Source organism: Paenibacillus phyllosphaerae (assembly GCF_014192105.1).
In the GTDB taxonomy this organism is placed as follows: Bacteria; Bacillota; Bacilli; order Paenibacillales; family Paenibacillaceae; genus Paenibacillus_Z; species Paenibacillus_Z phyllosphaerae.
Genome location: NZ_JACHXK010000001.1, coordinates 230,687 through 288,357, shown reverse-complemented (window position 1 = coordinate 288,357; position 57,671 = coordinate 230,687). Strand labels below are relative to the sequence as shown.

At 47.5% G+C, this 57,671-nt stretch carries 37 protein-coding genes (2 of these 37 running past the window's edge); 32 read left to right on the top strand and 5 right to left on the bottom strand.

The features are described from left to right. Both FHS18_RS00990 and FHS18_RS00985 read right to left on the bottom strand, forming a co-directional pair. Positions 1 to 643 carry the 5' portion of a tyrosine-type recombinase/integrase gene (locus tag FHS18_RS00990; protein WP_183596000.1) on the bottom strand. It extends 452 nt beyond the left edge of the window, so 643 of the gene's 1,095 nt are visible here — the first part of the coding sequence; its start codon is at positions 641 to 643; its stop codon lies beyond the left edge, outside the window. Beyond that, complete coding sequence (locus FHS18_RS00985) at positions 633 to 1,655, bottom strand: tyrosine-type recombinase/integrase (protein ID WP_183595998.1); 1,023 nt, start codon at positions 1,653 to 1,655, stop codon at positions 633 to 635. The genes FHS18_RS00990 and FHS18_RS00985 overlap by 11 nt, the downstream gene beginning before the upstream one ends. Before the next feature lie 1,081 nt (positions 1,656 to 2,736). On the opposite strand from FHS18_RS00985, the gene FHS18_RS00980 reads away from it, so the two are divergent. From FHS18_RS00980 to FHS18_RS35325, 12 genes are all read left to right on the top strand, one after another. Beyond that, on the top strand, positions 2,737 to 3,501 hold the full coding sequence (locus FHS18_RS00980; protein WP_183595997.1) for a hypothetical protein: 765 nt from the start codon (positions 2,737 to 2,739) through the stop codon (positions 3,499 to 3,501). Positions 3,502 to 3,582: 81 nt separating this feature from the next. Continuing rightward, positions 3,583 to 3,720 (top strand): hypothetical protein, encoded by a 138-nt coding sequence (locus FHS18_RS00975; RefSeq protein WP_183595995.1) that lies wholly within the window; start codon positions 3,583 to 3,585, stop codon positions 3,718 to 3,720. Positions 3,721 to 3,906: 186 nt separating this feature from the next. Further along, positions 3,907 to 5,571 carry a recombinase family protein gene (locus FHS18_RS00970; protein WP_183595993.1) on the top strand — a complete coding sequence of 555 codons (1,665 nt, stop codon included), beginning with the start codon at positions 3,907 to 3,909 and terminating at the stop codon, positions 5,569 to 5,571. Between the two features lie 142 nt (positions 5,572 to 5,713). Then, positions 5,714 to 6,019, top strand: a complete 306-nt coding sequence (locus FHS18_RS00965) for a hypothetical protein (protein ID WP_183595991.1) — start codon at positions 5,714 to 5,716, stop codon at positions 6,017 to 6,019. Between the two features lie 19 nt (positions 6,020 to 6,038). Then, positions 6,039 to 6,437, top strand: a complete 399-nt coding sequence (locus FHS18_RS00960; RefSeq protein ID WP_183595989.1) for a hypothetical protein — start codon at positions 6,039 to 6,041, stop codon at positions 6,435 to 6,437. Positions 6,438 to 6,759: 322 nt separating this feature from the next. Then, positions 6,760 to 7,461 carry an RNA polymerase sporulation sigma factor SigK gene (sigK, locus tag FHS18_RS00955; protein ID WP_183595987.1) on the top strand — a complete coding sequence of 234 codons (702 nt, stop codon included), beginning with the start codon at positions 6,760 to 6,762 and terminating at the stop codon, positions 7,459 to 7,461. Between the two features lie 621 nt (positions 7,462 to 8,082). After that, the gene (locus FHS18_RS00950) at positions 8,083 to 10,353 is read left to right on the top strand and encodes an AraC family transcriptional regulator (RefSeq protein WP_183595985.1); all 2,271 of its coding nucleotides are present in this window, start codon (positions 8,083 to 8,085) and stop codon (positions 10,351 to 10,353) included. A 290-nt stretch (positions 10,354 to 10,643) separates the two neighbouring features. Beyond that, positions 10,644 to 11,561 (top strand): ABC transporter permease, encoded by a 918-nt coding sequence (locus FHS18_RS00945; RefSeq protein ID WP_409348529.1) that lies wholly within the window; start codon positions 10,644 to 10,646, stop codon positions 11,559 to 11,561. A gap of 14 nt (positions 11,562 to 11,575) precedes the next feature. Beyond that, positions 11,576 to 12,475 (top strand): carbohydrate ABC transporter permease, encoded by a 900-nt coding sequence (locus tag FHS18_RS00940; protein ID WP_183595981.1) that lies wholly within the window; start codon positions 11,576 to 11,578, stop codon positions 12,473 to 12,475. A 62-nt stretch (positions 12,476 to 12,537) separates the two neighbouring features. Further along, a complete protein-coding gene (locus FHS18_RS00935; RefSeq protein WP_343060345.1) occupies positions 12,538 to 14,190 on the top strand; it encodes a type 2 periplasmic-binding domain-containing protein in 1,653 nt (550 codons plus the stop codon). A gap of 71 nt (positions 14,191 to 14,261) precedes the next feature. Next, positions 14,262 to 15,344, top strand: a complete 1,083-nt coding sequence (locus tag FHS18_RS00930) for a glycoside hydrolase family 88/105 protein (protein ID WP_183595979.1) — start codon at positions 14,262 to 14,264, stop codon at positions 15,342 to 15,344. A gap of 143 nt (positions 15,345 to 15,487) precedes the next feature. Continuing rightward, on the top strand, positions 15,488 to 15,595 hold the full coding sequence (locus FHS18_RS35325) for a Beta-galactosidase C-terminal domain (RefSeq protein WP_183597278.1): 108 nt from the start codon (positions 15,488 to 15,490) through the stop codon (positions 15,593 to 15,595). Between the two features lie 148 nt (positions 15,596 to 15,743). On the opposite strand, the gene FHS18_RS00920 is transcribed toward FHS18_RS35325, so the two are convergent. Further along, the gene (locus FHS18_RS00920) at positions 15,744 to 16,577 is read right to left on the bottom strand and encodes a helix-turn-helix domain-containing protein (protein ID WP_183595977.1); all 834 of its coding nucleotides are present in this window, start codon (positions 16,575 to 16,577) and stop codon (positions 15,744 to 15,746) included. A gap of 499 nt (positions 16,578 to 17,076) precedes the next feature. Between FHS18_RS00920 and FHS18_RS34825 the strand changes: the two genes are divergently transcribed. Together FHS18_RS34825 and FHS18_RS00910 are read left to right on the top strand one after the other, a co-directional pair. Continuing rightward, positions 17,077 to 21,039: a rhamnogalacturonan lyase family protein gene (locus FHS18_RS34825; RefSeq protein ID WP_183595975.1), complete on the top strand. Its 3,963-nt coding sequence runs from the start codon at positions 17,077 to 17,079 to the stop codon at positions 21,037 to 21,039. Positions 21,040 to 21,328: 289 nt separating this feature from the next. Then, a complete protein-coding gene (locus FHS18_RS00910) occupies positions 21,329 to 23,149 on the top strand; it encodes a rhamnogalacturonan lyase family protein (RefSeq protein WP_221401164.1) in 1,821 nt (606 codons plus the stop codon). A gap of 141 nt (positions 23,150 to 23,290) precedes the next feature. Here the strand turns inward: FHS18_RS00910 and FHS18_RS00905 are convergent, their stop codons facing one another. Further along, positions 23,291 to 25,612, bottom strand: coding sequence for a beta-galactosidase (locus FHS18_RS00905; protein ID WP_183595973.1), 2,322 nt, complete (start codon positions 25,610 to 25,612; stop codon positions 23,291 to 23,293). A gap of 120 nt (positions 25,613 to 25,732) precedes the next feature. Between FHS18_RS00905 and FHS18_RS00900 the strand changes: the two genes are divergently transcribed. After that, positions 25,733 to 26,572: a helix-turn-helix domain-containing protein gene (locus FHS18_RS00900; RefSeq protein WP_183595971.1), complete on the top strand. Its 840-nt coding sequence runs from the start codon at positions 25,733 to 25,735 to the stop codon at positions 26,570 to 26,572. A gap of 33 nt (positions 26,573 to 26,605) precedes the next feature. Here the strand turns inward: FHS18_RS00900 and FHS18_RS00895 are convergent, their stop codons facing one another. After that, positions 26,606 to 27,496, bottom strand: a complete 891-nt coding sequence (locus FHS18_RS00895) for an AraC family transcriptional regulator (RefSeq protein WP_183595969.1) — start codon at positions 27,494 to 27,496, stop codon at positions 26,606 to 26,608. 121 nt (positions 27,497 to 27,617) lie between these two features. Between FHS18_RS00895 and FHS18_RS00890 the strand changes: the two genes are divergently transcribed. The 17 genes from FHS18_RS00890 to FHS18_RS00810 form a co-directional block, all read left to right on the top strand. After that, a complete protein-coding gene (locus FHS18_RS00890) occupies positions 27,618 to 30,974 on the top strand; it encodes a DUF5107 domain-containing protein (protein WP_183595967.1) in 3,357 nt (1,118 codons plus the stop codon). A gap of 71 nt (positions 30,975 to 31,045) precedes the next feature. Next, positions 31,046 to 33,010 carry a glycoside hydrolase family 2 protein gene (locus FHS18_RS00885; protein WP_183595965.1) on the top strand — a complete coding sequence of 655 codons (1,965 nt, stop codon included), beginning with the start codon at positions 31,046 to 31,048 and terminating at the stop codon, positions 33,008 to 33,010. A 32-nt stretch (positions 33,011 to 33,042) separates the two neighbouring features. Further along, complete coding sequence (locus FHS18_RS00880) at positions 33,043 to 33,996, top strand: aldose epimerase family protein (protein ID WP_183595963.1); 954 nt, start codon at positions 33,043 to 33,045, stop codon at positions 33,994 to 33,996. A 198-nt stretch (positions 33,997 to 34,194) separates the two neighbouring features. Next, positions 34,195 to 35,748 carry a response regulator transcription factor gene (locus tag FHS18_RS00875; protein WP_183595961.1) on the top strand — a complete coding sequence of 518 codons (1,554 nt, stop codon included), beginning with the start codon at positions 34,195 to 34,197 and terminating at the stop codon, positions 35,746 to 35,748. Next, on the top strand, positions 35,745 to 37,475 hold the full coding sequence (locus FHS18_RS00870) for a sensor histidine kinase (protein WP_183595959.1): 1,731 nt from the start codon (positions 35,745 to 35,747) through the stop codon (positions 37,473 to 37,475). Before FHS18_RS00875 ends, FHS18_RS00870 begins: the two co-directional genes overlap by 4 nt. A 92-nt stretch (positions 37,476 to 37,567) precedes the next feature. After that, positions 37,568 to 38,962 (top strand): ABC transporter substrate-binding protein, encoded by a 1,395-nt coding sequence (locus tag FHS18_RS00865; RefSeq protein WP_343060344.1) that lies wholly within the window; start codon positions 37,568 to 37,570, stop codon positions 38,960 to 38,962. A 123-nt stretch (positions 38,963 to 39,085) separates the two neighbouring features. Next, entirely contained in the window at positions 39,086 to 40,042 is a 957-nt protein-coding gene (locus tag FHS18_RS00860) for a carbohydrate ABC transporter permease (protein WP_183595957.1), read from the top strand. Next, positions 40,039 to 40,842 carry a carbohydrate ABC transporter permease gene (locus FHS18_RS00855; RefSeq protein WP_183595955.1) on the top strand — a complete coding sequence of 268 codons (804 nt, stop codon included), beginning with the start codon at positions 40,039 to 40,041 and terminating at the stop codon, positions 40,840 to 40,842. Before FHS18_RS00860 ends, FHS18_RS00855 begins: the two co-directional genes overlap by 4 nt. Before the next feature lie 42 nt (positions 40,843 to 40,884). Beyond that, positions 40,885 to 42,180: a cellulase-like family protein gene (locus FHS18_RS00850; RefSeq protein WP_183595953.1), complete on the top strand. Its 1,296-nt coding sequence runs from the start codon at positions 40,885 to 40,887 to the stop codon at positions 42,178 to 42,180. 260 nt (positions 42,181 to 42,440) lie between these two features. Beyond that, positions 42,441 to 44,039 carry a response regulator gene (locus tag FHS18_RS00845; protein ID WP_183595951.1) on the top strand — a complete coding sequence of 533 codons (1,599 nt, stop codon included), beginning with the start codon at positions 42,441 to 42,443 and terminating at the stop codon, positions 44,037 to 44,039. Continuing rightward, the gene (locus FHS18_RS00840; protein ID WP_246427394.1) at positions 44,036 to 45,847 is read left to right on the top strand and encodes a sensor histidine kinase; all 1,812 of its coding nucleotides are present in this window, start codon (positions 44,036 to 44,038) and stop codon (positions 45,845 to 45,847) included. The genes FHS18_RS00845 and FHS18_RS00840 overlap by 4 nt, the downstream gene beginning before the upstream one ends. A 231-nt stretch (positions 45,848 to 46,078) precedes the next feature. Further along, positions 46,079 to 46,945 carry an ABC transporter permease gene (locus FHS18_RS00835; RefSeq protein WP_246427426.1) on the top strand — a complete coding sequence of 289 codons (867 nt, stop codon included), beginning with the start codon at positions 46,079 to 46,081 and terminating at the stop codon, positions 46,943 to 46,945. 32 nt (positions 46,946 to 46,977) lie between these two features. Continuing rightward, entirely contained in the window at positions 46,978 to 47,874 is an 897-nt protein-coding gene (locus FHS18_RS00830) for a carbohydrate ABC transporter permease (RefSeq protein ID WP_246427393.1), read from the top strand. Between the two features lie 122 nt (positions 47,875 to 47,996). Further along, positions 47,997 to 49,586: an extracellular solute-binding protein gene (locus FHS18_RS00825; protein WP_246427392.1), complete on the top strand. Its 1,590-nt coding sequence runs from the start codon at positions 47,997 to 47,999 to the stop codon at positions 49,584 to 49,586. Between the two features lie 123 nt (positions 49,587 to 49,709). Beyond that, entirely contained in the window at positions 49,710 to 50,672 is a 963-nt protein-coding gene (locus tag FHS18_RS00820) for a glycoside hydrolase family 43 protein (protein ID WP_246427391.1), read from the top strand. 195 nt (positions 50,673 to 50,867) lie between these two features. After that, positions 50,868 to 57,086, top strand: coding sequence for an Ig-like domain-containing protein (locus tag FHS18_RS00815; protein WP_183595947.1), 6,219 nt, complete (start codon positions 50,868 to 50,870; stop codon positions 57,084 to 57,086). A gap of 277 nt (positions 57,087 to 57,363) precedes the next feature. Continuing rightward, positions 57,364 to 57,671 carry the 5' portion of an FkbM family methyltransferase gene (locus tag FHS18_RS00810; protein ID WP_183595945.1) on the top strand. Its footprint extends 598 nt past the window's final position, so the window shows 308 of its 906 coding nt (coding positions 1-308); the start codon lies at positions 57,364 to 57,366; its stop codon lies off the right edge, out of view.

Here is a 57,671-nt window from a genome sequence, read left to right as displayed (position 1 = left end):
CGTTGTTCTCTAGGTCAAAATCACATATGCGTATTTTTATGACTTCACTTACGCGGCACCCAGTCCCTATCAAAAAACTAAAGATAGTATGCCATAGGTAGCCATTCCTGCGTTGTTTTGCTTCTGATAAGAAAGCTTTCACTTGAGCATCAGGTAAGTAACGTGGCATTAATCCAACAGTATTGAATTTAAATTTGCTGCGGTGATCTCGCTTTGATAATTCCATGGTGTAGCAGTAACCCAAAAATCGTTTAAGAACTGCAGTGTACGTGTTTTGTGTTCGATCACTTAGAATAGTGTTTTTTTCTTTTCTGCAGTCAAGTAGAAACTCACCAAACATCACTTCATCAAGCGAAGCAATTGTATACTTTTTGTCCAAACCTTCAATGTATGTCTTTAATCTTTTCATTACTCCCTCATATAATTTTTGTGTGTTCGGTGATATCTTTTTGAGTTTTAGTAATTGTTTTTGGTTCGCTAAGAACATGTCGATTGCATCAGATAGAGGCTTATCATCATCTGTTAATGTCACAGTTTTCATGGGATTTTGATTGTTGAGGAAAGCTAGAAAAGAGCTATATTCGATCCCAAGTTCAGCACACATCCCTTTGTAATCATAAGAAGAGGTGGAATCAAAGTTCATTATTATCAATCCCTTTCATTGGATTATGAGGCAAAGAATGTTCGAGAAGCATTTCAATATCTCGATAGAAATAATGTAACGTTGAAACAAGGTGCTTATGGCCAGCTGCATGAGCTACGGCTTCGATATCGTTACGATTGTTCAATTGATTTGTAATACATGTATGTCTTAATGACTTTGCAGAAAAACGCAATTCTCCAAAGGCTTTCTGCACATATCTTCGTACAATCTTAACTACAGCGCCTGAATGTATCGGTTCTTCCCAGTCAAGTAAGAATAGCGATCTTCCTGGAAGTTGCTTTCTAATTTCTACATATCTTTTCACATGTTTACATACAAAAGGGTGGATCTTTAGTTTCCGTTGACCGGATTTACGACTATTTAGAATTATTGTTGATTCTGCTGCATTAAAGTCGATTAGCTCTAAATTTGCGATTTCAATTGGCCTACATCCTGTATCATTTAGTAGTAAACATATCGCTAAGTCTCGGATAGCACGCCTTCCATTACTCCGACAAATAGCTTCAAAAAAAGCTAGACGATCTTGGTTATGGACATATTCATTATCACGTTCAACTTTCGACCCTTTAAAACGTTCAGGAACTTTGTAGTCTATGTGGGTAATATCTAAATGGCATAGAAAACGAAGAAAGTGAGATAAATATTGAAGTTTAGTGTAGGCTGTGGTTAGCTTAATTTCTTTATTTTCAACCCTTTTTGCTAAGTGCATCTCGAACATATTTATATGCTCTGAACTCATATTTTGAATTTGAAAATTTATCTCCTGCTTGTGCATATAGCGCAAAAAGTAACCAATATTACCATGGTGCTCTCTTACACATGCAGCATTTCTATCATTAAGTTCTTTCACATACCACTGTAGGTATATGTTTTTTGCCACACAATCATCGTCTTTAATTTTTATCTTTCTTTTTTTATAAGGTTTAATTGGTCGGTCGTTGTTTGATGAGATAATTACTTTCTCAACTTCAAATGCTTGTAGTACTTCCAAGTGATCACCTCGTTTTTAAATCTACCAATATTATTTCCTCTTGATAGGCAATTAATCGCAGTGCTATAATTTAAGGAATCTGTTTTAATTAATTTTCTCTGCAATTAATTCTTACCACGAATTTATTAGCAGTGAAGGGGAAAGTGGTTTTGACCGCTATTTTGTAAAAAAAATTGGTTTGATGTTTATTAGTCATGCCAATTTAATCACTGGAGGAAAGGTCTTGTCATAGGCAAGGTCTTTTTTTTATGCAAAAGGAAGCTTGATTAAATTTTATGGACATTTATTTGGTAAATTATGGGCGGAAGTGTCGCTTAATTTTTCTTAAGCGACACTTCCGCCCATAACGCCAAGTCAATTGGAGAAAATTGGGCTATGACGTAAGAATTTTTTTGCTAAGCCTTGTTCTGGATCGAACAGGGCTCTTTTTTGTGCTTATTTCTTATACATAGCCAATTACAAAGCTTCAGCCGATCCTCGTAAGGCTTACTTTGCTAAAAACAGGCGAAAGGTGTAGATGGATGTTACTCCATAGGCTATATGGTGTGGATAAACTGAATACCTTTGCGACGATGTAGGACATATTCGTAAAGAAGTTGCTGTATCACTTATGTCATCATAATAAGAGAAGCAGCGATTGCTTATTGGTACCGGGTTGTTAAATGAAAAGAAAATTATGAAACCAACAATTTGCTCTAATTGATCAGAAAGGAGGTGTGGACATATGACAAAACTTGTTAGTATAAATGCTCATTTTAATCATGAAATAGTAATCAATATCTCATTTTCATGTCATATGAAGAACAAACCACATCCTACTTATGAGCGGGATTGTACTATGGTGTGAATAACTTGTTTAATCTTGTTGATTATGTTATCTTCAACAGTTTGAACATCTGTTTAAGTGACAATGCGCTTATATTCAAAAGAATACAAGAAAAGGATGAGTTCCAGTGTGCATCGCCGCATCACCCTCTAAGTCTGTTTAATGACAAGGTGATAATGCTTAGGTTATGTATTCATTTGGATAAAAGTAACAGATTATTAAGGAGTAGGGCTAAAATAATCTTGGTGATAAGATATGGAATTTGATCCAAGATTAAATAAACCTGATTATGAAATCAAAAGGGCATATGAACAGGCGCTAGATGTTATTAATAGAGTTAAAAATGCTGAAAAAGAATATATGAGAAATATGGATAACTCTAAGTGGGTAACCAACCTAGAACTGAGAAAACGACCAGAGCATTATGCCCTTTTCTTAAAGCGTCTGAGTTTAGAGTCGCGGAGTCTTTTTTTATTTCTTTCAACTCAATTGCCCTATCGGGCTCTTGCTGAAGCAATAGAATTAGATAAAAATCGCCTCCAGAAATATCGCCAGAAGAAATATGTAAATAATCCCACTGAACTAATTGCTAGATTAGCTGTTTATTATCGTACTACACCTCAATTGCTGGAAAATGAAGAGGTAGATGATTCGTTGGAAAATCATCAATTTTATAACTCAGGTTATCCCAAAATAAATGGTGTCATTGAATTAATATCTGTTATTGAAAATGACTCGAGAAATGATTATTGGGTTCGTGGGCAAGTATTGAAAATTGGTATGTATGAACCTTTATTCTTACGAATTGAGTATCAGAAGGGAAATTATCTATTTGAATTTGCTAATGAAAAAGGCAACCTTGCTGCATTCCAAGAAATTCTGATTGCTCTAAAAGAGCGATATGAGTGTTATTTGGGGTTTTTGAATAATGTTTTCCCTTCTAAGAAAAATGTAGCAATTGTGTGCAAGAGGAATGAAAGTACCTTCGTGTTTCATTCTAACTTCATCAAATTAGCCTAAAATATCCATTTGAATACAATTGTGAATGTAAGTGCGTTAGTGGAAAACCTCCTGATATCGAGATATCAGGAGGTTTTTTTATTGTCAGATATAGGCGCTGCTGCTAGTAGAAAGCGAGCACTAGAGCTAATTGAATTATGGATGAAGGAAGAGGAGGTACGGATGGATCATGAAGAGAAACTTGAGCAAGGAGGAACTACAGTCGAAGATAAAGAGTAATGGTATGTCCACTAAGAATGATGCTACTGATGCAAAGAAAAAGGTCATTGAGTTTATTATTAGAAAGCTTCTTTCGAAACCGACTGAGTAAAGTCGGTTTATTTTAATAATATTGGGAAATAACGTATACGAACAAATGTTCTGTAGTTGTTTAATCCATTTCCGTGTTTATGTATGGAGGTCAAATTGAAGAACATTGCAATTTATGCCAGAGTTTCAACTGGTCTGCAAGTTAGTGAGGGAGGCAGCCTCGATGTACAGATACAGCTTTGTGAGAAGAAAATCGAAGAGCTAGGACTTAGTTCATCTGGAACACCTTTGGTATATCGAGAGGAAGGTGTTAGTGGTGAGGATATTGATCGGCCAATTTTGGATCGACTACGAAGCGAAGTAGCCTCTGGAAACATTTCGCATGTAATCGTAACCCATCCAGATCGCCTAACACGTGACCTGACGGACAAGCTATTAATTTGCCGTGAGTTTGAGGTGCACAATGTTAAACTGGTATTTGTCGATACGGATTATCAGACAACACCTGAAGGACTTCTGTTTTTCAACTTAATGAGCGTTATTGCCCAGTATGAGTTGTCTCTAATAAAGAAACGTACGGTCCGAGGAAGGCTTCGAGCCGTGGAGAAAGAGAAAAAGGTCATGCCAATGCGGGTTGCTCCCTTTGGTTACGATAAAGTTGCTCAAACGCTTGTTGTTAATGAAGAAGAAGCCGATGTTGTTCGGAAAATATACGAATGGTATATCCATGATCGGCTTACATATCGCCAGATTGGTGATCGTTTATACGAGATGGGAGTTATGCCTAAGCGAGGTGAAAGCAAAAACTGGGGAGCGAGCTCCATACTGAGAATACTTAAATCTGAAATATATCTCGGGAAGTACTTTTATAATCGACGACGATATAAGAAGGTCAAGGGGGTAAAGACAAAGGGCGGAAATCCAAAAAAGATCTATGATATACGTAACGAGGATGAATGGCTTATGGTTCCTATACCGCAAATTATAGACGAGAGTGTGTTTGAATTAGCACAAAAGCAGCGAAAAAACAACTACACACGGGCTGGGAATGTCAAATACGAATACCTTCTCAAGTCAATATTGAAATGTGCACTTTGTGGTCGTAAATGGCTTGCAACCACGTACACCGGACGAAATGGTAAGTATACGTGCTATCGTTGTCCCAACCATACCCCAAAGCGATACGGAGTAGGCGTTCAGCGTTGTCCAGCCAAAACCATTCGTGGCGACCTGTTGGATGGTTACCTGTGGGATCTCGTTATGGAATTCCTGTCAAATCCTGCAGACTATACTGAACAACTTCAGGCCACCTCGGAATTGGTATATGAGGAGTTAAACAATGCAGTTGCTATTGTCGAAAGAGACATTCATGAGAAGGAGGCTGAGATCGAGCGAGTAAAGACATTATTTCGACATGGTATTATTAACGAAGAGGAAATGCTTGCGGAGTTTCAAAGCCTCAGAAAAACCTTGGATAGCTTAAACGAAAATCTAAACATGTATAGCAGCCAGTTAAAAGCCTCTCGACAACAGCAAGTAACCAACAACTCTATCTTAGAAATCACCGAGAAGGTTACGGAATTTATTGAGCAAGGTGGTCAACAACTGGCTATAAATGATAAACGCTTTGTAATTGATACATTAATTGATGAGATATTGGTTAGATACGTTGACGATCATGTGGTTCTGACTGTGATAGGACATCTGGGGGCATTACAGAGCGATTCTGAGCAGACCGGTGTTATTCTTCAGAGGAGCTTTATGTTACTACATAAGGGCTATAAAAACACGAAGATTATAGTGCCAATTGAAGAGAAATGAAGGTGAGGGTTGTTGCTAACAGCATTACTTAAAACCAAAAACTATAGAGTGAAACCGACTGGATAGGTTCAGTCGGTTTATTTTTTTGCTAAATGGTAATGATAACTGTATGCGAACAAATGTTCCTATGTGGGTGGTGAGTTTGAGTTTGCCTTTAGTAATGAAGAAAGCCCTCATAACTACAACTGGTATCGTGGTTGATGAGGAAATCTTTACGTGTCCACTAGCGATTAAGAAACAATGGTTTCAGAAAGTGCTTGAAACAGGCCCAATCGAAGTTGATTTCTGCATGGATCCAGACAATCGAAATGAGGGGTATTTACTTCTAAGCGTTGGTTATGAATGGTGTCAACGTGTAGAGCATCAAAGATTCGGCGAAGAACAAATGACAGCTTATTTCGAACAATTAGAGAAAATGAAGAGGGCTTACTTACAAAGGAAGAAGTAGCCCAGTGGAGGACAGCTTCATGGATGAGTTAATAAATGAAGTGGACCATAACATTGAAGTGCTTGAATTGACTATTGAACGAAACAAGAAGGCCCCGGAGATACCTCATATTCCGGAGGAGACGCGTTTCATGAATCTGGCCAAGTTATGTATTGCTCTTGAAAAATGGAAAGCAGTGCGAGGCCTACTTGAAAAGTACAGAGATACTCGCTGCAGGCCAATTGAAAAGAAAAGCAGCCTCTTTGAGAATATGATAAGCGTCGAATTAAAAGGTGTTCCTGGTTTTGTTACGCCTAGAACAAGGAGTTCAATGATTGAATACATGAGGCATCTGGAATGGCAAATAGATCAACTTAGCGGCATCTGGAGAACACAAGAAATGGAGACAATGTATGAGTCAGTGGATAAATCAAATTAGACAAGCCTGCATAGATGAAATTGATCAAGTGTTAACGAGAGAAGTAATAAATGATTACGATAAAGGGAGAATTAATGGACTAAGGTTCGCATTGGGTCAATTAAGTACCTATGAGTCATCGGAGGGATTTAAGATGTGGTGTAGAGATTCAGATTAACCTCTAATACAGGAGGTTGAAACAACGGCTAAAATTAAAATGCTTATCACTTCAGTACAGGCACGGATAGGCCACCGCCCACATACACTATAGAACAGTCCTCAGGGAAAGCGCGGGACATCTCGCATTACTCGCGCCAAATCAGCATGGAGGTGGCCCTAACAAATGCCTGGATTATTCGCGGCGATTGCTTTGTTTATTAAGCAGCTGACAATGCTCGTGTCCTATGTGAAGAACAACGCTTTTCCTCAGCCGCTGCATGAAGAAGAAGAACTTAAGCACCTGCAGCTCATGGCCGAAGGGAATCAGCATTCTCGAAATCTACTTATAGAACATAACCTTCGTTTAGTAGCCCATATTGTCAAAAAATTCGATAACACGGGAGAGGATCTGGAGGACCTTATCAGCATAGGCACGATCGGCCTGATCAAAGCGATCGAGAGCTTCCAGCAGGGCAAAGGCACGAAACTCGCGACCTTCGCCGCCCGTTGTATTGAGAACGAGATACTTATGCATTTGCGGAGTTTGAAGAAGACGAAGAAGGACGTTTCCTTGCACGATCCGATCGGAACGGACAAAGAGGGCAATGAAATCACGCTGATTGACATTCTCGGTTCCGAAGCCGATGATGTGGTGGATAAAGTGCAGCTGAAGATCGAGAAGAGCAAGATTTATAAGAATCTTGATATCCTGGATGATCGGGAGAAGGAAGTTGTCGTCGGGAGATTCGGGCTAGAGCACGGTGGGGAAGAGCGGACGCAGCGGGAGATTGCGAAGGAGCTTGGGATTAGTCGCTCCTACGTGTCGCGGATCGAGAAGAGGGCGCTCATGAAGTTGTATCATGAGTTTTATAAGCAGAAGAAGTAAAAAACGGACTGCTCTTGAATGGTCCCCTCATGGTAGACAGGTGAAATAATTAAAACCTGTTTACTGTAAGGGGAGCTTTTTTATGCCGAGAGTAAAAGAAATATAGTGCGCTCGAAAAAATGTGATTCTCGAAGAGGTTCCGATCGGGGAATTGAGTTCTCTAGCCGTAGCGCAGGCAGGCAGCCGTGACGATTATTTACTGGTCTTACCGCAGCGACTTACGAATAGCGTATGAACGATGCAGGTTTGACAGAAAGCAAGATCGTGAAAGTGACTGTGCAGAAACGCAAGAATATACGAAATAGGGTTGGACAACTCGGTAAATATATTTAATAGGGTCTATTTCAAAAAGCAGCCAATGGCTAGCTTTTGGGATAGGCCCTATTAAATATATTAAAGCAGTCTGCTTACTTTTAGATGTATCAAGGACTGAAAAGTATGCTGTTAAAAGGAAATTGGATGATAAATATATTACTAAAAGACATGGAAGTGATACTAACTTGCATTTCGATTTAATGTGGTTTCCTTATAATTAATAATACTGTATTCGTAATACACGGAAGTAATTGCTCGAAACGACCACATTACTGTAAGCGCTTTATAATGAAAGGTGGGAATCAAATGAAGCGAATACCTATGTTGCTTCAGCTAGTGTTGATTTTATTCTGCGTCATGTCCATCCCCACGGCAATTCTGACATGGTATAGCGGTACGCAGATTCTGCATAATTCGGAGAACGCTATCGCAAAATCGGCACTTGCAGAACTGGATGCGAACCGTAAACTGAATGAGCAAGCACTCAACAACTTAACACAGGATACAGTGCGCTTTAACCTCACGAACATTTTTGATCGTATTCGGAGCTTCCAGAAATACGAAGTTTTGAACCAAAATTATTATTATGTGAGCAGTGCGCAAACTGTGTTAAAAGAGTTGCTAAACTTGATTCACGGTGTGGAAGGCGTACATTCCTCATACTTTTTGCTGGAAGGGGCAGATTATGTCGTCTCTACGGACAAGGGAATTATAACATTAGATCGGTATGAGCCGACGGACTGGATACAGGAGGCTCTCATAGGGCGAAAAGGGATCAAGGGTGTATGGTACCCGCGTAAGCTGAGCTCTGGGGTGAATGTTGTCTCCTACGTGCTGCCGTTATCCCGCCTATCGACTACTACACGTGGAACAATAGTAGTCAATTTGCTTGAAAGCCAGATTGAGAGTCACCTGAATTCACCTAAACCAGCTAAGAATGGCTACTTGCTAATGGATTCGGATAGCACCATTATTTCACATAATAATAAAAGCCTACTTCTTACTCAAGGCAGCGAACAGCCTTTTATTCAAGAAATATTGAAAAGTGGAAATAAAGAGGGCTATGCATTCCATGAACTTGAAGGGGAGCACTTGCTGTATACGTGGTCTCGCTCGGATTTTTACGGATGGTGGAATGTAAGTCTTTACTCGGTAGACGATTTGATGATTCAAACACGCAATTTGCAACGCAGTATCATTTTTATAACTGCCATCATTATAATGGCAGGAACCTTGTTGACCTTCTTCCTCGCCACTTGGTTGTCTAAGCCGGTGCGAGACCTGGTTAGAACCATCCAGACCAAAAATAATTGGGGAAATTATGATAAGAGGAATGAACTGGCTTTTCTGGATACAGCGTTTAAACGAATGCAAGAGGAGGAGGAAAGCCTTTATAAGCTGCTGCAAGAACGTGAGCAAGATATCCGCAGTTTGGCGGTACGTAAATTGCTTCAAGGTGAAGTAAGCAATCAGGTCGCCGAAATGTTCCCGGAACCATTCTACTTAGTGGCTGTAATTTCCATAGACCAATACACGCGGTATGTAAATAAGAACAGTCAGGAAGCCCGGAACTACCACCGATATCTGTTGATCAACGAATGTGAAGCGCTATTTATGGAAAAGGTTCATGCAAGATGTGTTTATCAAGGGGGAGGCAGCTTCGTTATTGTGATTAATTACGGGCAAGAGGAGCTCGACAGCAAACTAAATGATATTCATGGAGGACTTCATGTAATACGGGACAGAGCAATGCAATTGCTCGGGCATACCGTAACGATCGGCGTAAGCAGCCAGACAGAGAATAGCTCCGAAGTATCGGGCCGCATAGAGGAAGCCAATGAAGTCATTAAGTTCCGAATGATTGAAGGAAGCGGCAGCATAACCTTTTGGAAAGAGGAAACAGAGCGAAGTAAAAAATATATTTACCCTGCCAACAGCGAGAGACGAATTATTAATTTTCTGGAGACCGGCAGCCTCGACAGTATTGTAGAAGAGTTAGCAATCATCCGGGATGAAATTCTGGGGGTTGAGTACATCTCTTACGATAACATTATGTTTATCTATAACCAATTGGTTGGCGTCACTATAAAGCACCTTAGAGAGAATAACATCAATACGGCTCGTATCTTTGCGGGAAGAGGGAATATCTACTCCATAATCGCCTCCATCGACACGCTTGATGAGCTTGAGGAATATTTGCTCGGATTCTTCGGTGAGATTATTCAGTACCTGACACGTAGCAACAGCGAAGTAAATTACGGCGAGAAGATTATTAAATATCTGGAGAGTCATTTCTGTGAGGAAATAGTGTTTGAGGATATGGCTAAAGAGATTGGCATCAGCTACTCTTATATGCGCAGGATTGTGTACGAATCAACAGGGAAGAGCTTGATCGATTACATCAATTATCTGCGGATCGAGAAAGCGAAAAAGCTGCTGCTGGAATCTAATCAGACAATAACGCAGATTGCTTCAGAGATCGGATACTTAAATGTTCGGAGTCTCAACCGGTTCTTCCTCAAGTATGAAGGTGTGTCCCCTAGCTGTTATAAGAACTCCAAGCTTGCGACATCGTAACCTATGGATGCAACAGTCTTGTTAAATGCCTCAAGCGTTAGCGCTACTTTTGCTTATATCTACAACAATTGATTAATTAGTACGCATTTTTCGTTGAAATGACTGAGATTAATCAAAAGTGTCTACCTTAATCAATACTCGCGATTTACCAAGATTCGTTTCGACTGCTATGATGCAAACATATCACGCCGAAGCAGGAACCACAAACCGGCGAGAAAATAATCATGCATGGGGGTGAGAATATGAAAATTGAAAACGCTTCATCAAAGAACAGAACGGTACAAAAGCATATGAGAGCAGACCGTGACGGGTTGAAATATTCCATCAGACGAGATTGGCAGCTTTATCTGCTGCTTCTGCTTCCGCTGGCTTTTGTGCTGGTGTTCAAGTATGCGCCGATGTCCGGGCTGCTGCTTGCTTTCAAGGACTACAAGATAGCAAGAGGATTCTGGGGTAGTGAATGGGTTGGCTTTGAGGTCTTTAATGAAATATTCAATAAGCCAGACTTTATCCGTGCTTTACGGAATACGTTGCTGCTTAATACCCTTGACCTTTTATTTAGCTTCACGATGCCGATTGTGCTTGCGCTGCTGCTTAACGAAATCAAAAATGTATTTTTCAAGCGTATCAATCAGACGCTGCTGTATCTGCCACATTTCTTGTCCTGGATCATTATTGGAGCCCTTGCCTACCAGTTACTTAGTGAAGGCAATGGACTTGTTAATAATGTTATTGAACAATTAGGCTTCAATAGAGTTCCATTCCTGCAGGAGGATTCCAACTGGCTGATCAGTTACTTGGCTATTGGGGTCTGGCAGAGCATGGGATGGGGAACTATCATTTACTTGGCTGCTATCAGTGGTATTAACCCGGAACTGTACGAAGCGGCTACTGTAGATGGTGCCGGCCGAGGACGGAAAATGTGGAATATCACTTTACCATCGATCCGAGTTACTATCGTGACCTTGCTGATTCTGAATTTGGGCAAGGTGATGGAGGGCTCGTTTGAACGAGTGTACGCGCTGCAGAACAAGGTTACGACCGAGTTTACTACCACCATACCGGTACTTGTCTACCGCTGGGGGATCGAGAACGGGGATTTCAGCCGCGCGACTGCGTTGGGCTTATTCCAGGGGGCTATCGCTGTCGTGTTGGTACTGGCGGCTGACCGAATTGCCAAGAAGCTCGGCGAAGACGGATTATTATAGAAAGGAGGAGAAGCATGAAAGCAGCAAGTGATACGGTTACCGTGCATCGCCGAAAACGTGTAGACATCTGGGATGTGCTTATCCCGTTCTCACTGATCGTCGCTTCGTTAGTATGTCTGCTGCCGTTCCTTCATGTCATTTCAAAATCTTTTAGCACAGACGCCTATGTCATCGCTAACAAGGTCTATCTATGGCCAAAGGGTTTCACTCTAGGTGCTTACGAGAAAATTTTTGCTGATGCCAGCATCTTGCGATCCTTGTATGTGTCGATTGTTGTGACGGTTTCGTTCACTATCCTGGGTATGATTATCACAGTTTTTGCTGCATACCCGCTGTCTCGTACTCGGCTCTGGGGACGGACTCTGTTTACCTTTATCTTCATGTTACCTTTATTTTTTCAAGGCGGAATCATTCCCGATTACCTGCTAGTGAATAATTTAGGAATGCTGGATACGATATGGTCACTCATTCTGCCGCTTTCCTTTAGCGCTTACAATTTGTTAATTATGAAGAGTGCAATCTCTAGCGGCATACCGACAAGCCTGGAAGAATCGGCACGAATCGATGGCGCAGGACACTTTCGAATTTTATTTAGTATTGTCCTTCCGCTATCCAAACCGATACTAGCGACAATAGCTCTCTTTTATGCGGTTGGACGCTGGAATGCCTATCAGGACGCCTTGTTTTATATCAAACAAAACGTAGATCTACGGCCATTGCAATTGAAATTGTATTACCTGATCATTCAGTCGACAGAGAGCTTCCAGCTTGAAGGCAGCCAAGTGTCACTGAGTAACCCCGAGGTGCTAAAGGCATCATGTATTGTTTTCGCGACTATGCCGATTCTGTGTGTCTATCCTTTTATCCAGAAATATTTCGTTCAAGGAACCATGCTAGGAGCTGTTAAGGAATAGCTCCGGACCGTATTGAACTTGCCTTATTTTGAAGTGAAAATTCACTTATGGGGGAAATGAAGATGATGAGGAAAAAGAGAACTTCATCGATCGTGATGGCTTTAATAATGGCGGGAAGTGTTCTAGCAGGCTGTTCGAATAGTAACAACAGTACAAACAATACTTCCAGCAACACACCTAAAGAGTCGACTCCAGCTGCGGGCGCTAGCGCGGAGGGAGGTTATGCCGACTATTCGAAAGGCTTCCCCGAGAAGGTTAATTTGGAGATTCCGGTCTATGAACGTGCCTATGAAGGTTGGAGCGTAACGGATAACTACTATACCCGGTGGATTCAGAAGGAATTCGGGGACAAGTACAACGTTAATGTCAAATTCGTTCCGATCACTCGCAGCAAAGAAGTAACCGATTTCGAACAATTGCTGGCTTCGGGAAAAGCCCCTGACATCATCTTCCATTATGATATGCCTCAAGCACTGGCCTATTATGGCGAAGATGTGTTGCAGCCTCTGGACTTGAATGAAATTTCAAATTATGCTCCGACCTATTGGAACAATATGTCTAAAGTAATCGAGAAGTACGGTGTCATTGACGGGAAGAATGCATTCTTCTTTGCTGCACGCCCGGAAGCGGATAACTATTCGACTCTGATTCGTAAAGATTGGGTGGAGAAAGTTGGTATGAAGGTGGAGGATCTTACCTCCTTAGAGAAATATAATGAAATGCTGATTAAGTGGAAGGCAGCCGGACTTGGTGTTGGTGGAGAGAAATTGAGAATGAACACCTATATCTTTAACTATCCTTTCCGCGACTGGCCGGTAGACGAGAAAGAACGCGCTCTTTATTCTGATCTTGGCGTTGCCGATCTGACCACGAAGGCTACTGAGGACTACCTGCGTAATCTAAACTACCAATTCAATAATGGTTTGATAGACAAAGAATTCTATTTGCGCGACGACGACGCTAAGGCCAAGGCAGAGTTTGCAGCAGGTAAGACGGGGACCTTTGAATCCTATCTTACGAATAATACCGACGTACTCACCGCTACACTGGCGAACAATCCGGATGCGGAATTCGCAATTCTGCCAGCAGAAGCTTTGGTGCCGGAAGGTAACAAACCGCAAAGCCGAGCCTATTGGCCGTTCGGCTTTATTATGGGCATCAATTACGAAACGACAGACATGGAACGTGCCGCAGTCTGGATGTATCTGGAATGGATGAGCCAGCCGGAGAACCTATTCTTCCTGCAGAACGGTGTAGAAGGTCAAAACTACACCTTAAATGCCGATGGTCTTGCTGTTAAAAATGCGGATTTCGCAGGAGAATCCGTACTGTCCAAAAACAATAATAAAGACTATTGGGCTCTTGTTACTGAAGTTGCACAGTATTCTACTCCAGAATTAACCCGGAAGTCATATCTTGCTAACTGGTCGCCTGCGGGCTATGAGTCCCTTGGGACGGAACTTATGGCTAACTATGATCGGGTAGCGGAATACCGCACACCAGACGCTCTGTTCAGTGTTGTGCTCGAAACGGTTGGTGAGTATAAAGCTGATCTTAATGTACTTTTCCAGGAACTGTATGTGAAATGCGTTGTCGCTTCTGAGAGTGATTTTGACGCGACGTATGAGAAAGCCAAGCAAGAATATCTTAAAGCAGGTTACCAAGAGATACTAGACGAGAAACAAGCGGCAATTGACGCTGGTAACATCAAGTAAAATACGATATGGTCAAGAGCCCCTGCTTTGAGCGGGGGCCTTGGTATCTATAGCAGTTGGAGGTAATATTCATGCTAAAGATTACATCAGCTTCGTCCGAACTTAAACATACGATCGACCGAATGGTAGACTACACACTCGGTATGGATCTGACTTGGGACTGGCCATGTGGAGTGGCCTTCTATGGAATCAGCCGTGCATATGAAGCTACTGGTGATAAGGCTTACCTTGAACGAATGGCAAAGTATTGCGATGAATATTTAGAAGTTGGACTACCCTCATGGACAGTGAATACATGCGCTATGGGACATATGTTGATTACACTCTATGAAGAAACGAATGATCAGAAGTACCTCGATCTCATATTAAGCAAAGTAGATTACCTTGAGAACCATGCGCTGCGTTTCGGAGATCGGGTGCTTCAGCATACAGTGTCTGTCAAAAATGATTTCCCGGAGCAGTGTTGGGCGGACACGCTGTTCATGGCAGCCTATTTTTTGCTGCGTGTAGGGGTCATGCTGGGAGAGAAACATCTTATTGACGATGCGCTGCATCAGTATTACTGGCATATTAATTATTTGCAGAACGAGGATTCCGGCTTATGGTACCACGGCTATAACAACTTACAAAGGGATCACATGTCCGGGATTTACTGGGGGCGTGCCAATGCTTGGGCAGCCTACACGATGTCCCGGGTAAGTAAAGTGCTGCCGCAAGGGTATCTGTATCCACCTTTTATGCATGTAAATTGTTCATTGCGTAATCAGCTTTCGGCAATCAAAGTATTGCAACGGGAGGATGGCCTTTGGGGCACCGTTCTAGACGCTCCGGAATCCTACGGTGAGGTATCAGCGACAGCCGGAATAGCAGCAGGTATGTTGAACATGGGAAACCCCTTGCACACCAAATATATCCAAAAGGCACTGGATGGTACGCTTGCTAATATAGCTGCTAACGGCAGAGTACTTAACGTATCTGGCGGGACTGCCGTGATGAATAATTTGGAGGGCTATCTGAACGTGCCTAAGAGGTGGGCTGAGGGCTGGGGTCAGGGACTGGCGCTCGCCCTGCTAGCGGCTGTCATTGAGAATGAAGAATTATTAAAAAATCGGGAGGAAATGAGCAGCGATTTACTTGTTCGGAGGTCACTATAATGATAGTGCGTCTATGAAGGCGGTCTCCAAAAGCAAAAGATGAATATTCGGCGTGAAACCCCGAAAATAAAGTTGAATGGTCGTATTTTGGAAAACCCGATAGACTATTACGAAATTTTAGAGCTTACTGGCGCTGAGTTTTTATTCCCCTTACTTTACCGGGAGAAGGCATCTTAACCGGCCGCTTGTACGAGACCAGTCTGAAACTGGATCCTTATGGGGTAGAAGTCTATAAGGCGCTCGCAACTTAGTGTATCAGGCGGTTGTACGTTTCACCCCTTGTTCGCAGCAAAGCTGTTTCAATTGCACGAGCTGACGAATTTCGGAGTCAAGCTTTTGTAAGCGTTCGGTGTTTCTATTTAGAGGTACTGAACGCTTTTCATAAGCAGATTACAAGTTTCACCCGAACTGAGATGGCGGTGCATTGTAATATTTCTTGAAGGCTTTTGAAAAGGTGTAGGGATCAGGATAACCGAGCATCTCCGCAATTTGTTTAACCGAATAATGTTTGCTGTACAATAATTTTCGGGCACGGTTCATCTTCATCTGATAGATGTACAGCCCCGGTGTAACACCTGAAGCTTGTTTGAAATAGACAATGAAGTACTTCTCCGACATGCCTGCCAGTTCAGCAAGTTTTTCAATGCGGATCGGTTGATGCAGATGGTCTCGTATAAACTGGAATACGGGCTGCAGCTTCTGGAAACTGGTGATTCTCTTGCGTTCAGACACATTATTCGTAAATCCCCCGCGGTATATGCCAAGCTCATAATATTCTAATAGCTTGGAAATTAAGATTGTCAGCGCTCCTTTTAATCGAATTGTTGACATGATAGCACCACTTTTATACTGTTCACAACTGTCTAAGAACAGATGAGCTTCTTCCGGGACAAGGGAACTTGAAATCACACCAGGGAGCTGGAAATTGTCTAGAATTCTATGCTGATCACCCAGGTCGACATTAAAGTGTGTAAAAGTGAATCTGCAATTAGCTCCTATATTTGTTGCGGTATAGGCCACCTTAGGACTGAATAGAATCAGGTCTCCCTCCCTGGCGATGTGTACCTGATCGTAAACACGAATTTCAATTTGACCTTCGTGGAGGTGCCAAAAGGCGTAATCCTGATGCTGTTTGCTTTCTACCCAACGACTTGGATGAGCGCTCTCTAAGCAAATATTGATTCGAATCAATATCTCCTCTGAAAGCTCATGGAATATGTTTAAGTTGTCCACGGTTATGCTCCCGTACTTTTTGACATCATAATATGAAATGATTATATCATAATGGGGTCGGGGGATATAAATAGCATACTAACGAACAGGCTAGGATAAAAGCGCCCCACTTTTGCTTATACCTGCCAAAATTGATTATATTATGGAGCTTTTTTCGGATGATGGATGGAAAATCAAAAGTGTCGCACTTAATCAATACTCGTAATTTACCAATCGTCGCTCGGAGCGTTATGATGCTGTCATAGCAAACCGAGCCAAGAGAAACACGTTGGCGAGAAGGGAATCATGTTGAGGAGGTGAAACCGTGTATATTGAAAACGCTTCAGTTTGTGAGGGAGCCGATTTCAATAAGTGGAGGGAAGATCATAGGGAAAAGTAAAAACAGAAAAATGAAGCTTTTGTTTAACTTCGAATGTAAGCGTGTTCATTCTTGGTCATATCTGTAATCTTCTTCACGGGTGAAAATGTGCGAGAATCTCTATATGGGAGGTAAAAGAAGATGCTTTTATTAATAAAGGAAAAAAAAGCAATGACAGTTACTAGAAAGCCTATATCCATCTTCATCGTACTCACGCTTCTTATGTCCATGTTTGTGGTGACTCCTGACCGTACGTTTGCAGCAGATCAGGTATTGTTCAATGAGGATTTTGAAAGTTATACCCCAGGATCAACGATCGTAGCCGGCAGCGGTAACACTTGGACGACGAAAGGCACAGCGCCGACGATGACAGTCGTTTCGGATAACGTTACTGGAAGAACAAATGCTTCGATAACTAACCCAGGCGGTTCTTCTTACATCGGTCAAACTTTTGAAAATGTGACGGGGGGACTGATAATTGATTTTGATATCAATGTTCCAGGTACCAACGGTGGCTTTTTGTTTATTAATAGCGGCGCTGTCAATGCAACAAATTACTCTGCAGCCCATATGCAATTCAATGCAGGGAAATTACAAAAGCGCAATGCAACAACTCCGTACACGAGTTATGATACGACCCACTGGTATCATTACACCATGTTTTTCAGCGTCTCCACCAAAACATTTAATCTGACCATCAAGGATCTAAACACCAATCAAACGGTGGCAACAGCAACAGAAACGTTCAATAATGCTTCAATAGCTGGAATTAGCAGTTTTGGCTTTAGTGTGAATGCCGGCGGGACTTTAAACATCGATAACATCAGTGTGAAAAAGATCGGTGTTCAAATGGATGGTCTTACAATAGGCGGGGGTACTCTAACGGATCGATTTGAATCCTACTATACCGATTATACGTTAGTCGTTCCAAATTCAACAACAACACTTGAGTTTACGCCAACAGTCAGTGCACCAGGCGTCTTATTTTCAGTGGCGGGAGGTGCGACTGTAGCAAGCGGCGAAACGGTATCATTGAATTTGACAGATAGCATAACCAGTATTCCGATAAACGTTACGTCTTCTCTCTATACGGGGATTTACAGAACATATAACTTCTCTGTCCGTCGATTAGGTGCTCACCCGAATCTGGAGTATGTAGAAACAGAGGGAAAAGATTCGAAAGTGCAGATCGGTTGGACGGAGCCTTTGGATCCTGCGTATGTTAAAGCAAATATCTATCAAGTGAATTCTTCAGACCATTCACTCCATTTGGTGGACACCGTTCTTAAAGGAAAACAGATGTCCACGTTGTCCAGATTGACAAACGGAACGACCTATACCTATGTAGCTAAAGCGGTATTTGCTGATGGAGTTGAAGCCTCAGGCGTGACCGTAAGTGCAACTCCGGTCGTTCATGAAGCACGGCAGATGGAAAGTTTGAATCGCGGATTAGTCGCCATGAAGACAGACAACGGCATTTATGTGGGTTGGCGTCTGCTGGGAACAGATCCAGAAGAAACGAACTTCAATCTTTACCGAGACGGAGTAAAGGTAAATTCAACGCCTATTACCGATAGCACCAACTACTTGGATGTCGGTGGAAACGAGAATTCAACCTATTATGTAAGAACCGTTGTGAATGGACAGGAAAAGTTACAGTCTGATTCGGCTACCGTATGGAATACAAATTCTCTTTCCATACCGATTCAAAAACCAGAAGGCGGTACGACGCCAGATGGAGGCGTCTATACCTATACACCAATTGAATCCAGCGTAGGAGACCTCGATGGTGATGGCGAGTATGAAGTTGTGTTGAAATGGAGTCCTTCCAATCAAAAAGATAACGGACAAAAAGGTTATACCGGCCCAACTTACTATGACGCCTACAAATTAGATGGAACCAGGTTGTGGCGGATGAATAGCGGAATCAATATACGTGCAGGCGCCCATTACAACCAGTTCTTGGTTTATGATCTGGATGGCGACGGAAAAGCTGAAGTTGCCATGAAAACGGCAGATGGCACTGTAGATGGTCTGGGAAATGTGATTGGAGATCCTGATGCGAACTACGTTAATTCGGACGGATTTATTATTGAAGGACCAGAGTATTTGACCGTATTCCGTGGAGTGGATGGTAAAGCGCTCGATACGACAGAATTTATACCTGGAAGAGGAAATGTTGCCGACTGGGGTGATGCCTACGGAAACCGAGTGGATCGCTTCTTGGGCGCGGTCGCATACTTGGATGGCGTGCATCCTAGCTTGGTCATGACCCGTGGATATTACACTAGAATGACACTTACAGCATATGACTTTAAAGATGGAAAGATCGTACAGCGGTGGGCTTTTGATTCTGATACGCCTGGGAATGAAGCATATGAAGCTTCCGGGAATCACCAATTAAGCGTAGCAGATATCGATGGAGACGGTAAGGATGAGATTGTTACCGGGGCAGCTGCTATTGATAACGATGGAACGGGATTGTGGAATTCTGGGCTCGGTCACGGTGATGCTATGCATGTCGGGGATCTGGATCCGAACAATCCGGGTTTGGAAGTGTGGGCTCCACAGGAAGATACAACCGTTAAATATAGTACTAATTTGAAGGATGCCAAGACCGGAAGAGTTATATTTGGACAGCTCCAGACTGTAAGTGATACAGGCAGGGCACTCGCCGGGGATATAGATCCAAGATATCCTGGGGAAGAATTATGGGCTCCTGACGGTAGCTTACCAAACGTTTGGGAGGTAGACAAAGGCCGATTATATAGTGTGTCGGGTGAGCTGCTTTCGACTGATATTCCCAGCTCGAGTTTTGCGATTTGGTGGGATGGAGATCTCTCTCGAGAGTTAGCTGATCACGATTATGAAGATCGTTACCGAGGCGGTACTTCACACATCGATAAATGGGATTATATCAATCATAAACAAGAAACGCTCGTGAAATTTGATGGATATTTGGCTGACGGGACAAAAGGCGACCCGTCTTTACAGGCTGATCTCTTTGGTGACTGGCGTGAAGAAATTATTCTGAAAAACATAGACAGCACGGAGCTTCGAATCTTTACGACAACGGACCTGACGCAGGAAAAAATATACACACTGATGCACGATCCGGAATACAGATTGTCGGTAGCATGGCAGAACGTAGCGTATAACCAGCCGCCGCATCCTAGCTTCTATCTGGGCAATGGGATGGAGGCCGCGCCGAAACCGAACGTTTACACGGTAGGCAGTTATGCTGAAACTGTGGTCGACTCCGGCAGCGTCGAAGCTTCCGCGGTGTTGACAGGACCCGCAGCGACGAATAGCGGATCTACTGTAAATGTCTCGTTCCGCCTTGACAATGTGAATGGCCAAGAGGTTTACGCCCAGGATATTACGCTTACGTATGATCCCGGCAAGATGGACTTTAAGGGCATCACTTCCATGGATGAAGACCAATTCATGATTGTCGATCAGAAGGTGGATATCGAGAATGGCAAGATTCGTTTTCTGGCTGTTCATCTTGGAGAGGCTCAAGCCAGCCTGGATGGGACTTTAGCTAAACTGCAATTCAAGACCAAGAAGAATGCAGAGGCAGGCCTGACGAATATTTCAGTTACGAAAGCAGTCATTGCCGACGGGCAAGGTCAGGAAACGACGATCGCCGGATCCACCTACAGCCTGAAGATCGATTCCATTGACCACAGTGTGCTCGAGAATATAATCGCTGATGCGCAAGCGCTCTATGCTTCAGCTGTCGAAGGTACTCAGGTCGGACAGTATCCTGTCGGATCGAAAGCCTCGCTCCGCGCTGCGGTCGATCAAGCATTAGCCGTCATGGATGACGAAGAGGCATCCGCTGCCGAAATTGAGCAAGCGGCAGCATCATTGAATACAGCCCTGCAAATTTTCCGTGCAGCCGTTATCACCATGATTGATGGCGACTCGAATGGAGATAACAAGCTTAGCATAGGTGATTTGGCTATCGTTGCCAAGGCGTATGGCATGAACTCCACCGACGATGGATGGGATCTAGTGAAGCAGTATGACTTCTCTAACGACGGTCAGATCGGTATTGAAGATCTTGCGTGGCTGGCGAGGAGCATTCTGAACTGGTAAAGAATCGAATCTGAACATAAGTAATCGAAAAAGGAGGACAGCTTGTTGTCCTCCTCTTCGTTGTACGCCGAGCATGGGGACGTGGAGGTAATTTTGAAGAAGCTCGGTCATGTTTGAATATCAAAGAAAAACGTAACTTTCCAAGATGTTGCTCTTGAACAATGAATGCTATTCTCATGGATGTAAGCGAATTCAATGCTGAGGGGGTGTAATGACACTGATTTAATGTAAAGGATCATGGCCGTAAGCTACTTCAATACCAAGTAAAGAATTAGGGGAGATGAGATGATTGAAGAGTAAATTTGTATCCATTTTAAGTTTGATGGTTGTTTTTGCTTCGATTCTATCAACTTGGTTGCCCATTCAAACAGCTAGTGCTGCAACAGGTCCGAGAATTATGGAGAATTTAGGGCGTGGAGTTGTCGCAGTACGCAATGGTTCCGATGTTTTTATTAGCTGGCGTTTACTCGCCTTGGATTCTACGGGAATTGGCTTTAATGTCTATCGTTCTACAGCCGGAGGCACAGCAGTCAAACTTAACAGTTCGGTGCTGACTGCCGGCACCAACTATACAGACTCGGCTGCTGATCTAACGAAAGATAATGCCTATTACGTGAAGCCTGTCATTAACGGTACAGAACAAGCAGCCAGCGCTGCTTACACGCTCGTAGCGAATTCTGCTAGTGAGCCAGCTTTCGTCGTTCCAATCAAAAGCGGAGGCGAAATCGGCAATGTTTGGGTGGGGGATTTTGACGGGGATCATGAATACGATTTTCTTCTGTCTCGTAACCGCACAACCACACAAACACTCGAAGCCTATAAACGTGATGGCACTTTCTTGTGGTCGATAAATCTTGGGCCAAATAGTACGAATCAAAACAATATATCTCCTGGTTCTACAGCGATTGATGTAGGGATGTGGGATGGTGTTACGGTTTATGACTTAGATGGCAATGGCAAAGCTGAAGTTGTTCTCCGAATCGCCAATGGCGTTACTTTTGGTGATGGCCAGGTATGGTCTACGAGCAATAGTGACGATAAACAGTGGCTGGCAGTGCTTGACGGCATGACAGGTAAGCTCAGACATTATAAGGCACTCCCTGATGATTATCTCTCAACAGGCCCTCTTGCTTTACAATTAGGCATCGGTTACCTCAACGGCACAACCCCAAGTATTGTTGCTTTTATGAAAAATCGTAACGCCGATAAATCCTTTAATCTAGTCATTGCAGCTTATCGCTATACGGGTAATAATCTTACGATGGAATGGAAATGGCTGCGCGGTGAACAAGACACCCACGATGGTCATCAAATGCGTATCGTAGACTTGGATAGTGACGGCAAAGATGAGATTGCTGAGATCGGCTTCGTCCTTAACGGTGACGGGACATTACGATATTCATTGTATAATCAGAATATTTTCCATGGCGACCGTTTTTACATTGGCAAGTTTGATCCAAATTCTTCTAATTTTCAAGGGTATGGAATACAACAGGATAATACAACCGGTTTACTCGAGTATTATTATGATGCCGCTACAGGTGCGATGATATGGCAGCATACGACAACCCCACCTGCAGGAGATGTAGGCCGTGGTGATGTGGGGGATATTGACCCTAGATACGCGGGTTATGAAACCTGGTCTTTCTCTGGCATCTATAACGGTCCTTCCAATACACAGCTCACAACTGCAGCAGAGTCACCTTGGCCTGCCTTCCGCTTATGGTGGGATGGCGATCTCTTGAGCGAAAGCTTGAATGAAACTAAGTTTGAAAAGTGGAATTACACGACAAATACCGTTTCTCGTTTATTGACCGCCTATAAGTATCACAATGCAGTGCTCAATTGGCGGAATGCACCTGTCTTCTATGGTGATATTGCAGGTGATTGGCGTGAAGAAGTTATTTTGCCAAGCTATACCGATTACTCCAAGCTTATTGTCTTCACAACGAATATCCCAACGACCACAAGACTCTATACGTTAGCCCAAAACCCGGCATATCGCAACAGCATGACAATTAAAGGCTATGCACAGTCTCATCTGACGGATTATTATCTTGGTGAAGGCATGTCTACGCCTCCACGGCCAAACATTTATTTAGCGCCGTAGGCGAGGTAGGCAATAAACAGTAGTTTAATCAAGACATTAGGGCAGCCGGCTAGCCCCGGCTGCCTGCTCTTCGCTTCTCTCACATGATGAACAAGCCTCTTTCGCTGGAAAGAGGCTTGTTCGTTCTTATATATAGAAAAACTATCTTTGCGCAGCAGGGAATAGTGATACCCGATAATGCGGAATAGCTTCAATGCGGTGGAATACGGCGATCTCCACGCCTTCGAATCGTTCCACTTGCGCTTGGTTGATGAAGGTGTGAACCGTCCCTTTTCGCAGCGGCGTAATGGATAGGTGCAGGGTGGACTGTTCCAGTTGATTGTAGACATCTTTAAGGCCAATGCTCCATGTTTTGCCGTAATGAATGTGATCGGTCAATAATTTGCCGTTCAGGAAAGCTTCTGCCACGTCTCCGTCATAGTCGATTTCAAGCCAAACATCTTCAACATGCGAAGGCCAGTCTCCGGCGAATTGCAACAGTGCCGACTTCTCTGTTGGGTTCGTAATGGTAATCTGCGGTACATAAGCCGAGAATTCGAGTGTATAGGTATGGAACAAGCCTTCCGCTTGGAAAGGAACAGTCTGTCCGGTATTGGTACGCATCTCCGACTTTGGCGCAGGGAATAGGGAAACGGCGATAGAGCTGCTGCCAGGCGAAGAACATACCAGCTGATTATGATGAGCGATAACAGGGCCATCGCTGATGACCACCGTCGGCTGGCCCCACAAGTCGAAACGGTAGATCTGGAGCGCTTCTTGGCGGGAAAGCGTAACGAAGCGAACCTGATTGCCGTCTGCAGTCCGAAGCGAAATACTCTTATTTTTTCCGACGACGGGACGAATGACGTAATGATCCTCATTTTCGCTGACTTGACCGTCATGAGTGTCAATAGCGGACAGCGAAGATTTTGCCACGACATATTCAGGTGTCAAACCATGGTGAGCATAGAAGAAGATGACATGCTCGCCATCCGCCCGTACTTCCGTCAGCAGCTGCGCTGTCGCGCTTATCAAGGAGACGCCGTGAAGGTCAAGATGGAAGGGCAGTACGACACCTGTGTTAGCAGGCAGCACTGCTTCTCCTTCCTTAGGGAACGAGACCGGCCCGCAGCTTGTTTCCAGTTCAATACGGAAAGGACGCTCCGACATAGCCACGTGGTCTTGGAAGTTGTTCAGAAACACGAATCCTGCGCCGTCATTGTGTCTCACGCACCAGCGAAGAGCTTCCGTATCTGTCGCCTCTATGTTCGACTGGCCATCGGGCAGAATGGTCGTCATTGGCGCAAGTATCGATCCGAACGATTCCAGGAACAAGGACAAGGAGCGGATCCGGTCATACGATTCCCCGATTCGCCCGAATTCGCCAAGAGGCGACTGATAGTCGTAAGAGACTTTAGGCAGGAATTGCTCATTCAAGTAACCCTTCTTACCTACCGGGTTAGAGCCGCCATGGTACATATAATAGCCGACTAGGTTGCTGCCGCTGGCAAGCTTCACGAGTGTCATGGCTTCAACACTGTCCGCAGGGACAAAAGGACGCGCATTGTAGCTGACCTGCATCCCGCCTGCCATCTCGCAGTAGGCGACCGGATACTCACGCGTATCGTAGTTAACCGGCTCCGCCGGCACGGCATGCAAATCCTGGTAGATGAACTCGCGGCTCGGCGGCTGATTCGGAATCCAAGGCGTGTAGGCATAGCCGGCCAGCATCGGTAGGAAGCCTTCCTCCGGGACTGCTGCTCCGCCCCAGGCAGTAGCAGTGAAGAACATCGGCTGAATGCCAGCCTCTTCTGCAATCCGGCGAAGCTCTGCTAGGTGCGCGTTGCCCCCTGTTCCAGAGGTCAGGAATTTGCCGGCTTTATAGCCCCACGCATCGTTCGGTGCGCCGCAGTGCATGAATTCATTCTCCAGCTGAACCGCGATCACTGGACCGCCATCTTGATAGAGGCTGCCTTTCATTTGCAAGGCGATCTCACGGTACAGCTTTCTAGCAAGCTTCAGATACTCAGGGTCGTTGGAACGAATCTCGATCGGCTTGGCGAATACCCAGTCCGGAATACCGCCATTGCGGACTTCCCCATGGCAGAATGGTCCGATGCGCAGGATAAGCGGATAGTCTAGTTTGGCGCAAAGATCGATGAAGTGGCGCAGATTGCGGCTGCCGCTCCAATCGAATACGCCTTCTTCTTCTTCGTGGAAATTCCAGAACACATATGTGGCTACGATATGAACGCCGCCGGCTTTCATCTTGAGCAGTTCTTCCTCCCATTGCAGGTGGGAGAATCTGGAGAAATGAAACTCGCCGACGACAGGAATAAAAGGCTCCTCGTTCCGAGTCATATAATAATTGGTGAACCCAAAGGATTCCCCTTTTGGATTGCTGCCGCCTTGCGCACCCATTTTACCAGTGTGAATTTCAACTTGGGCAGTTTCTGTCAAATTGAGCCTGGACACTTCGCTCATTGCTCGAAAGGCCTCCTTATGATATGTTCATTGCGATGAATTCTATTGTTCGAAGTTTTGTATAAAAACAACTATACGCTTTATTTTAGGGCATCTCCTTGAATGCGAGGTAGTAGATATATGGCTAAAAAACCAACTGATTATGCTATTCATGAGGAACGGCCCTATGGTATTCTGATTGCCGGTCATTACAACGAATCTCCCGATTATGTTGTTCATCGCCCTTCGGGCAGCATGGACTGGCTGCTGATGTACACGATCTCTGGCGAAGGTCATATACAAAAGTCCGATCAGACCATTTCATGCGTTGCAGGCGACATTGCCCTGCTCATGCCGGGTATCCCACATCATTACGGTACAAAGGGAGCGGGCTGGGAATTTATTTGGGTGCATTTTATTCCGGATCCGGAGTGGAGGACCTGGCTGAGGCTGCCTGGATCGGACGAATGCTTCTTTTATCAACATGCTGCGTCCGGTGAAAGGAGACGAATTATTCAGGATGCGCTGCTCAGGATGGTGAGACATGAATGGCCGGCGAGAGGCTCAGAGCTTCATCGCAGATTGTCAGAGCTTGCACTAGAAGAGACGCTGATCTACATCCAGCAGATGTGCGGGGCGGAGAGTACGATCACGATGGATCCGAGAATTGCCGCTATTGTGAAAGAGCTTCAGCTGTTTCCTTCGCAAAAGGTAAGCCTGCCTGATCTAGCGAGAAAGAGCTGCCTTTCTACTTCCCGGCTCTCCCATTTGTTCAAGGAACAGGTCGGCGATACGATCCTGAACACGGTATGCAAATTCCGGATGGAGAAAGCTGCGCAGCTCCTGTCGAACACGAATCGGCAGGTATCGGAAATCGCCTCCGATGTTGGATTCGATTGCGCCATCCATTTTACTCGGAAATTCCGGGAGGCATACGGTGTAACCCCCTCAACGTACAGAAAGCGCAAGCTAATGGATTAATCGCTTTACGGGAGAATAGAGAATCCTTTACCCTTATCCTTTAGGTGTGTTCCGGAATTGAGTAGGTGAACAGCCCATGAACTTTTTGAAAAGCCTTGAGAAATAGTAGGGGTCAGATATGCCGTATGCGCTGCAGATCTCTTTGATGCTAAGATTGGTAAGCGCAAGCATCTGACCTGCCCGCTGCATCTTCAGGCGAAGGAAGAATTCGATAGGAGGACAGCCTGTCTCCTTATTAAATAAATAGATCAGATGTTGCTTGGACAAGCCGGTATGTCTGGCTAATTCAGGGAGGGTAATGGAGTCTGTCAGTCGATCGGTCATGTACCGCATCGCCTGCTCCATATAATCCTCTCTTTTTTTGTCTTGAACCGAGCCGCGTGTGCTTAGACCAACGTTGCTTAGCAGACGCCTGATCGTCTGCGATACATGGATTTGGGCAGGCATGGAGTAAGGTTTATCCGACAACAGGGAATAACACTGCTGAAAATCCTCCAGCCATTGTGTATGTGCGGCGATGGGGAGCAGTTGTACGCCCGTATCCAAGCCATATGTGTTGATAAGCTGTAAGACATGCCTTCCATGCAAATGCATCCAGTAAATCGTCCAGGGATTATTCGTGGCAGCGCCGTAACGGTGTGGTGTTCCTGCGGGTATGACCACAAGCTGCCGGGGACCAATCTGCATCGTTTTATCCTCGCCGGATTCCAACCAGCCCTCACCTTCTACGCAGTAAATCAGAATATGGGAATCACAGCCCAAGCTACGTTCCCTATAGTGAAACCGCGCGCGCGGAAAACAGCCGATATCACTGACATAGAGCGTGCTGGTCAGTTCGTTGGCAGCGAGTTCTCCCAGCATATATTCAGGTTGAATAAACAACTTTTGCGATTCAAAGCCGTCTTTTTTGCGGGTTTCGTCCATAAGCCGCTCCTCCTCCATGTAGTGGAAATAAGAATATGATCCATCAAAAGCCGAGTTTCGTCAATTGGATTCGAGTCGTATCCGGCGTAAATTGGAGGTAAGTTGCAAAGGAGGAGAAACGATGAGCATTGACCAAGCAGCAGCAGCCGTTCAAACGGCCGTTCGCGTGTGGGAAGAAGAGGTTAAAATCCCGACCTATGGAACCGGTGAGCCGGACAAGAATCCGATGTTCCTCGAGAAACGCGTGTATCAGGGCAGTTCCGGGCGCGTCTATCCGCACCCTGTCATCGATAAAATCTTGGATCATAAAGAGGCCAAGTCATATAACATGGTTATGCTTGAGAATGAGTACGTCCGGATTGAGATCATGCCTCAGATTGGCGGCCGAATCTATCGGGCGCTCGATAAAACGAATAACTATGACTTTGTCTACTACAACCAGGTCATTAAGCCTGCACTGGTAGGATTAGCTGGACCATGGATTTCCGGCGGGATCGAGTTTAACTGGCCGCAGCATCATCGGCCGAACACTTTCGGGCCCGTGGAGCATCTATTTACCCAGAACGAGGATGGCAGCGCAACGGTATGGGTCAGCGAGATCGACCGGATGTACGGGACGAAAGTAACGACAGGCTTTACCCTGTATCCAGGCAAAGCCTACTTGGAAATATCCGCGCAGCTGTACAACCGTACGCCGGAGCCTCAAACGTTCCTGTGGTGGGCGAACCCTGCCGTTGCGGTGAACGACCATACGCAATCGGTGTTCCCGCCGGACGTGACAGCCGTATTCGACCACGGGAAGCGAGATGTATCCCGGTTCCCGATCGCAACGGGTACTTACTACAAAATGGACTATTCGGAAGGCGTCGATATATCCCGCTACAAGAATATCCCGGTACCGACTTCCTATATGGCGTACAAATCGGATTATAACTTCGTCGGCGGATATGACCACGGCGTACAAGCGGGGCTGCTGCACGTTGCCAACCATCATGTCTCGCCGGGGAAAAAGCAGTGGACGTGGGGCAACGGAGAATTCGGCCAGGCATGGGATCGCAATCTGACCGATGAAGATGGCCCGTACATCGAGCTCATGACCGGCGTGTTCACGGATAACCAGCCGGACTTTACATGGCTGCAGCCGTATGAGGAGAAATCGTTCAAGCAGTACTTCATGCCCTATAAAAACATCGGCGTGGTGAAGAATGCTTCCATCGACGCAGCCGTTAATCTGGTGGTGGATGAAGCTGCCCGTACGGCGGTCGTGCTGGCTTATGCAACTTCGATCTTCGATGGGGCGGTCATTGAGCTGAAGGGTAAGAAACGCGCCTATATCCAAGAAAAGTATACGCTCTCCCCGGAATCGACGTACAAGACGGTCATCAGTCTGGACGAGGGGGATCGGCCGCACGATCTAATAGTCACGGTATACGATGCAACAGGACGCACCCTCATTTCATATCGGCCAGCTGAACCTTCGGTTGAACAGGTGCCGGATGCCGCGAAGCCGCTGCCGCTTCCAGAGGAACTGAAGACCAACGAGCAGTTGTATCTGGCGGGGCTGCATCTGGAGCAATACCGTCATGCGACGTTCGAACCGGAAGCGTATTATTTGGAAGGACTGAAGCGGGACAAGACCGATATTCGGCTTAATGTCGCTTATGGCACGCTTCTGCTGCGCAGAGGACAGTTTGCCGAGGCAGAAGGATATTTCCGCACGGCGGTCAAGTCGCTTACCTGGCGGAACCCGAATCCTTATGATAGTGAGGCGTATTATCAGCTTGGCGTCGCATTGAAACTTCAAGATAAGCCCATGGAAGCATTCACAGCCTTTTATAAGTCGGTGTGGTCTGCGGCTTGGCAGGACAGCGGCTACTTCTCCCTGGCACAGATTGCAACAGGCCAAGGTGCATATAACGAAGCCTTTGAGCTGATTGAGAAGTCCTTAATCCGGAACAGCCGCAACTATAAAGCCAGACATGTGAAGACTGCGCTGCTCCGGAAGCTCGGACGCCTCACCGAAGCGCTTTCTTATGCGGACGAAACCTTGCGGTTAGACATCGCCGATTTCGGTGCTTCCTACGAGCGTGGACTCATCCTGCTGGACCTGGGCAGAGAAGAAGAGGCCAACAAAGCCTATGAAGGTTCAGCACGCTTGTTGCGCGGCGATGTTCATAATTACATGAATCTGGCCTCCGATTATGTCGGGAGCGGCTTATATGCCGAAGCTGGCGAAGTGCTGGAACAGGTGATATTCAACCAAGGCGGCAACGCTTACCCTATGCTGCATTATGCGCTGGCGTATGTCTACGAGCAAGAAGGCAGAAGCGAAGAAGCCGCGTCACAGCGTCAGGCGGGGCAAGCTGCACCAGCAGATTACTGCTTCCCTAACAGCTTATTCGACCTGCAGCTGCTTACTAGCTCTCTCACATTCCATCCGTCCGACGATAAGGCGCATTATTACCTTGGCAATCTTTTCTACGACAAGAAGCGCCCGGATGAAGCGATCCTGCATTGGGAGAAGTCGGCAGCGCTGCAAGATCGATTCCCTACCGTGCATCGGAATCTTGCGCTTGCTTATTTCAACAAACGGAACAATCCTGAAGCTGCACGTCATTCGCTCGAGAAAGCCTTCCAATGTAACCCGGCAGATGCGAGGGTCTTCTACGAGCTGGACCAGTTGTATAAGAAAATCGACATGTCCGCGCAGGAGCGGTTATCCCGCTTGAATCAGCATGCGGAATTGGTGGAGAAACGGGACGATCTGTATCTGGAGTTCGTCACCTTGCTCAACTTGCTGGGAAGGCATGAAGAGGCGCTCGAAGCGTTGCTGTCCCGCCAGTTCCATCCATGGGAAGGCGGCGAAGGGAAGGCGACTGGACAATATGTGCTGGCACTGGTGGAGCTTGCCAAGCGTGCCTTGCATCAGCGTAACGGCGATGCTGCGATTGAACTGCTCAGCCGCGCGCTGCAATATCCGGAGAACCTGGGCGAAGGCAAACTGGAAGGCGCACAAGAGAACAATATCCACTATGCGCTGGGTAATGCCTATAAGCTGCTCGGCCAGGAGGAACAGGCTTCTTATCACTGGGCAATCGCCTCGCAAGGGTTGGATGAACCAGCAAGCGCGATGTACTACAACGATCAGCCGCCGGATATGATCTTCTACCAAGGCATGGCATGGGTGCAATTGAGCAACAAGAAGGAAGCGAAGCGCAGATTCAATAAGCTCATCGATTATGCGGAGAAGCATCTTTTCGATGACGTGAAGATCGATTACTTTGCCGTATCACTCCCGGATTTCCTTGTATTCGAGGATGATCTGAACAAGCGCAACCGAATTCACTGTCTGTATATGATGGGTCTTGGATTACTCGGCCTAGGTCGAATGACCGAAGCAAAGGAACGTTTGGGTGAGGTTCTAAGCCTGGAGCAGAATCATCAAGGTGCTCGCATTCATTTGGAGATGTATAACTAAACCGGATAGCAAAATAAGGCATATCTGTTCGTGGACAGATATGCTTTTTTCCTTACGAAGGAGGGATCGATATGAACCGACAAGGAAGAATCAATATCCCCCTTGATAGCAATTGGGGGTTCGTTACAGATCGAGAGAACCGCGGCGTGCAAGAAGGATGGCCAACTACGGGTCTTCCGGCCAAAAAAGAAGTTTCAGTGCCGCATACGTGGAACGTTGAGCCGGAGACGGAGGAATATCGGGGGCTGGGTTGGTACGAGTATCGGTTCCAGGTCCGGGACTTGGAGGCCAGCAACCGGGTTTGGCTCCATTTTGAAGCGGTATACAGAGATGCAACGGTATGGATTAATGGCAAGGAGGCCGGCAGCCATTCCAATTCCGGATATACGTCGTTCCGGATCGAAGTGACGCCTTATCTGCAAGATGGCGATAATCTTCTAATCGTTGCCGTCGATAACCGGAACAGTGACACCGCATTGCCTATATCCAATAGCTTCGACTGGGCTGACGATGGCGGTATTATTCGGAAAGTTACGCTGATGGTTACCGGTGAAGCGGCAATCGATTATGCTCAGCTGGAAGCGATCCCCGTTCTGCCGGCACAGCAACCGCTCCACACTTCAGGGACAATTAAGGGAAGTATTACCCTTCACGAAACCTTGAATGCAAACGCCAAGCAAATCGAACTACAGCTATTGATACAACGAGGCGGGGTTATCTTATGGACAGGCAAACAAACGGTGCCTTTTCCTTGCTCTTCCATTCCATTATCTGATATATCCCTAACAGATGTGGAGCTGTGGCATTTCGATCATCCCAATCTATACGAGGTGACTATTCGAGTGTTCGCCGAGGGCCGGATACAGGATGAAATAACGGTGCGTCTTGGATTTCGTGAATTTCGTGCAGAAGGGGGCAAGTTCTGGCTCAACGGGGAGCCGGTCAGGCTTGTTGGCATAGAATGGATGCCGGGCTCCCATCCGATGAAAGGGATGGCGGAGTCTGATGAAGACCGCGAGAACATTCTCATGCAATTGAAGCATGCCAACTGCGTACTTACTCGATTCCATTGGCAGCAGGACGAGAAGCTGCTGGAATGGTGCGACCGGAACGGAGTGCTAGTGCAAGAGGAGCTTCCGCTGTGGCAGCAGCCTTCGGAGCCGGGCAAGGAGACGCTGCCAGTTGCAAAGCAACAGATCTTCGAGATGATTACCAGACACCATCACCATCCAAGCGTTATCGCTTGGGGCGTGGGCAACGAACTGGATGGACAATCCGAACAGACGATGCAATTCGTCCAAGCGTTAAAGGCCTATGCGTTAGAATTGGACTGTACGCGGATGGTGAATTACGTCAGCAACACCGTTCATTTGGAGCCGGCTAGAGATGCGACCGGAGCAGGGGATGCGATTATGTGGAATGATTATGTCGGGACGTGGCATGGGGAGCATGATCTGGATGAGGTCGTGAGCAAGATGGTCGCCGCTCACCCGGATAAGCCGATCGTTGTCGCCGAGTTTGGACTATGCGAACCGACCTTTACAGGAGGCGACCCGAAGCGCATCGATATCCTAATCGAGAAGACCGATGTTTACCGGCGATATCCGAATATTGCGGGGTTTATTTTCTTTAGCCTGAACGATTACCGTACCCAAATGGGTGAGGATGGAGAAGGTCGGCTGAGGCAACGCGTCCATGGCGTGACGGATGTTTATGGCGCCACGAAACCTTCTTATCAGATATTAAGGGAGACCGCGTCTCCGTTGCAGATTAACCTTACCCGCAATCTTGCATCTGGGGATCTGCTCTGTTCTTTGACCTGCCGGAATGATCTGCCCAGCTATTCCGTATCAGGCTATTATCTTTCCGTTGAGATCGAGGGAGAAGTGAAGGAAGTGTGCTACGATATTCCGACTATGGAGCCTGGCGATACATGCGAGATTGCCATCCCAACACGGGGCATATCGAATTCAGCGAAGCTCGTGATTTATCGTCCGACAGGCTTTAGTATTCTTGAACGGTCTATAGACATCTAGGGGATGAATTTTGGCCCTGCATGGAGGAGCTTATGTCAAGAACCCAGTGGAGTATTAACGAGGAACAAGGTTACGAAGTGCTGCAGGGAGAGAACGAGTTCATATGCGTTCGCCTTGTCCCGGAGCGCGGCGGGAAAATCGTATCGCTTGTCGACAAGAGGACCGGGAGAGAGTGGATTCATCGGACCAATCGTCCTTGGGCACCTCTGCAATATGGGATGAATTGGGGAGATGGCGATCAAGGCGGTTGGGATGAAATGTTCCCGACGATCGAGCCGTGTCCGTGTCCGGATGTACCTTGGCAGGACAAACATTTTCCCGACCATGGCGAGGTCTGGTGCATGCCGTGGACGTACGTGATCGAAGGGGGAAGCTTATGGTTAAACGTCGAAGGCAGGCAGGTGCCCTATCGGTTCAGCAAGAAGGTCTCTCTATCGAACAGCGAGCTGCGTCTTGATTATCAGGTTGAGAATCCAACGCAGCATCCATTCTCTTATTTGTGGGCGGCTCATCCGCTATTGAGCATTCGCGCAGGGATGAAGCTGGAGGTTCCTACTTCTTTAGGAGCGATCGAAATCGCGTATTCCCACGGGGAAAGACTGGGGCGTCCGTTCGAAAGGAACACGTTTCCTTTTGCCGCCGGACGTGATGGCGCAGTCATTGATTTGTCCATATTGGAGGATCAAGACATGAACGCAGCTGAAAAGTACTATTTTACCGATCGGCTGCAAGAAGGCGATGTGCGATTAACCGATCCTTTATCAGGCGAGGGCATCGTGTTCCATTTCTCTCCGGATGAAGTCCCTTATCTAGCGATGTGGGCGCATTATGGCGCCTTCGGCGATTACACGTTCGCTGTCGAGCCGGCAACTGGCTACATGGACAGCGTTCATCGCGCGCACGGGCTTGGCAAAACAAAGCAGGTGCTGCCTGGTGCGAGAAATACGTGGAATCTTCGCGTGACGTTGGCGGATCGGCGTAGTTGAGAAGTGACAAACAATGGGGCTGTGCAGAAGATATACCTGCGCGGCCCCTTCTATACTAAAAAGGAAAAATATCCGACTTTCCTCCATCAAAATGCGAACTTCGTGAATTGCCTCCTGTCGTGCACCTCGATAAGGTTAAGAGATAAGAAAGCATAGATAGGCAATTTTTTCATACACGTACCCAGAGGGAGGTGCCTGATGAAAAATTTAAGCGTCATGATCGTCGATGATGAAATTCTGGCAATCGAACACCTCAAGAGTATGATTGATTGGGAGTCGGAAGGATTTCAAGTCATTGGTGAATATACACATCCTTTGAAAGCGCTCGCCAAAGTGCCCGAACTCAGGCCAGATCTGATCATTGCAGATATCCGTATGCCTCATCTGGACGGCATTGAATTCAGCAAACGGGTTTTTGCCGCGGGACTTCGCTGCAGGATCATTCTACTTACCTCCTATAAAGAGTTTGATTATGTCAAAGAGGCCATCTCGATAGGAGTTACTGAATACCTTGTCAAGCACGACTTGGAGCCCGAAAGCCTTCGAAGAGAATTAATCAAGGTAAGGACGAACGCTCTGGAAGATCGGAGAAGAAGTTCCATGGTGCTGCGGCAATATCTCAAAGCGTTGACCGATGGGAATGAGTTGACTGATGAATTTGCTGTGGCAGCGGGGAACGAAGAGAAAGTAAAGGGACGAGAGTTTACTTATTTGCTGTTGTCAGCCGACGAATATTTTCCAGTTCTTCCGACGAAGGCATATGTGAATCAAGTTTTCGTAAGCTTGGATCTGCCGCGATTGCCCCTGCATGAGATCGAAGCCGCCTATCAGAAGGATGGACGATTCGGATATGTGCTGTCGGCCAATCCGATTACAAGCAGACTGGAATCGATTGCGCGGCATGCGGAGGCCGTCACGATCTTGACAGACTATATTCAGAATAACAATCCTGCACAACGGATCGTTGTTGCGTATTCCCGGCCATTCCAGCATTTGGCGGAACTGTATGGTATTCATAGGACTATGATGGAGCGGCTCACTGCTGGCATTTACTTCGGGGATACTACAATCATCAATCCCGATGCAGCATGCTGGTTCATGCCTTCCAACGAGCAGGCTAAGCCAAATCGTGAAGGGTTGGTCAAGTATCTTGACGCCGGTGATTCGGCATCGGTTGAAGCGTTACTCCATGCTTGGTTTGACTTAGCTGTAAAGACAAGAAGCATTCCATATCTATCAGAGCTGTGCGAAGCAGCCATATCCGCCCTGGATGCAGCTCGGGTCAAACGGGGGCTGCCTTCGCTGAAAGGGATGGCAGAAGAAGGCATTGTCAGGAGCGACCAATGGCGGACGCTGGAGGGCATTAAGTCGTGGCTGCTCGTTAAAATGGAAGAGACGCTGTCGGCTGTCACGAGGCAAGGCTGCAGTCGTAAAATCCGTGAAACGATGGACTATATCTCTGCCCATTGCTCGGAAGAACTGAGCGCGGAATCAATTGCGATCCACCTTGGCATCAGCGGGGAGCATCTGCGACATCTGTTCAAGCAGGAGACCGGACAAACGCTGCTCGATTATATCACCATTTATCGAATCGAGAAGGCCAAATCGCTGCTGGAAAGCGGGCATTTCAAACTATACGAGATTTCAAGGAATGTCGGCTATAAGAGCAGTCATTATTTCAGCAAAGTGTTCAGTAAGCTCGTCGGTATGTCCCCGCTCGATTATGCGGAGGCAAGGGGGATTGCCCCATGAAAATGACCATTCGAACCAAAATCTTGGGGAGTACCATACTGATCGTATCGCTGTCTCTCCTTCTCAGCAGCTATATTACCTTCACCTATATGGCGAGGATCGTGCGGGAGCAGGCGGTGAAAGACAACATGACCAAGCTCGCCCTGACCTCCTCGTCGCTTACCCGCATGCAGGATCGGCTGTTCAAAACCGCAGAGACGATCATTGCTGATTCGCAGATCAATGCCGGTATCGTCCACAAAGCCGGAGCATCGATGGAGCAGGCGTATTTCGACCAAGTTGCGGTCATGAAACAGCTGCAGCGTTTCGTCGCATTGGATGCGAGCCTGCTCAACATCATGATCATCCGTCATGACGGGAAGGTGTTCTCGAACTACAGCGGCTATGACAGCTATTATGAGGAGTATCTGGGGCAAGGCTGGTTCGTACCGTTCAAGAACGGAAGTAGCGGTACGCGATTCTCCGAGGTTCACGAATTCAGCTATATGAATGGCGCACAGGATGTCATCAGCTATGTGATCCTTTATCGGAACTGGGAAGACCAGACGCAGAACGAGCCTTATTTCCTGGTTATGGACATGAAAAAGGATGAGATCGGCAAGGTGTTCAATGAAAGCCGTGACGATTTCGAACGTATCGTACTCACTAGCGGCGACAGCCGGATTATATACGATACCGGGACTGCACCAGGACAAGTCATACAGCAAAGGGACGATTTTATCCCGCTCCGTTACGACGCCATGAGTGAAGGGTGGAGCCAGCAGGCGTATATTTCCAAACATAAGCTCTATAAAAGCATCCGTCCGATTCTGGTCTTCTATCTCGTCATCGCGATCGCCGGACTGCTGTTTATTCTGCTTCTTGTAGCTCCTCTGATCTTGAACTTCACCCGGCCGATCACGGTCCTGGCGCGTGCGATGCGCAGAGTGTCTGCCGGAGAATTGCGCACCAGTGTGAACATTCGGAGCGGTGACGAGATGCAGGTGTTGGGCGAAGGCTTCAACAAGATGGTGTTCGAACTCGATACCTGGATGAAATCGGCGATGCGTGAGCAGGAGATGAAACGGAATATGCAGATCAATTTGCTCCTCTCCGAGATCAATCCCCATTTCATTTACAACACGCTTAATACGGTCATCTATCTATCCCATGCTGAGCGTAATAAGGATACGATCATCATCACCAAGGCGCTGATCGATATCCTGCAGGATACGATCAAGACGGGCGAGCAGGCTTTCTTCTCGACGCTTGCGGACGAGCGGAATCTAGTGGACAAATACGTCAGCATCCAGCAATACCGCTACCCCGGCCGATTCCGCCTGGAATGGGATGTTCCTGTGACGCTTAACTCGTGTACGGTGCTTCGGCTTATGATTCAGCCCCTTGTGGAAAATGCGCTCTTCCACGGCCTATTCGATCTCGAAGAGAAAGGGGTCATCCTTGTATCCGCTCGCGTCGTCGAAGAGACGCTTCACGTGACGGTATCGGATAATGGAATTGGCGTGAGCGACAGACCGTTCGAATTGGATCTTAAACGCAATCCCATCCACACGGGACAAACGAAGGGGATCGGATTGGCCAATATCAGGGAGCGCATCATTTTTCATTTCGGCGTCGAATATGGCATTGACTTTGAGTCAGTTCCTGGCAAAGGCACATCTGTTACGATCCGGATTCCCTGTATGACTGCAGAAGAGAGCCCGCTCAAGTCAATAGCCGGATTGTGAGCCAAATAACCGTTTCGGTTTATTTCTGCTCTCCCATTAAAGCGCTATCCTAAAATAGGAAGCGATTACACAACGCAAACGGAGGGGTTCATGTGAAACGGAAAAACAGATCTTGGCTGACGACGCTTGTGTCGCTTGCGCTGGTCTTGACGCTGGCTCTGACGGGCTGCAACAGCGGCAATGGGAACAGTGGCGCGAGCGGGGAAGGCGGAACGGCTGGCAATTCAACCGAAGGTAATGCCGAGAACAAGGGGAATTCGGGCGGGGAAGCAACGGCTGCCGAGCTGAAAGGCACAATTAAGGTGTGGGACTGGGATGAGGCGTTCCTGAAGAAAATGGTCCCAGAATTCAACAAGCTGTATCCCAACGTGAAAGTCGAATACACCGTCGTCAATAACAACGACTACATGCAGAAGCTGCAGAGCGGAATAGCGTCCGGTTCTGACGTCCCGGACGTTATTCTCGGCGAGATGAACTATCGCGGCCAACTCTTCGATCTCGATGTTCTCGATAATTTGGAGGCGGCGCCTTATAATTTCTCCCGTGACCAGCTGCTCGATTATTTGCCATCCATTCTGTCCAATACGAAGGGCGAGCTCGTGGGCGTCGATCAATCGATTACGCCGGCAGGGCTGGCATACCGCAGGGACCTCGCGAAGCAGTATCTGGGCACAGATGATCCGGCAGAAGTTTCAGCTATACTCACGGACTGGGATACGTTTATTGCGAAGGGCAAGGAAGTGCTCGCTGCTAGCGGAGGCAAGGTTACGATGTTCGCGAGCTTCGATGACGCTTACCGCGTTATCCGGGAGCAGAACTCCAAGCCTTACGTCGATGGTACGACAATCAACTTGACCGATCGTCTGCAGAAGGCGCTTGAGACGGTGTTCAAAATGAGAGACGCCGGCGTATTGGGCAAATACGAATCGTATACGCCGGGCTGGAACACGTCGTTCGCCAAAGGGGATAACCTCTTCTACCCCATGGCGCCATGGAGCGCCAAGTGGAATATCGCCGCCAACGATAAAGACGGCATCGGCCGCTGGGGGCTGATACCGGCCCCGGAAGGCAGCTACACGTACGGAGGAACTTCGATTGGCGTGTATAAGGGCAGCAAGAACAAGGAAGCCGCATGGGCATATATCAACTTTGCTTACATGTCGGACGAAGGAATGGCGATCAACTACAAGGAATTTGGCAACATGGCCGGAACGAAGGCGTTTTTCGAGAAGCACAAGGACTGGATTGACGCCGGAACGGACTATGACCAATATTTTGCCGGCCAGAATCTGAACAAGACATTCGTGGAGGAGATCGTTCCATCGGTCAAGGCCGATCAGCAGACGAAATATAACGCCATGGTGCAGACGGCGTACAGCTCGCTGTACCCGCTCTGGATGAAGGATACCAGCATTACGGCCTCTGCCGCTCTGGAGAAGTTGAAGAGCGAAGTGAAGAATTTGGCGCCGGAAGCGACCATCAACTAACGAGAGCATAAGACCGGCTCGGCCGGTTAAAGAAATGACAGCCGCTCTGCTGCCTGTCAGGTAAGCGGCGGCTGTCTTTTCCATGCTGCGACATCTGTGTGACTTGGGAAAGGAGGAAGCATTATGCGTACGGAAACGGTGTCGAAGGCGGAGGTGCGGCCCCGTGCGGTCGCGGTCATATGGTCTGGCGTCAAAATTTGGCCATATCTATTTGCTCTGCCGTTCATTCTGTCCTATTTCACATTTCATTTCTATCCCCTTGTTTACTCATTCTGGCTGAGCCTTCACGATTGGAACGGAATCGGCGCCAAAACCTTCGTGGGCTTGCGCAATTATGTCACGCTCCTGACGAAGGACCCGCTATTCATCAAATCACTTTATAATACATTCGTTATTATGATCATGTCCGTGCCGTTGATGATTCTGCTTGGCATGGTGCTGGCTTATCTGATTTTTCATCTGGCTAAGGGCCGTGTCTTCTTTCAGACCGTCAATTTTCTTCCTTACATTACAACCCCCGTGGCGATTGGGTTTATCTTCTCGTTCATGTTCGACTGGCAGACCGGTATCGTCAATGCGGTCCTGATCAAGTTAGGTCTGATGACAGAGGGTTACTACTGGCTGCAGGATCCCTTAATGGCCCAGGTTATTATCGCTCTGATGATCATCTGGCGGAACCTCGGCTATTTCATGGCGATCTATCTGGCAGGAATGACCGCCATTCCACAGGATATTTACGAAGCGGCGAAAGTTGACGGCTCCACTGGCCTCCATACGTTCACGCGCATTACACTTCCGATGCTGAAAAATATAACGGTATTCCTGATCGTGACCTCGATTATCGGAGGACTGCAGCTGTTCGACGAACCTAAGCTGCTTTACGGCGGCTGGTCGGCCAGTACGTCCGGCGGACCGGATAACGCGGCGTTGACGGTGATCTGGAAGTTCATTAACGATTCGTTCATTACCGGCACAAGGTTCGGCTACGGTTCTGCGCTGGCTTACACGCTATTCGTCATTATCGTACTGTTCTCTATCCTTAGTTACCGGATCAGCGCGGGGAAAGGGGAGAAGTCATGAGGATCGTCAAGTGGTTGTTTATCGGTGCGATTACGGTCATCTCGCTGTTCCCGTTCTATGTGATGATCATGATGTCGACGTATTACTCGGAGAATATATTCAAAGGATTACCGCTCATCCCGTCCGATTTTCTGCTCGAGAATTTGCGGACCGTCTTCAAGACCGACTTTCTCCGTGTCTACGCGAACAGCTTGACCGTCTCCATCGGGTCTGTGGTGCTCGGCGTCCTGACCAGCACCTTGATCGGCTACGCGGTGGCGAAGTTCCAGTTCAAATTGAGGAATACCCTGAACTACTTCATCATTATTACGATGATGGTACCCGCACAGGTCGGTCTTATCGGCTATATTATCGAGATGCGTCATATGGGATTCGGTAATACGCTGATGCCTGTTATTCTCACATGGAGCGCCTGGTCGTTCGGAGCATTCTTTATGGTTCAGTTTATCCGCGATACGGTGCCCGGCGAGATTCTTGAGTGCGCGCGCATCGACGGGGCTTCGGAGCCGAGGATTTTCTTCAACATTGCCCTGCCGCTCATCAAGCCGGGAATCGCTACCTTATCTACGCTCGTGTTCCTGTGGTCATGGAACAATTACTTGCTGCCGTTGGTAACGATTAATAATGCCAAATCGTTCACGCTGCCGGTGTTCATCTCCACGCTGGGCATCGTGCACAGGACCGACTACGGCGCACGGATGGCGGCGCTCGCAATGGCGACGCTGCCAGTGCTGATCGTGTTCCTGATTGGCAGCCGCACCTTCATTAAAGGAATCACTGCAGGGGCAGTAAAAGGTTAATTGTTAGTCTTGGTTTTTTAGTATCTAGTCGAGGTGACCAATATGGAAAAGGATACGCCATTAATTCCGCAGCATCTCCCCCGCAAGCTTACGATCTCGTTGTGGGATTTTTCTTGGTACACGATGACGATGCCTGGCGAGCCCTATAGCGATCTCGGAGCCCGGTTCGTTGAATTAGTGGAGCGGGGTTATAATACGATCCGCATTTGTGCGATGCCATTCTTTCTGTTCGATGCGAACGGCAGACGGAAGGGACCGCTTCGCTTCGGCAACCTGGGGGAAGTCGGCAAACGAACGCGCTGGTACAATTGTGCCGGCGGGGGCGAGTTGGACGGGCATGCGCATCTGCTTGAACTATTCCGCCAGGCTAAGGCCCATAACTGCTATATTATCCTGTCCTCGTGGGAGTATCAGCAAAGCCCGAGCTTCCTAGCGACCGCAGAGCTTGCGGATGAGCTTGCTGCGATTCCGCCGCAAGACCGCTTCCTTACGCTGGCTCGTTCGATGGATCAGCTCATCAGCTTCCTGAAGGAAGAAGGATATGGGAAGCAGATTGCTTTTGCAGAGCTTCATAATGAGTTGGAATTCGGTGGGTTGACGCAAGTCGGCCTCGATCAAGGCATCGGATTCGAAGATAAGACGCCGTTATTGGCACATATGCAACCCTTTATCGAGGAAGCCCTTGGGCTTCTTCAGACCCGGCATGCCGATACGATGATTTCGGTCAGCCATGTGCTGATACACGACTATCCGAAGCAGGTTGTCGCCAAGAACGCTCAGGTGGCCCAGTTCCACTTGTATCTGAACGGCGTTCTTCAGGAGCTGATGGATGAGACAGGAATTTGGGACGAGACGGTGCCTTTTCCGAATTCTCGCGTGATCTCGCTGCTCCGCGAGGACGCGCCGCCGTTCGATTCTTACCAATTACCGGCCGGAGAGGAATGGAGACTTCAGGGGAACCCCATCGGTCTGCGGCTGTTCTATTTGCATGATTGGACCAATCCGGATAAATGGGACTTGTTTCTGTACGAACGCTACAGTGCGCATAAGATCGCGATGCAGCAAAAAACGGACCAGCGGTTCGCAGACGTCGCCTGGTGGGCCAAGCAGAACGGTGCGCCTGTCGTCGTCGGTGAAGGATACGTTGGCTACACCCCTTTGCATGGAACCTTCGAGGAGGGGCCAGTAGGGAAATTCCTTGCGGAATACGCCATCCGGAAGGGCATGGAATTAGGTTTCTGGGGTATGGTACTCTGTTCGAACTGCGCTCCGCACCATCCATTCTGGCATGATGTGCCGTGGCAGCAGCGGATGAATGCATTCATTCAAGGCTCGTAAGTAACATCTTTAGTGGAGACGGACGCAGTCGATAAGCAGAAGAATTGAGAATATTCAAGGACAGACTACTCTAATGAGCAGTCTGTCCTTGAATATTTTCTTGCACTTGGGTACCTGCATGGAGTTTCCAATGACTGGAGTTTTTAATTTATATCTAAGAAAATCAAAGATAATCCTAACTTTTCATAGTGCGATATCCCTTATAATATAGTAGAGGCAGGTGCAAGATTGCGCCAGGTTACACAAGGGGGCCAACAAAAGTGAAGCTGCTTATTGTGGATGATGAGGAAAGAACGAGAGAATTTCTGAAGAAGTATGTGCCATGGGAAGAGATGGGTATACTTGAGCTCTCTATGGCCAAGAACGGGCAAGTAGCGCTCGAACTCGCGTTGGAGTTTGAACCTGATATCGTATTGTGCGATGTGAAGATGCCCAAGATGGATGGCATCGAATTCGCCAAGACGTATCGGAAACACGACCCGAATTGCAAAATTATATTCCTCAGCGGCTTCTCCGATAAGGAATACTTAAAATCAGCCATTCAGCTGAAAGCGCTGACATACATCGAGAAACCAATTAATTTGGAAGAAGTCCGCCAGGCCGTGGAGGATGCCATCCTGTTATGCCGGGAAGAAGAGTTGCTGAGTTCCGAGCAGAAACGCCTGCAGGAGCACGTTGACCGTAGTCTCCCTTTCCTAAGGCAGGAGATGGTCCGCAAAATGGTTAAACAACCGCAATCCGCTCATATTGAGCAGGCACTCCAAAGCACAGAAACATTCTTGCTTCCGACGGCGGGTCCTTATACGGTGGGGGTGGCTTCTCTTCATTGGAATGCCTCGGTTATCCCGGAGGATCCGGCCGGTGTTCAAGAGCGGATGCTGCAGGAACTATGCTTGATCGATGCGGCTGAAACCGGAGGGGCTTTGTTTGGCTTCGATACGAACAATTGGCTCGTGTTCGTGCTTCCAGGCGATTACGACGGCAGCTATCGCAAAGATAGGGAGGTTGTCGACCGGTTATCAAGAACACTGCGCCAAGTCATCGGGAAGGATATCGATTTCTGTATGGGAATTGGCGTAACGGCCCGAACGATCGCTGAAATTCCAAGGTCCTATGAGAAGGCGTTTCATGCAGGAATCATGCAATTCTACCAGGAGGATCGGCATCCTTTCTTCTATCATTCCGACATTCGCTTCGGAACGCTCGAGATGGATTGGGAAGGGATACGCGGGCTCCGCGATGAACTTCGCCGCGGTGACACACGCAGTGTATGTCAGCGTATAGAGCAACACACGGAAAGAGCCTTGAAGCGAAAAGACCGTGATATCGCCAGAGTGAAAGATACGTATTTTCAGTTTTTGCTCGCGATTATGGAAGTTGCTGCAGCACAGGGGGTCACCGATCAGACAGAGGACGCGGAGCGCAGATACATTTGGCGCGAGATGGACGCCATTCCATCCTTGTCTAAGCTGCATGCCTATGTACTTTCCTTCTTAACTCCTTTTGAGGATAAACTGGATGACAACTCATCAATGCCAAGCAAAATGAGAGAGATCATGCGATATATTCACAGCCATTTTCATGAAAAGGGCTTCACGGTGCAGGCGATAGCATATCATGTGAACCTAAGTGAGACGTATCTTTGCTCTTATTTCAAGAAGCAGTGCGGACAGACGATTAAGGAATTTATTAACCAGACACGTTACGAGCGGGCCAAGGAAATGCTCAGGGAGCGGGACATCAAGCTTTATGAGGTCGCAATACGTCTTGGCTTCGTAGATGCCAATTATTTCGCCACCTTCTTTAAGCGATATGCGGGCTGCACGCCGTCCGAATATCGCGAGAGGATGGCCAAATGACGATGCTGAAGAGAGGTTCCTTATCCCGTTTGAATATTCGCAGTAAGTTGTTTTTAAGCTACTTGCTCGTCATCAGCCTCCCGTTCGTCCTGCTCTTAGTGATCCATCTGAATCTCACGCAGCAGGAGAATGAGGACCAAATGCTCTTCTCGGCCCACAAGATGCTTGATGAGACCAAATCCTATATCGAATACAAAGCCCAAGCGATCACGGAGATTCTTAATTTTGTCGCGTTTAATGATTTGGTCCAGTCTAACGTGAGCACGGATGCCAAGAAATACGAGGATGTCAATCTTTGGGGCACGGACGCCAACAAATTAGCGAAAGTGCTAAGTCAGTTCCGGAATAATGAGGACATTACCACGCTCCAAATTTATATGAAGGAAGGACTAGGCAAAGCTGCAGAAAGTCCAGATTACCTGAACATGGGCAAAATTGAATCTACCCCCTGGTTCGACAGTTACAGCCAGTCTTATGATTCCTTTGCCTGGCTGCCGACATCCGCGATCGATGAACAAGTGAATCCAGACAGCTCCAATATATCCCTTCTTCGGAAAATTCCAAAAAACCATAATATCCATCAGTTTGATGGCATAGTCAGAGCCCAAATCAAGCCGGATGCCATGCAATCCGTCCTTGATCATGCAGTTATTACACCGAACACGCAAGCCATTCTATTTAACGAGGGGCTTGATATTCTAGGGACCTCCAACGGGTTTCATTTGTCGCAGGAGGAGCTCGCGACAATGTTAGATGGGCAAAGTTCTGACCCGATTGGCGACAGGGAGTGGAATGAGCATCTGATGATTGGGAAGAAGCGGATGCTCTTTGGTGTGCAGGATATCCCGCATACGGACATGCTGGTAGCGCTTCTTGTGCCCTATGAAGATATACTCGCATCCAGCAACAAGAGCAGGAATCGGATCATCACCATTTTTTTGATCGTGATTCCTTTCGCGTTAATCATCTCCTATTTCGTAGCGGCTTCGGCCACTCGCAGAATTAGAGAACTGATTTCCCATATCCGTAAAGTCAAGAACGGCCACTTCCAGTTGATGCCGCTGCCTATTGTCGAAGACGAGATTGGGGAGCTGGCCCGTAACTTCAATGGCATGGTCAGCAATATTTCGCAGCTTATGGAAGAGACGTATACCCTTGGGCAAGAAGTGAAAAACAAAGAACTGAAGGCGCTGCAAGCTCAAATCAATCCGCATTTTCTTTATAATACGCTGAATCTCATCAAAGTCATGGCGATCGAGTCGAGTTCGGGTGAGATTTCCAAAATCGTTGATGAGCTTGCAGTCTTCTATCGGCTCAGTCTCTCGAATGGCCGAGAAATCGTAACGCTGGAGAATGAGCTCAAGCATATCGAATCCTACGTGAGCATTCAAAATATGCGCTATAACGGAAGCTTCAAGCTTGAGCTTGAAGTATCGCGCGAGTTGTTCACATGCCAGATGCCTAAAATCCTGCTGCAGCCGATTGTCGAGAATGCGATCCTGCACGGGATCATGGAGACAGAGGAGGAGAGCGGGACGATATGCATCCGCGCACGATCCGACGGTGAGAACCTCTGTATTGTGATTGAGGATGATGGCATCGGGATGACAGAAGAGAAAGTGAAACGACTTTTCACTGACCCTCTTACTAAGGAAGCGGGAGGTTACGGTCTTCGGAATATTGAAGAGCGAATCCGGCTTTCGTACGGCATACAGTACGGGGTACAGTTTGTAAGCGAGCCGGGAGTCGGTACTAAGGTTACACTTTGCTTGCCTGATTCGAGGAGTTTAATAGAGAATATATCCTAAATTATCAAAGGAGATCGTAACTTTAACCGATATGGATCCCGCTGCGGAAGTTTTACAATACAAGTATAGAAAGTCCCAGATGATCTAGGGCTAACAACGCAGCAGGAAGGTGATCAAATGTCGGTTAACGCCGAAGCAAGCAATCGAGTTGTCGCAGCGCCGGCTAGCGGAGCAAAAAGCAGAAAGAAAGGCCTCTTCAGTGAATTAAAACGAAATCGTGTACTCTATGCGATGTTTATCCCCATTGCGGTCTACTTCATTATTTTCGCTTATATTCCGATGGCGGGGATCATCATGGCATTCAAAGATTTCAATTATAGGGACGGTATTTTCGGGAGTCCATGGAATGGCTTTGCTAATTTCGAGTATTTCTTCAAATCAGGAAAAGCCTTTCTAGTCACTCGGAATACGATCATTTATAATGTGATTTTCCTAACCTGCTACACGGTGTTCTCCATTCTCGCGGCTGTTTTTATTTCGGAAATCACCCGAAAATGGTTTAAGAAGATATCCCAGACGATGATGTTCCTGCCATACTTCATATCATGGGTAACGGTGTCGGCTTTCGTGTATAACTTTTTGAACTATGAATACGGGATCGTGAATAAGATGCTGGCTCACTTCAGCATTGCACCTCTGGATATTTACTCGAATACATCATACTGGTACTTCTTGCTGCCCTTCCTTTATGTATGGAAGTGGGTTGGGTACGGCAGCGTTCTCTATCTCGCCGCTATTGTCGGAATCGACCAAGAGGTTTATGAAGCGGCAACAATCGATGGTGCGACGAGGTTCCAAAAGATTACGAGAATCACACTTCCGCTTCTGAAACCTACGATGATTATTCTGATTCTGCTTGGTCTTGGACGCATTATGCGCGGTGAGTTCGATATGTTCTATCAGCTGATTGGCAACAACGGCACGTTGATGGATGCAACGGATATTATTGACACGCTTGCTTTTCGTTCACTTGTTGGCTCTGCGGATTTCGGCATGGCCTCCGCCGTCGGCGTATATCAATCGGTCCTGACGCTGATCATTATTCTGACAGCGAACTGGCTGGTGCGACGCTATGATAAGGACCAAGCCTTGTTCTAATTCGTCAATAGCAAACGAGAGGTGAATGATATATGCAAAGTATGAGAGACAATAATAAATTGAATGCGTCCCCCGTATTTACAACCATTTCGTATACACTGGTGGGCTTGATCGCGTTGATCTGCCTGATTCCATTTATCGTGCTTGTCGCAGGTTCCTTCTCATCGGAAACTTCCGTTCTGCGGGATGGGTACTGGTTTTGGCCGCGCGAACTGTCACTAGATGCATACCAATTTATTTTCCGGTATCCAGGCGATGTTCTTCAGGCTTATAAAGTATCCCTGATCATCACTGTGGTTGGCACTGCGGTTTCGTTGTTCATTTCTTCCATGACCGCATACGTGCTGTGCCGCAAAGAGCTCAAGTATCGCAATGGGCTCACCTTCTTCTTGTTCTTCACGACGCTGTTCAGTGGAGGTCTAGCGCCCTTCTACATTTGGATCAGCAAAAATCTTCATATGCAAAACACGTATCTCGTGCTCATTCTGGCGCCGATGTTCAATGTCATGTATATCCTGATTCTTCGGGCCTTTATCCAAGGGTCGGTTCCAGAGCCGCTCATCGAATCGGCCAAGATTGATGGAGCGGGCGACCTGCGTATCTTTCTTCAGATGGTGCTGCCGTTAACGAAGCCTGCTCTTGCCTCCATTGGCGTATTTACGGCTTTGGCCTACTGGAACGACTGGTGGACAGCGATGATGTTTACCAGTAAGGAGAGTCTGGTACCCTTACAATATTTACTATACAAGATGTTGTCGTCGATCAACTTAACGGGGGCAATGGCACAGCACATTCAAGCGGCCGACCAGCCCAAAGAGACATTCAAGCTCGCTATGACCGTTATTGCGACGGGTCCCGTTGTCCTCGTTTTCCCATTTGTTCAGCGATATTTCGTCAGCGGTATTACGATCGGTGCCGTCAAAGGCTAAAGCTTACTCCTAAGCTCTGCACTACCTCAGCAGGTTTCTGCAGAGCATAGCTTCTCGTGTACGATATAAGTCCTCATTGGGATTTATATAAACGTTTTCATACAAAAAGAGGAGGGTTTCAATTGAAAAAGAACTCGATGCTGCTGCTTGTCCTACTGTTTACGATGCTCGTCGCTTCGGCGTGCGGTAACAATAACAACAGCAACTCGCCAAATGCAAGCGTTTCCGATTCATCAAATACGTCTACGAGTACGTCTAAGCCAGACAATAGCAAAGAAGTCAAATTGGTTGGCTATCTGCTGGGCGAGGCGCCCAAAGGAATGCCTGACGTATTGGCTGCCCTGAATGAAAAATTGAAGAAAGATATTAATGCCACTCTCGAATTGAATTATATTGGCTGGGGTGACGTAGCTGCCAAGTATCCGCTAATTCTCGCTTCAGGTGAGGACGTCGACTTCGTTTTCGCCGCGGACTGGAATTTCTATGTGTCCGAAGCGAATAAAGGCGCATTCATGCCGCTTGATCTTGAAAAGATGAAACAATTGATGCCGAAGTACGTCGCGAAGCAGGATCCAGCCGCGTTTACTGCTGCTACAGTAAACGGCGAAGCTTACATGATCCCGACGACGACACCTGACCGAAAAGTCAGCGTAGCCGTTATCCGTAAGGACATCATGGAGAAAGTCGGCCTTACAGAAGTAAAAAGTATTGCGGAACTGGAACCTTATTTCGCCGAAATTAAGAAAAATTATCCGGATATGATTCCGCTCAACTTGGACAATCAGTTTGACCTGCCTACGCCATATCAATATCTGGTGAACGATAAGTTTAATTACCCAGGTGCTCCAATCGACTCGGGCGATCCGCTCGGCCAAGGAATCACTTATGATATGGCAGATGCAACTGGCAAAATGATTACCATGACGGATGAGCCAATGTTAAGCGCACAGAAATATGCGGCAACGATCATGAAGGACTGGTACGATAAGGGTTATGTGAATAAGAACCCTTATTCGAACAAAACACGCTCCAAGGACAACTTCTGTGAAGGAAAATCAGGTGTGGCATTCGGCAATTCCATTGACATTGCTTCGGTTATGTCGTCTTGTAAGGCAAAGGGCATTGATACCTATCTGATTCCTACCCTGGGCTTGGATGGGAAGTCGGGAATGAGCAGTTGGACTGCGAATGGCATTTCCATCCCTGCAAGCTCGAAAAATGCGGACCGCACCATGCAAGCGTTAGACTTGATTATGGAAGATGAGTCGTATGTCAATTTGGTATACTTCGGTATCGAAGGGAAGAACTACAGCGTGACCGCTGACGGAAAGCTTGGTCTTCCGGAAGGCGTGACATCCGAGGACAATACGTATCCGCCGGATGCTGCAGGCTTCTGGTTCGTCGATAAGGACTATTTCAAACCGATGGCCGAATGGACCGACGAATATATTCAGCATCACGACCAAATTCCGAGTTATTTGACAGATTACCAATACAATGGTTTCACGTTTAATTCAGAGAAGGTGAAGACGGAAGTGGCCACCTTGAAAAACGTATCTTCGCAGTACGCCAGCCCAATCTACGTCGGTATTGTGAAAGATGTGGACAGTGCGTTCGCTACGTTGGCTGATAAATTAAAAGCAGCCGGCATCGATAAAGTAAAAGCAGAGGTTGAGGCACAGGCTTCCGCATTTTTGGCGAATAAGGGGTAGTAAAACAGCGTTTATAAACGAATAGAAGCAAGATGGTGAGGCTGTTATGCAGGGGTATCCCTGTGCTGCAGCCTCATTTTTTAACAAGATCCTGTTCTGAACAAAGACAAGGAGACGTGACATATGATAAACAGAGCGCACATGGCTATCGGGCAGGGGCAGGAACAACCGTACGAAGCTTATCTTTTTGTCTATTTTACCGGCGAGGACGAGGGTGAAGAACAAGTTTACTTTGCATTAAGCCAAGACGGCATGTTTTGGAAAGATCTAAATAATGGACAACCCGTGTTGAACTCCTCCATCGGTGAATACGGAGTGCGGGATCCTTTTATTATTCGCTCTTCATGGGACCAGAAATTTTACATCATTGCGACAGACTTGCGAATTGCCAACGGGAAGGGCTGGGATGTTGCGCAATACAGCGGGAGCCGTGCAATCATTGTGTGGGAATCGACGGATCTTGTTCAGTGGTCGAAGGAGAGAAGCGTTGAAATCGATCTTCCGGAAACAGGCTGCATCTGGGCTCCAGAGTCCATATATGATGCGGAAGCAGAGGAGCACCTCATGTTCTGGGCATCCATGGTCAAGCAAGACAATGGAGAGCATAAGCAGATCATTTACAGTTCCAGAACGAAGGATTTTAAGAACTTCACGAAGCCCGAAAACTATATCGAGCGAGATAACCATGTTATTGATACGACTATCATCAAGGAGGGGGACACATACTACCGCTTCTCCAAAGATGAAACCACGAAGTGCATAACGATGGAGCAGGGAAGTTCCTTATCCCGTTCATCGTTCAAGGAGATGAATGCTCCTGTTCTTAATCGTATCTTTGGAGTGGAAGGGCCAGCTGTATTCAAATTTAATGACCGGGACGAGTGGTGCCTGTTGATCGATCAGTTTGCGGCTCAGAAGGGATATTTGCCTTTGCTGACAGATGATCTATCCAGTGGTCACTTCCGCATGTTGAGTGAAGATGAATATGATCTAGGCGACACCCTAAAAAGGCATGGTTCCATCTTGAATATCACCCGAGCTGAATATGACGCTTTAATTAAGAATTGGGGCACTACGGAAGCATGAGACGACGAAACGGATATTAGAATTTTGCGAGGGCTGACCAAAAAGGGTGGCCCTTTTTGGTCTTGTTACTCTTTGTTACATCTAAGAAAAACGAAGTTTAACGTAATTTTATACGGTATTAACATAAATGAAAGCGCTCTAAAATTGAAATTGTACATAGGATAACCCAATCATAAAGGAGTGAAGAAGGAGATTATGAGAACAAGGTTGCAACGCATCATGATCGTCGTGTTAACGCTCCTGATGGTAAGCAGCGGCCTGCTTGTGCCAGATGCGACGATTAGCGCCGCGCCGTTAGAGCAGTCCAATTTGACATTAAATCCGGGTTTTGAGGTAGACAACAAGGCTTCCGTTGCGCCAATCAGCTGGAATGTTATCCAATCGGGGGGCACGGTTACGACTCAGGCTGAAGGCGCCGAAGGATCGTATTCGGTCCGGCTGACATCGGTCACCCGGTCCGGAACGTTCGACAATCCAGCAGTTGGCGTTTATCAGCGATTCACCAACCTGGAGCAGGGAACGTACACCTTAACCGCCAGAATTCGCAGCAACAACCCGAGCCCTTCGAATGTGTCCATTCAGGAAGCAGCTTTCATGGAAGCCAAGGACACGGGGGCTCCTGCGATGAGGGCGTTCGTGAATCTTTTCGCCGAGAATACTACGGACTGGAATTTGATCACCTTGCGCAATGTCATTGTGTACAACGGTCAAGCCACAGTCGGCATCTACCTGAAGGATGCCGCAGCGGGAATGACGATTGAAGTGGATGATGTCCAGTTCTATCTGGAGCATTCGGATCAGAACCCTGTGCAGAATTGGGGCTTTGAAACAGGCGATGCTATTTCGTGGCAAACAAGCGGCAACGTCAGCGTAGTTACCGGGCAAGCAGATTCAGGCGCAAAAGCAGTCCGGCTGGAAGCGGGCGCTAAGGTTGCGCAGACGGTAACCGTCAAGCCGAACACGGACTACTTCACAACGGTAAGGGCAAAGGTTTCGGACGGCAGTAACCGGCTTCGCATCGGTGTCGAAGGCATTGAAGAGACAAGGTCGGCCCCGTCTGCTACGACGGATTATTCCTTGCTTCCACTAGCGTTCCGTACGGGACCGAACGAAACCAGCGCGACGATCTACGTCGAGCACACCGCTGAAGGCGGCGGAGTTGGCTTCGCCGACAGTATCGATTTGTTCGAGATGAACAATGACATCGTCAAGGGTGTGGACGTTTCTTTCCTACTCGTCGTTGAGGATTACGGCGGTAAGTATAAAGCCAATGGCGTTGAGCAAGATTTCTTCGACATTATTCGGAATCGCGGCGTGAACGCGGTGGCGTCCATGTTCTTCGTCGAAGCTGGCAACTATGTATATGATGAGAACGAATGGAAAGCGTATCGAGATGGTTTGCGAGATGAACTCTCCTATCAAACCTACGACATAACCTACGTTAACGATTTACAGAACGTAGGAACCGTGAAGGCTCCTTTGCAGATGATACCGGGCTACTTCGGGAAGGAACAAGCACTCGAACTTGGTAAACGGGCCAAAGAGCACCGCATGAAATTCGAGTTGTCGCTCCATTACAGCGATACATGGATGAGCTCGGGCAAAGCCTGGAAGCCTCTTTCGTGGTTTGGTCAAGATCTGCAGCAGCTCCAGACGACCATGTACAACTATACGTACGATCTGATCAAGACGCTTGCAGATGCAGGAGTAGCCCCAGATTCCGTCAAGCTGGGCAACGAGCAGAATTCCGGCATCGTATGGCCAGAGGGCAAGATTTGGTCCACGGGCCGGGACGGCTTCGCCAAGCTTGTCAACGCATCCTATCAAGCCATGAAGGATGCATCGCCGACAACTCGCGGTTTCATTCATTTGAACAACGGGTATTTGGTGGATTACACCAATCAATGGTTCGGTGTAAACGAGGACCTTGGGATGAAATGGGACGGTGAAGCCTACTCGTTGTATGGCGGTCGACCTACGGGGGCGATCGTTGACATGCTGAACAATAACCTTACGAAATGGAAGGGTAACGACGTCGTCTTCTCGGAAACGGGCCTAATGCACACCCGCGACAATTTCGATCCAGTGGCCAACGGTTCCGGTATGAAGAATGATTATTATGAAATATCGCAGCGCGGCCAATACAACTGGCTCATCGAATATATGCAAGCGTTCCGGGATGTTCCGAATCCGCACGGAGCGCAGCTTGGTTTCTTCTATTGGGCAGCGGAGTGGATCTCCAAGGGAGACGGCCATGACGAATGGTACAGCCCATGGATTCCGGGAGGCAGTACATCCGAGTACGGCAACAGTGTAGATTCTCGAACGCTCTTCACGTATGACGGGCATGCGTCCGACGGATTGTATGCCTATCTTTGGAGAGGCAAAGCGATTAGTAAACCGCTCGGGGGAGAAGTGTCCCATAACGCTGTAGCGCAGTCCTACGAGGTCATGCCGACAGAGGCTCAAAGTATTAGCGTTCCATCCGGGGCGCTGGAGCTGCGTGAAGGCGAGAGCGAACAGATCGTGGCTACTGTTCAACCGACCAATCAGTTCGTATACACCAATTTGAATTGGAAAACCAGTGACAACAGCGTGGCTACAGTCAATAAGAAAGGCATCGTGACCGCCATTTCGCCAGGCACCGCAACGGTTACGGTTACCTTAGGCGAGCTTACGACCACCCGTCAAGTCGTGGTCACAGCGGCCAAGCTTGCAGAATCGATTGCAATTACAAGCCCGAACGTAGCATCAGGCAGCCTGAATGCCATTGTTGGCGATGAGATTCGCTTAAAGGCAACTTTGTCGGAAGCTGACAATCGCAATGTGGTCTTCACATCGTCCGATCCGAGTGTAGCATCATTCCTGGGTGAAGCGGCAGAAACCGGAGCGCCAGGCACCTTAATCCAACAGACGAACATCACGAGCGATGTCACGCTGCTGGTGAAAAAGGATGGCGTCTCGACCATCACGGTGACCTCCGCCGACGGAAATGCATCGAGCAGTTTCCAATTAACTGCGGAGAAAATTGCTGTTGACGGGATCCACATTAGCGAAGATGATTTCGAACTTGAGATGAATCGCACCAAACAGCTCAAAGCAGTTATTGATCCTGAAAATGCTTCTTTCCAAGACGTCGTTTGGGAATCAAGCAATGAACTGGTGGCCACCGTTAGTGAACAGGGACTCGTTACCGCAGTAGGTAATGGCCAAGCGGACATTACCGTCAAAGCGACTGATGGAGGAGAGAGCGATTCCGTCAAAGTAACGGTCATTAACGTAAAAACGCAGTCGATCAAGCTGGATCATGAGCTAATCCGGATGCGCGCGGGCGAGAATGTTACCGTTCAGGCCACAGTATTACCGGCGGATGCGGCCAATCCGGCTCTTCAATGGATCAGCAGCAATACCGGCGTGTTTACAGTCGACAATGGCGTTGTTACCGCAGTAGCGGACGGATCGGCTATATTGACCGTAAGAGCCGTCGATGGTGCAGCGGAATCTTCAATTGATGTCGTGATCGCCGACGAGATTCCGGTGGAAAGCGTGGCCATCGACCAAAGCGCCGTTTCGCTGACAGCGGGGTTGACGGCTGCGTTATCGGCTGTCATACAGCCTGCCACTGCGGACAATAAGCAGGTAACATGGTCTTCCTCTGACGAATCGGTAGCGACTGTCGATTCGAACGGACTCGTCATCGCGAAGAGCAAAGGCGAAACGACAATTACGGTAACGACAGCCGACGGAGGTTTGACGGGCACTTCCGTCGTGACGGTCAATGACGAACTGCAAACGCATTACGTGAGTGCGAGTTCGAATCGCCTTAGAGCCGCGACCGCGGCAGCCCTTGCGCTGGATAACAACGCAAGCACGGCATGGTCTCCTGGTGCATACAGGGCGGGCCGCTCGGATATTTGGTGGGTCGACTTAGGGCAGCTGGCGGAAATTGAAAGCATCGATATGAGTTTCTGGGCGACGCAGCGGTATATCGTTCAAGTATCCGACTCCAACACAAGCGATTACGCTCAAGCGGCGAACTTCATGACTGTCGTGAATAACGCCGACCAGCTTAGTGCCGGCCTCGAAGTTTCCCATTCGTTGCCGGAGGGTACCAAAGCCAGATGGATTCGGGTCGAAGTATTCGAATCTTATCCAAACAACAACTGGCTATCGATCGTCGATTTCAAAGCCCATGGCCGGTTCCTTTCGCAGGCAACAAAGGTGAACTTAAATGCGAGCGCGGCAACGGTCATTATGGGCGATAGCTACCAGCTCCAAGCGACGGTCAGTCCTAGTCATGCCCCGCAAGCGGTGCAGTGGACGACAAGCGACGCGACTCTGGCAACCGTTGATGCCAATGGCAACGTGACGACAAAGCTCCATAATGGTGAACAGGGCGAAATCAAGCCGGTCACCATTACGGCCGCGGCTTCGAACGGCCTGTCGTCCAGCGCCGTGATCGGCGTGAAGTCGCCGATCATCGTGGAAGCCATCGCGATACACCGCAAGGACAACCAACCACTGCCGGATTCCGGCATTGTCGTGGATTCTGGGGCGGCAATTGATCTGGACGTCTCCATTTTCCAAGGGGAAGCGGCTTATCGTTCGGTCGTCTGGAAATCAGCGCAGCCGGAAATTGCATCCGTTGATCCGTCTACCGGACTCGTTACGGCTCATCAAGCGGGTGTCGCGGAGATCTCGGTCGAAGTGGACTCGTACAGCAACTTGCCTGGAGGATTTCTGTTTGTTGACCAAGTAAAAGTAGCTGTCCAAGACGAAGACCTGCCTGATAACACGCCTCCTGCCAATGTGGCAGTTAGCCCAGCCACGGCAGCCTTAAATGTAGGGGAATCGGCCCAACTTCAGGCAACGGTACTTCCGGCAGAAGCGAGCGATAAATCTGTTATTTGGTCAACGAGTGATCCTTCAATTGCGACAGTAGATGGGAACGGACTCGTAACGGCTATTGGGGAAGGATCGGCGGTCATTACCGCAACGACCAACGTTGGTGCGCTCACTTCTTCTGCGAGCATTCAGGTTCGAGAGGGTGCGGAACCTACTGTCCCAACGGCAGTGTTGACCGGTCCTCAGTCTGTTGTCGTTACAGAAAATGCGGACGTGAAGGTTTCTTTGAGCGGTATAACTCAAGCCTACAACTCTGCTAGCTTGGTCATTCATTACGACCCTCAGAAGCTGGAATTCCCGACCGCAACCAATGAAGAGAATCAACTGACTTTAGCAGACGGAGTCGCCGAATCTTTAGTGCCGGGGCTGCAAATCATTGGTTCAGGCGTAAAAGCCAATGAAGGAAAAATCCTTCTTATGCTATTAAGCCCAGCGTCTAATAGCCTTTCAGCCAACGGTGACGTATTGTTGCTTCACGGTAAAGCGAAAGCGGATGCTTCGCCCGGTACGACAAACCTATCTGTGTCTGATTTCGTGCTGGCAAATATTGAAGGCGACAGCGTTGTCGATACGACGTCGGCAGCACTGACGGTCCAAGTAAAACTGGCTGATAAAGAGGCGCTGAATACAGCGATTGCCTCTGCACAAGCTTTGCATGACGAGGCGATCGAAGGATCTGCGAACGGCCAGTACCCGGCAGGTTCGAAAGCCGTCCTTCAGTCGGCAATCGAGGCAGCTCTAGCCGTTGCAGACAATGAGGCGTCTACGCAAGCGATGGTCAACGATGCGATTGCAGCACTAGAAAGCGCAGTCGAAACCTTTGTGCAATCTGTCATCGGTATGGATAAAACGGGCTTGAATACAGCGATTACGAATGCGCAGCAAGTACTGTCCAATGCCTCCATCGGTTCTGCTCCTGGTCAGTACCCGGCAAGCGCGAAGACAGCACTGGAGAATGCGGTAAGCGCGGCAACGGCAGTGAGAGATGACGTTCAAGCGACGCAAGATCAAGTGGACGCTGCCATTATTTCGTTGAATGCAGCCGTAAACACGTTCAAAGCAAGCGTCATTAAAGCGCCTTCTGCGAATAAAGAAGCGCTGAACCAGCAAATAGCTGCTGCCCAAAGCAAGCTTGATGACGCTATAGCTGGCAGTAAGATCGGTCAGCACCCATTGAGTGCCATTGAGTCGCTTCAAACAGCCATTCAAACGGGCAAATCCGTATACGAGCAAGCGAATTCGACTCAATCCGAAGTGGATGCAGCCGTTCATGCATTGGCGAATGCACAAGCCGCGTTCGCAAGTCAGCTCATTACGCTTGTTCCAGGTCAAACAGCCGTTACGATTCGCGATCTGGCGATCCTTGCGAAGTATTACAATACGAAATCGACCGACGCGAACTGGAGCGAGGTGGAAAAAGCCGATTTGTTCGGCAACGGACAAATTACGATCGTGGAACTTGCAGCCGTAGCGCGCATGATTATCAATAACTGGTTAGCAGAAAATTGATCCGCCGTATTAACATCCTTGCCCGATCCCATGATCGGGCAAGGATGCCTATAATACGACCATAGCACGAGAAGTTAAATAAATCATAATCTATCCAAGCCTCTATACTTTTTGCTATACCCACATGCGAATCATACTACAATCGTTTGCAGCCATGACCGACATTCAGAACCGAATAGGTCTTGGTTTTTTGGTTTGTTGACCATTTGAACGACTAAGAAAGGGGATGGTGGTAATTAGCGACTGGAATAAGGAAACGGAGGTCTACATTCATGCATTGTCAGCTTCACTAGAGCATGCGGATCAAGACAATTATTTGCGAAAAGAACGCAAGAAATATTTGCTCTATGAAATGCTCATGGACAAACGATTAAAGAAGCTGCAGGAGCTTTCCGCGCTTATTAAGGACGATATTGCAAGCATTGAATTATTGCGGGACACATCGGTAATCAAGCTCACGGATGGACGGCGCTTCTACTGGCCCCATCATTTGTCGCATAGCATCAACGCTTTTGTAGGCTTTGGGACATGGGAGCCTGACGAGACGGCGTGGCTGCGGCAGTTGATTAAGCCGGGAGATATCGT

Excerpts from the sequence above, each read along its gene's own strand:
- FHS18_RS00980 (WP_183595997.1), top strand. The coding sequence starts at position 2,737 with ATGGAATTTGATCCAAGATTAAATAAACCTGATTATGAAATCAAAAGG.
- FHS18_RS00960 (WP_183595989.1), top strand. The coding sequence starts at position 6,039 with ATGGATGAGTTAATAAATGAAGTGGACCATAACATTGAAGTGCTTGAA.
- sigK (WP_183595987.1), top strand. The coding sequence starts at position 6,760 with ATGCCTGGATTATTCGCGGCGATTGCTTTGTTTATTAAGCAGCTGACA.
- FHS18_RS00950 (WP_183595985.1), top strand. The coding sequence starts at position 8,083 with ATGAAGCGAATACCTATGTTGCTTCAGCTAGTGTTGATTTTATTCTGC.
- FHS18_RS00945 (WP_409348529.1), top strand. The coding sequence starts at position 10,644 with ATGAGAGCAGACCGTGACGGGTTGAAATATTCCATCAGACGAGATTGG.
- FHS18_RS00940 (WP_183595981.1), top strand. The coding sequence starts at position 11,576 with ATGAAAGCAGCAAGTGATACGGTTACCGTGCATCGCCGAAAACGTGTA.
- FHS18_RS00935 (WP_343060345.1), top strand. The coding sequence starts at position 12,538 with ATGATGAGGAAAAAGAGAACTTCATCGATCGTGATGGCTTTAATAATG.
- FHS18_RS00930 (WP_183595979.1), top strand. The coding sequence starts at position 14,262 with ATGCTAAAGATTACATCAGCTTCGTCCGAACTTAAACATACGATCGAC.
- FHS18_RS34825 (WP_183595975.1), top strand. The coding sequence starts at position 17,077 with ATGCTTTTATTAATAAAGGAAAAAAAAGCAATGACAGTTACTAGAAAG.
- FHS18_RS00905 (WP_183595973.1), bottom strand. The coding sequence starts at position 25,612 with ATGAGCGAAGTGTCCAGGCTCAATTTGACAGAAACTGCCCAAGTTGAA.
- FHS18_RS00900 (WP_183595971.1), top strand. The coding sequence starts at position 25,733 with ATGGCTAAAAAACCAACTGATTATGCTATTCATGAGGAACGGCCCTAT.
- FHS18_RS00895 (WP_183595969.1), bottom strand. The coding sequence starts at position 27,496 with ATGGACGAAACCCGCAAAAAAGACGGCTTTGAATCGCAAAAGTTGTTT.
- FHS18_RS00890 (WP_183595967.1), top strand. The coding sequence starts at position 27,618 with ATGAGCATTGACCAAGCAGCAGCAGCCGTTCAAACGGCCGTTCGCGTG.
- FHS18_RS00885 (WP_183595965.1), top strand. The coding sequence starts at position 31,046 with ATGAACCGACAAGGAAGAATCAATATCCCCCTTGATAGCAATTGGGGG.
- FHS18_RS00880 (WP_183595963.1), top strand. The coding sequence starts at position 33,043 with ATGTCAAGAACCCAGTGGAGTATTAACGAGGAACAAGGTTACGAAGTG.
- FHS18_RS00875 (WP_183595961.1), top strand. The coding sequence starts at position 34,195 with ATGAAAAATTTAAGCGTCATGATCGTCGATGATGAAATTCTGGCAATC.
- FHS18_RS00870 (WP_183595959.1), top strand. The coding sequence starts at position 35,745 with ATGAAAATGACCATTCGAACCAAAATCTTGGGGAGTACCATACTGATC.
- FHS18_RS00860 (WP_183595957.1), top strand. The coding sequence starts at position 39,086 with ATGCGTACGGAAACGGTGTCGAAGGCGGAGGTGCGGCCCCGTGCGGTC.
- FHS18_RS00855 (WP_183595955.1), top strand. The coding sequence starts at position 40,039 with ATGAGGATCGTCAAGTGGTTGTTTATCGGTGCGATTACGGTCATCTCG.
- FHS18_RS00850 (WP_183595953.1), top strand. The coding sequence starts at position 40,885 with ATGGAAAAGGATACGCCATTAATTCCGCAGCATCTCCCCCGCAAGCTT.
- FHS18_RS00840 (WP_246427394.1), top strand. The coding sequence starts at position 44,036 with ATGACGATGCTGAAGAGAGGTTCCTTATCCCGTTTGAATATTCGCAGT.
- FHS18_RS00835 (WP_246427426.1), top strand. The coding sequence starts at position 46,079 with ATGTTTATCCCCATTGCGGTCTACTTCATTATTTTCGCTTATATTCCG.
- FHS18_RS00830 (WP_246427393.1), top strand. The coding sequence starts at position 46,978 with ATGCAAAGTATGAGAGACAATAATAAATTGAATGCGTCCCCCGTATTT.
- FHS18_RS00820 (WP_246427391.1), top strand. The coding sequence starts at position 49,710 with ATGATAAACAGAGCGCACATGGCTATCGGGCAGGGGCAGGAACAACCG.
- FHS18_RS00815 (WP_183595947.1), top strand. The coding sequence starts at position 50,868 with ATGAGAACAAGGTTGCAACGCATCATGATCGTCGTGTTAACGCTCCTG.